The sequence below is a fragment of the Bacteroidetes bacterium GWF2_43_63 genome, from assembly GCA_001769275.1.
Lineage (GTDB): Bacteria > Bacteroidota > Bacteroidia > Bacteroidales > DTU049 > GWF2-43-63.
The window spans coordinates 115343-172212 of the sequence record MEOQ01000012.1 but is presented as its reverse complement, the minus strand read 5'-3'; the positions used below and the strand labels follow the sequence as shown (position 1 = coordinate 172212).

Here is a 56870-nt window from a genome sequence, read left to right as displayed (position 1 = left end):
TAACCGCGTTGAATATCGCGCTCTCAATATCGATATGCTGCAGGAACTTGCAACGGCAAACAAACTGCAGGAAATCACTCCGGAAGTGCTTCGCGCTCATGGTCTGATTTCGAAAAACGATATCGTAAAAATCCTCGGCAGAGGAAAACTTACCATGAAACTGGACGTGAAAGCTCATGCTTTCTCAACTACTGCCGTTAAGGCAATTGAAGAACAAGGTGGTCAAGCAATCAAAATATAATTTTAATGAGTCGTCTCGTCAATACCTTCAAGAATATCAACAAAATAGAGGATCTTAAAAAGAGAATCCTCTACACGTTGCTGATCATTTTGATTTATCGCTTCGGATCCTACGTGGTTTTGCCTGGTATTGATCCCAATGCTCTTGGTGCGCTTCAGAATCAGGGACAAGACGGTCTTCTCGGTCTTATCAATATGTTTTCTGGGGGTGCTTTTTCCAATGCTTCTGTATTTGCACTTGGAATTATGCCCTATATTTCTGCTTCTATCGTTGTTCAGCTACTTGGCATTGCAGTTCCTTATTTCCAGAGACTGCAACGTGAAGGCGAAAGCGGAAGAAAGAAAATGAACCAGATAACCCGTTATCTGACGGTAATTATTACTGTTGCTCAGGCTCAGGGGTACATAGCAAATCTTGCTTCTCAGATTCCTGCCGGTGGCATTTATCCGTTTGATGCAGCTGTTTCTCAGGTTCCTTTCTTGTTCAGACTATCCTCTACCATTATACTTACAGCTGGAACGTTGTTCGTTATGTGGCTCGGAGAGCGTATTACTGACAAAGGTCTTGGAAACGGAATTTCGCTCATCATTATGATTGGTATCATTGCCCGACTGCCTTTTGCTTTGCTTGCAGAGTTTGCTTCCCGGATGGAAGTCTCTGGTGGCGGACTCATGGTCTTCATTGTTGAGCTTGTATTTCTCGTACTGGTTGTTGTAATGACTATTCTACTTGTTCAGGGAACCCGGAAGATTCCGGTCCAGTTTGCAAAACGAGTAGTCGGGAATAAACAATATGGCGGTGTTCGTCAGTATGTACCTCTTAAGGTAAATGCAGCAGGTGTTATGCCTATCATTTTTGCTCAGGCAATTATGTTTATTCCTATCACGCTTGCCGGTTTTGCCAATAGTGATACTTTCACTGGTGTGATAGCGGCATTCACCAATCCTAACGGATTCTGGTATAATTTTACTTTCGCAATTCTCATTATTCTTTTCACATACTTCTATACTGCTATCACCATCAATCCTAATCAGATGGCTGAGGACCTGAAGAAAAACGGCGGTTTTATTCCGGGCATTAAACCCGGTAAGCGTACAGCGGAATTCATCGATACCGTTATGTCGCGCATTACCCTGCCTGGATCCATGTTCCTCGCTCTAGTGGCAATTATGCCTGCCATTGTTAGTTTGTTTGGCGTCAACAGTCAGTTTGCTCAATTCTTTGGAGGTACTTCACTGTTGATTCTTGTCGGGGTAGTTCTCGATACTTTGCAGCAGGTTGAAAGTCATTTGCTCATGCGTCACTATGACGGACTTACAAAGTCTGGCCGTATAAAGGGCCGCACGTCGACCGGGATGGGAGGAATCTGATAGTTATGCTGCAGAAGCGTGAAGAGGAAATAGAATTACTGAAAAAGAGTTCTTTGCTTGTTGGAAAAACTTTGGGAGAAGTATCCCGCCTGCTGAAACCAGGAGTGGAAACACGAATGGTTGACAGGATTGCTGAGGAATTCATCCGTGACAACGGCGGAATTCCAGCGTTCAAGGGCTACAACGGATTTCCCGCTACTTTGTGTATCTCGATTAATGATCAGGTGGTACATGGGATTCCGGGTAATCGTGTGATAAAGGAAGGTGATATTGTTTCGGTTGACTGCGGTGCAGTACTGAACGGTTATGTTGGCGATTATGCGTACACCTTTTTAATTGGCGAAACCAATCAGAAAACCAAAGACCTTTTGCGCATTACGCAGGAGTCTTTGATGAAAGGAATAGCTGAAGCGGTACCCGGGAAGTGTGTTGGTGACATTGGTCATGCGGTACAGCTTCATGTTGAGCGAAATGGATTTCATGTAGTCCGCGATCTGGTTGGGCATGGAATAGGGCAGAAGCTACATGAAAAACCGGAAGTGCCGAATTACGGCAAACGAGGTCACGGAATGCCCCTTGTAGAAAATATGGTTCTTTGCATAGAACCGATGATCAATCAGGGAACATGGCGGGTGTATCAGGAAGCAGACGGATGGACCATCCGGACGCGCGACGGGAGCAACAGTGCACATTTCGAGCACATGGTTGTGGTGAGGAAAACTCCAGAAGTGATTTCAACTTACGAGTATATTGAAAACAGAGTGTAAAACAAAATATGGCAAAACAGGGTGCAATAGAACAAGATGGAACAGTTGTCGAGAGTTTGGGCAATGCAATGTTCCGCGTTGAACTGGAAAATGGGCATGTTATTCTGGCCCACATTTCCGGCAAGATGCGCATGCATTATATCAAAATTCTTCCAGGCGACAGAGTTCGTCTTGAAATTTCACCGTATGATTTGACCAAGGGAAGAATAACCTTCAGATACAAATAAAAACAGGACAGCACTATGAAAGTGAGAGCTTCAGTCAAGAAACGTACTCCAGATTGCAAAATCGTTCGCCGCAAAGGCAGAGTGTACATCATCAACAAAAAAAATCCTAAGTTTAAACAACGTCAGGGTTAATAACGAATTTGAAAAAAACAATATATGGCACGTATTGCAGGAATTGATTTACCAAAAAACAAGCGGGGCGAAATAGGTCTGACCTATATTTACGGAATTGGCCGTTCGACTTCCCGAGTAATTTTAACGAAAGCCAAAGTTGACTTCGATAAGAAGGTTCAGGACTGGGATGACAGCGATCTTTCAGCGATCCGTCAGGTCATCAGCGATGAAATTAAAACTGAAGGCGCGCTGCGCAGCGAAGTGCAGATGAACATTAAGCGATTGATGGACATTGGTTGCTATCGTGGCATTCGTCATCGTCTCGGACTTCCGTTGCGTGGACAGAGCACTAAGAACAATGCCCGTACTCGTAAAGGAAAGAAAAAGACAGTTGCCAACAAGAAGAAGGCACCTAAGGGTTGATAAAAATTGAAAATATCCAGATATGGCAAAACAAACTAAAACGGTCAGAAAGCGTAAGGTTAAGGTTGAACCTTTCGGAAATGCATATGTGAAGGCCTCCTTCAACAATATCATTATTTCGTTGACCAACGAAGACGGACAGGTTATTTCCTGGTCGTCAGCAGGGAAAATGGGTTTCAGGGGTAGCAAGAAAAACACTCCCTATGCAGCGCAGGTTTCAGCTGAAGATTGCGCAAAAGTCGCTTTCGATGCTGGTTTGCGTAAGGTGAAGGTGTATGTGTGCGGCCCTGGATCAGGACGCGAAAGTGCCGTCCGTAGCATTCATGGTGCCGGGATTGAAGTAACTGAAATTGTCGATGTTACTCCTATTCCTCACAATGGCTGCCGTCCTCCGAAACGCAGAAGGGTTTAATTAACTGAAGAAAAAATCAAGATATGGCAAGATATATCGGACCGAAGTCAAGAATTGCCCGTAAGTTCCAGGAACCTATTTACGGTCATGACAAATTTTTAGAAAAGAAAAAATATCCGCCGGGAATGCACGGACAGACCAAACGCAGAAGAAAAGTTTCTGAATATGGTGTTCAGCTTGCGGAAAAACAAAAAGCCAAGTATACCTATGGTATTTTGGAGCGCCAATTCAAAAAATTGTTCCTCCTTGCTTCAACCAAAAAAGGTGTTACTGGTGAAAAACTGCTTCAGTTTATCGAATCACGTCTCGACAACACTGTTTATCGTTTAGGTATTGGTAAAACCCGCGATGGCGCCCGCCAGCTCGTAAGCCACAAGCATATCGAAGTAAACGGTAAAGTTGTAAATGTGCCTTCATATTTACTGAAAGTGGGTGATGTGGTTTCGGTGCGCGAGAAATCGAAAAACCTTGAAATCATTTCCGATTCGCTGAGTGGACATAATAATAGTTACAGCTGGCTCGAATGGGACGGAGAAAAAATGTCTGGCAAATTCCTGAATTACCCGGAACGTGAAGCCATTCCTGAAAACATCAATGAGCAGCTGATCGTTGAATTGTACAACAAATAACAACCATAAATTCAAACTATGGCCATACTTAATTTCCAAAAACCGGATAAAGTCATTCAGCTCGAATCCGACGAACGTAAGGGAGTGTTTGAATTCAGACCTCTTGAACCGGGCTACGGCATAACCATTGGTAATGCCCTTCGTCGTATTTTGCTCTCTTCGCTCGAAGGCTTTAGCATCACCGGTGTGAAATTTGACAATGTCCTGCATGAATTCTCCACCATACCTGGTGTTGTAGAAGACATGGTCGACATCATTCTTAATCTCAAGCAGGTCCGCCTGAAACGCCAGATTGAAGAACTCAATTCTGAGCATGTAAATGCTGTTTTTCAAGGCCAGGAAGTTGTCACTGCCGGTGACCTTAATAAATTCCTTTCGGGATTTCAGGTTCTCAATCCGGATCTCGTGATCTGCCACCTCGACCCGACCGTAAAGCTGAGCTTTGAGCTGAATATAGAGAAAGGCCGTGGTTATGTTGCTGCCGAAGATCTTAAACCGGCTACCGAAAACATTGGCTATATTGCAATGGATGCTACTTTCACGCCTATCACCAATGTGAATTACGACATAGAGAATTTCCGCGTTGAACAGAAAACTGACTACGAAAAACTTGTTCTGACAATTCAGACCGACGGATCTATTCTCCCTAAAGATGCACTGAAAGACGCTTCTTCAATTCTTATTCAGCATTTCGTGCTTTTCTCTGACGATAAAATTGATATCGAACCTACAGAGAAAGCCGTTGTTGATGATTTTGATGAAGATTATCTCCACATGCGTCATCTGCTCAAAACCAAATTGTCGGATATGGATCTCAGTGTCCGCGCTCTCAACTGCCTCAAGGCTGCTGACGTAGAAACACTGGGTGAACTTGTTTCCTACAATAAAAATGACCTTCTGAAATTCAGGAATTTTGGTAAGAAATCACTGGCTGAACTTGAAGAACTGGTGAAATCGAAAAACCTGCACTTCGGAATGAATGTTTCAAAATATAAACTGGATAAGGATTAACCGAGATGAGACACAAACACGGATTTAATAAGCTTGGAAGAAAAACGGCTCACCGCGAAGCTATGTTGACAAACATGGCTTGTTCGCTGATCCTGCATAAACGCATTACTACTACTGTGCAGAAAGCTAAAGCGCTGCGCAGTTTCGTAGAACCTGTTATCACCCTCTCGAAGGATGATTCTATGCACCATCGTCGTATGGCTTTCAAATATCTGCAGGACAAAGAAGCTGTAAAAGAACTCTTCCACGATGTGGCAAATAAAGTTGCTGATCGTCCGGGTGGATACACACGTATTCTGAAAACTGACATGCGCGCCGGCGACAACGCTGAAATGTGCATGATGGAACTGGTGGATTACAACGAAGCCATGCTCGGTACGAAAGAAGCTAAGAAAACTACTACAGGTCGCACCCGTCGTTCGAAAGTGAAAAAGACGGACGAAGCTCCGGTGGTTGAAGCCAAACAGCCTAAAGCTGAAGAGGTGAAAGCCGAGGAAGTTGCTGAAGAAAAACCTGCAGAAGAACAGGCTCCGGAAAGCGACAGCGCTGAGAAATAATTGAGGGTACTGAATTTTTTCATACTTTTGGACAGGATATTTTCGGATATCCTGTCTTTCATTTTTAAACCAAAAAATTATGGCAACAATAGCAAATGTTTACGCACGTCAGATTCTTGACTCTCGCGGAAATCCTACAGTTGAGGTCGAACTCGTTACCTCTGGTGGTAATTTTGCCCGGGCATCAGTTCCTTCTGGCGCATCAACCGGTGTTCACGAAGCTCACGAGCTGCGCGACGGGGACAAAAAAATGTATGGTGGCAAAAGTGTTCTGAAAGCCGTCAATAATGTAAATAAGGTAATCGCTCCTGAAATCCTGGGCATTGATGTTACAGATCAGAACCAGATCGACCGGCTGATGATTCAGCTTGACGGAACAGACAATAAATCAAGCCTTGGCGCAAATGCAATCCTTGGTGTGTCACTCGCTGTGGCTCATGCCGCTGCTGCTGAAACAAACCAGCTGCTGTATCGCTATCTCGGCGGTGTCAACGCCAATACGCTTCCGATTCCAATGATGAACATCATCAATGGCGGATCGCATGCCGATAACAGCATCGACTTTCAGGAATTCATGATCATGCCAATCAATGCCGAAACGTTCAATCAGGCCATCCGCATGGGTACCGAAGTATTCCATTCATTGAAAGACGTTCTGAAAAAACGCGGCCTCTCAACCAATGTCGGCGATGAAGGCGGTTTTGCACCCAACCTGAAATCGAACGAAGAAGCGCTGCAGGTCATTATCGAAGCCATTGAAAAAGCCAAATACAAACCAGGTGTCGATATTGCAATCGCGCTTGATGTGGCTGCCAGCGAATTTTACAATGCTACCGATAAAAAATACCATTTCAAAAAATCGACGGGCGACAAACTCAGCTCGAAAGAAATGGCGTCGTTCCTCGCTGATTGGACCAAAAAATATCCGATCTATTCCATCGAAGACGGCATGGCTGAAGATGATTGGGATGGCTGGAAAATTATAACTGACAAAATTGGCGAAACTGTTCAGTTGGTTGGAGATGATTTGTTTGTAACCAACGTAAATCGTCTGGCGGATGGTATTGAGAAAGGCGTTGCCAATTCAATTCTGATCAAACTGAATCAGATTGGAACCGTTTCGGAAACCATTCAGGCCATCAACATGGCGCATCGCTATGGCTATTCTTCAATCATTAGCCACCGCAGTGGTGAAACCGAAGACACAACGATTGCCGATCTGGCCGTGGCTATGAATACCGGATTGATCAAAACTGGCAGTGCATGCCGCAGTGAACGTATTGCAAAATACAACCAGCTCATGCGCATCGAAGATATGCTGGGCGGTCAGTCGTATTACCTCGGAACCGATTTCGCTTTTTATCCTTACTGAAACAAGTCCCGCCTATGTCAATGATCAGGGAATTTGAAAAGAGCGGCAACCGCCTTTTCAAGTACAGAAGTTACGTCCCGCTTGTACTCTATGTTTTTGCAGCGTTGGCCATCTGGCTCGATAATGATGAATTTATTCCGTATCAGGAATACTGGTGGAGTTTGATCTGCCTCGGTGTTTCTGTAATTGGGATGATTGTACGTGTCATTGCCATTGGATACGCGCCGCGCGGGACATCGGGCCGCAACACCGGGAAGCAGATTGCCGATACCATTAATACTACCGGATTGTATTCAGTGGTGCGTCATCCGCTCTATCTGGGCAATTTTCTGATGTGGCTCGGCCTGATTATTTACGTCGGCAGCTGGGAGTTTCTGATATTTGCCGTGTTCTTTTTCTGGATTTATTACGAACGAATTATGTTTGCCGAAGAACGCTTCATCGGTGAAAAATTCGGTCAGGAATTCGAAGACTGGGCTGCAAAAACACCAGCATTTTTTCCGAAATGCAGCGGTTATATAAAAACTGGACGCAGCTTCAACTGGCGCAGTGTTATGCGCCGCGAGTATCACGGATTCTTCGCTACCATTCTCTCCTTCGCCATCATCAATTTTCTTAAACATCTTTTCTACACAAAAGAACCGATGCTCGATATTGAATGGATGATAGGACTGGGCGCGGCCCTGCTGATATACCTCTTCGTTCGCTTTGTCGTAAAAGCCACTCGATGGCTTGAAGTGAAGCCGAAAAACTGATTTTAAAAAAGGGACAAAATTTTGTCCCTTTTTTAATTATTTTTTCAGCTCTTTCAGCTTTGCATCCCATACATCGTATTTCACAGGCCGCAGTGTGAATTGCTCTCCAGCCTTGTTTTTAATGCGGATATCATGCTTTTTTGGATGTTCCCAGGAATCCATTTCTTCGAATGGAACATCTACTTTCAGCTTTGGCCGCTTCACACCGGAAACCTCAACAGCTGCCCTCACCAGTAATCCGCCGCCGGGAACCATTTTCTGTTCCACAAAAGCAACACGCTTGTCGGTCATAACGATCGTTCCGGTTTTTGCATTCAGAATGCCCTTCACGTAAAAGCCCTGTTCTTCGGACAGGATGTTTTCCCCCGGGAAAAAGTCTTGAAATTTACTCATAACAGTTTTTGTTTTTGTAAAAATACTAATTCCTGCAAGTTCAGCAACTCTGTTTTGAGTTACCATCGTAACTCCTCAGCTCATTCTTTAACCTCTCTGCGTCGCAAAGCGACCTGAGTGCGTTAAAGAAATACAACCTTCTCAGCTCCTTCTCAGAGCCGACAGCTATTTGTCACGCTTGTTACCCGTAACGTTTGTAACGCGTAACGAAAGCTAAAACTCACAACTGGCCACTATTTCTTATCTTTGCACAAAATCTACCACCATGGCTGGAAAAGACGACGTAAAGACATTGAAGGAGCGCCACAACGCTCTGAGGAGGTTCCTTTGACATCGATCAAAGAAGACCTGATTTCGAAGAAAATGAAAAAAAGACTTTAGCTCCTGATTTTTGGGACAACCCTAAAGAAGCTGAGAAATTTCTAAAAATTCTTAGCGAAAAAAAATCCTGGATTACCCGCTACGACAACGTTACAATGGCTGTTGATGAATTGGAGGTTGCACTCGAATTTCTAGCCAGTGGCGACATGAGCCAGGAAGAGTTCGATCAGACTTTTTCTGTTGCCCAGACAGCGATTGAGGAACTTGAGTTTTTTAATATGCTCAGCGGCGAAGAAGATAAACTCAGCTCCATTATCACCATCAACTCAGGTGCAGGCGGCACTGAGAGCCAGGATTGGGCCGAGATGCTCATGCGGATGTACATGCGATGGGCCGAACGAAATAACTTTAAAGTTACCGAACTCGACATGCAGGCCGGCGATGTAGCTGGAATTAAATCATGCTCACTCGAAATCGAAGGCGATTATGCATTCGGCTATTTGAAGAGCGAGAGCGGTGTTCACCGTCTGGTGCGGCTTTCACCATTCGATGCCAATGAGCGCCGTCACACTTCGTTTGCATCGGTATATGCTTACCCTGTGGTTGATGACAATATTGATATAGTCCTCAATCCGGCCGATCTCGATTGGGACACCTTTCGCAGCTCTGGCCCCGGCGGTCAGAATGTGAACAAAGTCGAAACTGCCGTTCGTGTGCGCCACGCGCCTTCGGGCATTGTGGTCGAATGCCAGGTAACGCGCTCTCAGCTTCAGAACCGCGAAAAGGCAATCCAGATGTTGAAATCGCAATTGTACGAACTGGAGCTACGCAAAAAACGCGAAGCCATTGACGCCATCGAAAGCAGCAAAAAGAAAATCGAGTGGGGCTCTCAAATCCGCAGCTACGTGCTGCATCCGTACCGCATGGTGAAAGACAACAGAACCAGTTATGAAACTTCCGACACCCAGGGCGTTCTCGATGGAGACATTCAAGGGTTTATCAAAGCCTATCTGATGCAGTTTGGGAGAGCGTAGGGGATTAATGAATTAGCGTCTGACTGCATGGTGTCGTGCGTAATTATAGTGCGAAAGCCCGTCAGATGCCTAAGCATTTTTCGGGACACGAACGCTCCAAATCACTGAACCCCCACATCAATTGGTATTGGGCGAGGTTGTGCCCAGAGTGATTTCTACTTCCGAATAAATTCTTTCCCAAAAATTTGGTTCTAATACGATCACATCGTCACTGGTATATGGAATATTATCGGCACCAGCGTAAATATGAATGATATTATCATTGTTGAACCCCAAAGTCGAAACAATTGTTTTTGTTTGTTCAGGCAGTGGTGGCGTCAAAGTCCATTCAGTAAATTTATTGCTTTTAATTTGATATGTAGGAAACATATTAAGCCCCTCAATTATTTGGCAGCTGTCAATATACGTACTGTCAGTCCCTCCAAAAACCATCCAAATAGATGGGTAAAACACTTTTAATTCTTCAACGGCTTGATTCAGGGGGTAGATTTCTGTTGTTAGAATATTCCCGTTTTGTTGAGCAAAACTTCCTCCATCAATATCAAATTGAATTAAATGAACATCGCTGTATTCAGAGGGTAATTCAATTACTTGTTTTAAATTCATCTGAATTACCAATTTTTTAAAAGTAACATCATGTTTAAAATATTCTCCCTCTCCATCCGCATTCTCATATACGCTACCGCCTAGCATGGGTATAACCGGGATTGTGGCATTATTGGAAAAATCAGCAGTCAATCCTTCATTGTGCGTCAGATCTATGAGTGTCATATAATCCTCATTTGCATTCATGTAATAATAGGCAAACCAATCAAATTCACCAATAAAACTTGACGGTGTAATGCTGGTGATAAAATCTCCAAATTGCGTGTAACGCAATTCTTGTGTGCTTTTCATAGATTTGCCACTTCGATTCTGTTGTGCTGTGGTTAATTTTATTTGCTGCTTTAAATTCCCATATTTTTCTTTTTTACATCCAGCAAAAAGTAAAACGATCAAAAGGAAAATCAATGTTTGTTTCATAGTTTTAAATTTAAGTGGTTTTAAATAAAACATAACTCCCGGACATATATTAATATCGGCCAAATTTGTCTATTCCCTTTCTATTTACAGCTTCCAGCCATTATTGTGGGGCTTATAAGCGTAATTGCTTTTTTTAATCTTGCCGTATCGGAATAGCAAATATAAAATAATCAAATGACACCCGCAAAATATTTCCTCTGTGTCTTCGCGCACCCCAAGTCAGCCTCAGTGGCACAATGTCACGAAAATATTTGAGCATTCGTACCCTTACGACAACGTTCTTTGCGCCCTACCGAATCAGTCTTCGCCACAGGTGAAGACTGAATCTAATTAGCGTCCATAAGATCTGCTGAGGGAAAAGGAAATCTTCGCGTGCATTTGCGTTCATTCGCGGAAGAAATTGTTTGGTCCCCACGTGGCAGAATTTCTCTACTTTTGAGTGTCGTAAACATTGCCTGCTATGGACTTCTCACTTCGTCCCTGGAAAAAATCGGATCTGAAATTTCTGCTGAAATACGCTGACAATCCGCGCATAGCCATGAATCTGACCGACATGTTCCCGCACCCTTACACAAGGCAGTCGGGAAAGAAATTTCTGAAGTTGGCCCGAAAGCATCATCCAGTGCGGATTTTTGCAATTGACATTAATGGCGAAGCAGTAGGTTCAATTGGAATATTTCCGGGTTTTGATATTCGCCGCAACAATGCTGAAATCGGCTATTGGCTTGCAGAGCCGTTCTGGGGCAAAGGCATCATGGCCGAAGCAGTGAAACAAATGGTAGAGTATGGCTTCAAAACATTCGAGATTAACCGCATCTATGCCGGCACCTTCGGCCGCAACATTGGCTCGCAGCGCGTACTCGAAAAAGCCGGCTTTGTTCTGGAAGCCAGCTTCGAAAAAACCTATGTGAAAAACGGCGAATTACTCGATGAAGTGGTGTATGCTATAAGGCGTTAGGCAATAGGCATCAGGCGATAGGTAATAGGCGATAGTGAATTAGCACAAAGAACATCTCGAGTGAAGTTATCAAGCTGATAAAGGCGACGTAACGCGCACTCCCGCGGCTCCGTGACATGGGCAAGGTAACGCGGGGAGCGCCTGTCACGTGTAACGGTTGTAACGCGTAACGCCTTTAACGTGTAACGAAAAACCGCTCCTTCTTCAACCTCTCTGCGTCGCTGAAAGCGACCTGTCACGATTGCTATCGTGAGCGTTGAAGAAGAACGTTGAACGCATAAAGCTGACCACTATTATGGAATTTTCTCCCAAAAACATCTTAACTTGCACTCACTTCCAAAAACTACCGTCATGAACCTTCGGATTGCTTATCGGATTTACAGGCTCAGAGCCAGAATTCTCAGAAATATGCTCGCCCTGCTCAGCTTTTCCGCCATGATTTCGTCATGCAGCAGCACCTCGGACAAGCAAAATGTCGTTACTGAAGATTCCCTAAAGCAGGTTGAAGTTAATCAACGCATGGATTCTGTTTTTCGCGAGAATGAAAAGTTGAAAGCCATTATTGATTCAATGAAAGCCAGGGACCGGGAAGACAGCATTGCTGCCTCTAAAAAGCAGACAACCATTTATGTGGCGCCGGTTATTCCTGTCGATCCGGGCCCCATCTGTGAATACGGTGTGCCGCCGGTGTATGAGCCAAACCCAATTCAGGAGCAACCTATGTATGGCGTTCCGGTTCCCGATCGCGATCAGTTTCAGACTAAATACGGTGTACCCAACAATTAGTGTATGAGCAGAAAATGCAAAAATATTTTCAATTATTTGAATGCGGCTCTTCTTCGGCGGTTGCTGGTTTTATTGAGTATGCCGCTGTTTGCAACAGCATGCCATGTGCCCCAGCAGGTACAAAGTGGTTCCATGGCTGCGGACACAACAAGGCAAATGATTGTTATAGTACCAAAGCCAATTGACACCATCATTGTGAAAAAGGCCGATACGTTGATCCCTGTTTATGAATGTCCGGTAATAACACCTTGTTACGGGGTTGTAGCCACCCCAATTTTGCAGGAAAGTATTGAGTATAATTTTGAAATTCCGGAGTTATAAGTATGAAAGTGAAAATTAAAATTGCACATTATCTGAATGCTGCTTTGCTGCGCAGGTTGCTCATTTTATTAAGCATTCCGGTTTTTGTAACCAGCTGCAAAACTTCTGAAAAGCAAGTATCAGAGCCCGATCCCGTGAAACAAGATTCAATCGTTATTATTCCTGCCGATACAACGCGTCCGAATTATTACGATCCCGAAATCCAGACCGACTATGGGGTGATTCAGATTACGCCCAATTACGACACCATCCACAAAGTGACTTTGTATGGCGTCGTTGTCCCTCCGAAGCAAAATCATTAACCCTGTTGCAGAAGTTGTGCGATGTTTGAAGCTTCGCACATCCTGAAATCACTTCGCCCACGATAATTTGCTATCTTTGAATATCAAAATCCAAAACACATGAGCCACAAAATCCGCTATCGTTTGCTCACGCTAAATGCGCGTTTCCTCCGGAACCTGTTGGCTGTGATTGGTATCGCCGGTTTTATGTCGGCTTGCTCGGGAAGCGGGAAAACGGAAAACAACGTCAACCAGGATTCACTGAACAAAGCGAAAGAGCAGCAAAGCCTCGATTCCATTGCAATGGTGAAGGAAGATAGTCTCGCTCAGGTTCGTGCCGATTCTTTGGCCAAAGTCCGCAAGGATAGCATTGCCAGGGCAAATTATAAACCTCTTCCGGGAAATATGGTTACGAAATATGGTGTTCCGGTAAATACGGACAGGCCGATGCAGACTAAGTATGGCCCGCCTTCTGATTTTCAGAATTAGCAAATGATGACAGGGGATATACATAAATGGTTTTTAAAGAAAACAGCTTCATTGCTGCGAAACTTCCTGATTATTCTCAGTGCAGGAGGCATTTCTGTGTCCTGTTCAAACGGAAGTTCTTTCGGAAACGCAGCCATTACCGGGCATAAAAATCCTGCCGATAGCGCATTAAATAAAAACAAACCCATTCCGGTTGTGCCTGCAGAAATAATAGACGAATCGCTCATGACACCGACCTTGTATGGGGTTGTACCCGTATATGATCCGGAAGTGCTTCCAGCTACTGATTACGGTGTTTTGCCTGATTTCAGGCCGACTGTTGAGTAGTTATTGTAAGTGATCCGACGCAAATATAAAACTGATATGACAAATCTGCGAAAAAGATTCCGCTTTAAGAAACGAATGGTATTCAATATCCATGCGCGCTATGTGCGTGTGCAGGCCAAGTTACACGATTTGAGCTATTTTTTCTGGGAATGTACTTCCCGCTGCAATATTGCCTGTCTGCATTGTGGCAGTGATTGCAAAATCGTTGAAGACGCGCCCGATATGCCTGCTGAAGACTTTCTGAATGTCTGTCGTCAGGTGGCGAAACGATACAATCCGAATAAAGTGATGATCGTAGTCTCAGGCGGAGAGCCGCTTGTACGAAAAGATCTCGAAGTAGTCGGAGCTGAATTGAAAAAAATGGGATTCCCCTGGGGTATGGTGAGCAACGGCTACGCCATGACGCCAGAACGTTTTCGCTCGTTGCGCGAAGCCGGATTGAGATCTGCTACCATCAGCCTCGACGGGCTGAAAGCCAATCACGACTGGTTGCGGGGCAGGGAAGGTTCGTTCGAACGTGCGGTGAATGCCATAAAATTGCTGGCTGCAGAGCCAGGCATGGTGTACGATGTAGTCACCTGTGTCAATCAGCGCAACTTCGCGGAACTTGATCAAATCAAAGATTTCCTTATTGATATTGGCGTGAAAAGATGGCGTTTGTTTATGATCGACCCCATTGGTCGCGCAGCCAAAAACCCTGAATTGATGCTCGATGATGAAAAATTTCGCGCAGTGTTCGATTTTATTTTGCGCACACGTGCCGAAGGCAAAATCAAAGCTGCAACTGGCTGCGATGGATTCCTTGGCGATTACGAAGGACTGGTGCGCGATGGCGTTTTCTTCTGCCGCGCCGGAATTCATGTTGGTTCAGTATTGGCCAACGGCGATATCTGTGCTTGCCCCAACATCAACCGTGGCTTCGTGCAGGGCAATATTTATAAAAACGATTTCCTTGATGTCTGGGACAACCGTTTCAAAGAATTTCGCGATCGAAAACCATTTAAAACCGGCATCTGCAAAGATTGCGACCTGTGGAAATGGTGTCGCGGCGATGGTATGCATCTGCACGAACCCGGTAACCCAAATCCGCTGGAGTGTAATTATAATAAGTTGTATCCAAATGCTTCATGCAAATAAGATGACGACTCTAAAGTTTTTATCTGCATCAGTGCTGATGTTGCTTGTCTTTTCCTGTGGGAGTCAGTCGCGGGGGATGATAAATGATTCAGTCGTCAATAAAAACGGCTTAACTATTCAGGATCGTTTTATTGTTCCCGACGGATTTGTCAGGATTGATGCGGATTCCACAAGCTTTGCCTTTTATCTGCGATCACTTCCGCTGAAGCCTGATGGTGAAAAAGTCAAGCACTTCGATGGGCGCGAAAAATCGTCCGATGGTGTTTATTGCGCCGTGGTTGATCTTCCAATAGGTGTCAAAAACCTGCATCAGTGCGCCGACGCAGTCATCAGGCTTCGCGCTGAATATTTGTGGCAGCAGAAAAAATGTTCCGCCATTCATTTCAATTTTACCAGTGGTTTTCGCGCGGATTATTCAAAATGGATGAGCGGACAACGCATTTCTGTGGAGGGTAATAATTGCAGATGGGTGCCTCGCAGAGAGGCTTCTAACACCTATGATGATTTGTGGAGTTATCTTGAAACCGTTTTTATGTATGCCGGCACTTTGTCGCTCGAAAAGGAATTGACCGCTGTTGATTGGGGCGGAATGCGGCCTGGCGATGTATTGATTCAGGGTGGTTCGCCCGGACATGCAGTGATTGTAGTGGATATGATTGTGAATGAAACAACCGGCGAAAAGCGCTTTCTGCTTGCCCAGAGCTATATGCCCGCACAGGAAATCCAGATTCTGATCAATCCTTCAAATAGCGAAATCAGCCCCTGGTATAGTCTTGAATGCAACGATGATATTCGCACACCGGAGTGGAATTTCAAAAAGGCTGATCTGAAGCGGTTTTAATATTGATTTGTTCAATGCAATTCCTCAAAAGCTATAATGTATGAGGATTCAAATCCTCAAATATTATGATATATGAGGAATTAGATCCTCAAAAAACATGATATATGAGGAAAATGTTGTATGTTTGCAGAAATTTCCAGTTATGATTAAGCGGATTCTTCAATCATGGATTACGAAAAAAATGTTCAACCGCAAGGCAATCATTTTGATTGGGCCGCGTCAGGTTGGAAAAAGTACTTTGGTTGATTCCATTCTGCAAGACTACGAGGATGTTCTGATTTTAAATGGAGATGACCCTGCCATTCAAAAACTTATGGACAGGCCAAATACTGAGCAGCTCAGAAATATTATTGGGAAAACTAAGGTGTTGTTTATTGATGAATGTCAACGAATCAGTGAAATCGGGCTGACCTCAAAGATTATTACAGACCATTTTAAGGATGTGCAATTGATCCTTTCCGGGTCGTCCTCATTCGATCTTCAGAACAGAACCAGCGAACCACTTACCGGAAGAAAATGGACTGCGATGATGTGGCCGGTTAGCTGGCATGAATGGCAAAACTACGCGGGATATGTAAAGTCTCAGCAGGATTTGAGCAACAGACTGGTGTATGGTTTTTATCCTGATGTTTTGATGAATTCACATGCTGCATCTGATGTGCTTGTTGAATTAACCGATAGTTATTTGTATAAAGACATATTGACTTTTTCAAATATTCGAAAGCCCGATGAAGTGCGAAATTTGGTTCAGGCGCTGGCTTGGCAAGTCGGAAGTGAAGTATCCTATCGTGAAGTATCACAATTGTGCGGGCTTGATCCAAAAACTGTGGCCAGTTATATCGACATTCTTGAAAAAGCGTTTGTTATTTTCCGATTGCCATCTTATAGCCGTAATCTTCGCAACGAAATCAAGGAAGGTCGTAAAATTTACTTTTACGATAATGGAATCCGGAATGCGGCCATAGGCCAGTTGCAGCCATTTGATCTGCGTACTGACAAAGGAGCTTTGTGGGAGAACTTTTTAATGAGTGAAAGAAAAAAACTATTGAGTTATTCAAAATCAAGTGCTACTTCATATTTTTGGCGTACTACTGCTCAGCAGGAAATTGATTATGTCGAAGAACTGCAAGGCGAGTTGTCTGCATTTGAATTTACGTTCAATCCGAAAAGGAAGAAAGCAATTCCTTCAACATTTTCATCTAATTATAATATTTCCGGAACGATCATTCATTCAGATAATTTCCGGGATTTTATAATGCCTCCGGAATTGACAAAAATGTACGAGATGTAGTTTTATTCAGCGTGCTGATGGCGCTTTCACTTTTTTGGGATGTTGCGTGTATAGAATATGATGATTCTGACTCCACAATAACATTTTTGCGAACGATTTTGAATTGAAGTGCTTTTTGTAATATCTTTGAACTATCAACAATTATTGTTTCGGCTATAATTATGACAGTCATACCAGACCAGATTTTCAAAAATACTTTCACATCTTCCGGATTTTTGAATCTCACACCGAAAGATGCGTATGAGGTCTGCCTGAATGGTGCATTACTGCTCGATGTGCGCGACCCTGCCCTGACAGCATTTAAACAGTTTGGCGTGCCCGAATTCATTTCGTGTCATCACATTAAGCTCCGCGAATTTGCATCACATCTGCCCGATAAACGAGTGCTTATTGTTGCCGATTCCGTCGGTTTGTTCAGCCATGAAGCCATGATTATTCTGAAGGATCTTGGCTTTGAAAACATCATCAATCTGGCCGGAGGACTGGTAGAATGGGAACGCGACGGTATGCCCGTAATGATTGATAAAAACGAGCGCCTGAGCGGAAGCTGCGTGTGTCAGCTGCGCCCAAGAGAAAGAAAAGGATAATCTTCCCCGATATTTTGCGTCAATCCAACCTGAGTGCATTGCGAAGCAATCTCTCTGCGTTGGATTGTTACAGTCTTGCTGACCTGGAATTCCGCCAGTGTGCGGACAGGCTGTCCGGGTAAAAAAACATTTCGTCAATTTGCGAAATATTAAAAACATTTCGTATTTTTGCGAAATATAAAAACTAATCAGTATGGAAATTAAAGTTCTGGGCACCGGTTGTGCCAATTGCAAGAACCTGGAAGCAGCTGTTCGCAAGGCTGTTGAAGAGTTAAATATCGATGCCACTGTAGTGAAAGAAGAGGACATTATGAAAATCATGGGCTATGGCATCATGCGCACCCCTGGTCTGGTTATTGATGAAAAAGTCGTTCTATCCGGCCGCGTGCCTTCGGTGAGTGAAATAAAAACGCTGATCGAGCAAAGCAAGAAATAATGACGAAAAAAGTTTTTAAAGACGAACACATTGAGTTGGCTGCAATTGCGAAGGCATTGAGTCATCCTGCGCGCATATATATAATGGAGCGTCTGATTCAGGAAAACCGTTGCGATGGTGTCGGCTGTTGTACCAGTGGCGAAATGATTACCGAAGTCCCCATTGCCCGCTCAACATTATCGCAACATCTGAAAGAACTTCGAAATGCAGGTCTGATTCAGGGCGAAATTGAACTCCCGACTATCCGATACTGTGTTGATACAAAGAATTGGGAGAAAGCAAAAAAATTATTCGAAATCTTTTTAAAACCAACAAAATGCAAAACAAAATAGTTTTTACATTCAGTCTTATTGCGCTGTTAATGCTGGCTTCATGCGGAGGCAACAAAAAAGATTCTGCTGAAAACAAGGATTCTTTAATTACAGAAGTAGTTGATTCTGTGGTAACGGATTCTGCAACCTCGGATTCCGCGAAGCAAGTCTCAGGGCCGGAGAACAATGGAGCCTTCATTCCGGAAACGCCTTCTGTGACAGTGATGCTTTTTCATGCAACCAGAAAATGCGCCTCGTGTGTAGCAATTACAGACGGAGTAAACGCTGTGTTGAAAGAGTCATTCAGTGCTGAAACCAGGACCGGAAAAGTACGGCTTAAGGAAATAAATACAGAAGACAATAAAAACGAAGCGCTCTGCGAAAAGTATGAAGCTTTTGGAACAGCATTGTTTGTAACCCGCACCTATAAAGGGAAAGAGACGATCACTGATCTGACCGCGCAGGCATTCAAACTGGCAAAAAACAAAGCAGATGAGTTCAAGAAATTAGTGAAAGATCAGATTCAAAAAGACTTAAAATAACGCAATATGAAAAAGACAATTTTATTGTTTGCTGCATGCCTGATGGTTTCTGTGTCAATGTGGGCGCAGACTGAAAACACCAAGCTGCTTGTTTATGATTTCCATATGACCATTCGTTGTCAGACCTGTGCAAAAATAGAGCAGGTGACTATTGAAACGTTGAACACTTATTACAAGAATCAACTTGACAGTGGCATCATTGTTTTCAAAACTTTTGACTGCGAGTTGGAAGAAAATGCAGAACTGGTTAAAAAATATTCCGCTTATGGCTCAACGCTTGTCTTGACGCGCCTGTTTCCTGAAGGCAAAGAAGTGATAGTCGACATCACCGACCTTGGTTTTTCGAAAATCGGGAAGCCCGAACTCTTTGTCGAAAAACTCCGCGAAAAGATTGATGAAATGATGTTGCTGCAATAAGCCCCTTCTTCAACCTCTCTGCGTCGTGAAGCGACCTGAGTGCGTTGAAGAAGTATATTCCAAAACGAATATAAATAATGTGGAAATGTGCGGCTTTGCCGATGTGGAAATGTGGAAATTCAAGTGACATTTAAAATTGACCATTGACCACTCACAACAGACCACTAAAAAGCACCTTTCAACTTTAAAAACTTTACAAACTCCCATATGATAGAATTCTTACAAACCTGGGCCGACAACGCGCAATATCCCATCCTGGCTGCCTTTGCGCTAGGGTTGATGACGGCCATCAGTCCTTGCCCGCTTGCCACAAATATTACAGCCATCGGGTACATCAGCCGGGAGCTATCGTCGAAACGAAAGATATTTTACAACGGCTTACTTTACACGCTGGGACGTCTGGTTAGCTATACCGGTTTGGGTGTCATCATTTATTTTGGCGCCAGTTCATTTAAGGTTGCGAAACTATTTAGTCAGTATGGCGAGCGGTTTTTAGGGCCATTGCTGCTCATAATCGGTGTTTTGATGCTCAATGTAATCAAAATACGCATTTCAAAAAAGGGTGGAGGATTATCAGACAGAGTAGAACAGAAAGCAGCTGGAGGCAGTTCCTGGTGGGCTTTTATGTTAGGAGTTCTGTTTGCATTGGCATTTTGTCCAAGCAGCGGCGTATTTTATTTCCTCATGCTTATCCCAATGACAGTGGCCAGCCCCGACGGATTATTACTGCCGCCGGTATATGCAATTGCCACCGGACTTCCTGTCATTATTATCGCATGGCTGCTGGCATTCAGCATGTCGGGTGTTGGAACTTTTTACAACAAGGTTAAAGTGTTCGAAAAATGGTTCAGGCTTGTCGCTGCGGTATTGTTTATCGCTGCTGGTTTGTACTTCATTTTTATTTTCTGGATTCAATAAAAAGTCATAATATGAAAGCTAAAATTGCAATTTTTCTGTTTGCCTTAATGGCAGGAACCGCTGTGTTTGCACAGTCCGGTAAAAGTGTTGAAGTTTTGTATTTCAAAGCCAATCTGGCTTGCTGTAAAGCCAAGTCGTGCAACGCTCTGGAAGCCGACCTTCAGACAATAATTCAAAAGAATTTTCCGGACGGAAACATTATTTTCAGGGAGGTCAAGCTGGCAGAAGACTCAAATAAAGTACTCGTTGAAAAGTACAAAGCGCAGTCACAGACAGTTGTGCTTGTGAAAATAAAAAAGAAAAAAGAAATGAACTCTGATATTTCCGATATAATAAAAAAGTTTGTCAAAGATCAAAACAAAGAAGAGCTGGAAATTGCGTTGGTTGAAAGTATTAATGCTTTCAGCAAGAAAAAGAAATAATAATTCCGCGCGTGTGCTATTTGAAAGTGACAATTACGGTATTGTTGAAATAATATAATGATTCATTTCGCATTGTCGAAATGCAAAAAAAGATACGATGGAAAAGAAAAAAGAATTACAAATTCTGTTCTGGATTGCTGTAGTATTTGCAGTAGCATTTTTTTTACCGATTGAAAGTGCACGTTTTAATACGGCCATAGCTGCCACATTGGATCTGGTGAAATGGTATGCCCGTGAGCATGTTGTTTTATGTTTACTTCCGGCATTTTTTATTGCAGGTGTTATTGCTGTTTTTGTTAGCCAGGGATCGGTTCTGAAATACTTTGGTGCGAATGCAAAAAAATGGCTTGCCTACACGGTCGCAGCTGTATCCGGAACTATTCTGGCTGTGTGCAGTTGCACTATTTTACCCCTGTTTTCAAGTATCCACAAACGTGGCGCAGGGCTAGGGCCGGCCATCGCTTTTTTGTATTCCGGCCCGGCCATTAATATCCTGGCCATTATTCTCACTGCTCGCATTCTTGGATTCGAAATGGGCGTGGCCCGAACAATTGGGGCTGTCTTGTTCAGTGTGATTATTGGCGTATCCATGTCGCTTATTTACCGCAAAGAAGAAAAACTTAAGCGCGAAGAGCAAATGAATATTCAACTGCCTCCCGAAAAAAGACCTATGTGGCAAACTTCGTTTCATTTCTTTGTACTTGTGCTCATTCTGGTTTTTGCAAACTGGGGCAAACCGTCTGCTGATGACACTTCCAGCACATGGTTTTACATCTGGAGTTACAAATGGTGGATTACAGGCGGCTTTTCCATTTTGCTAATGTATTCGCTCATTCGCATTCTGAAAATACATTGGATGTGGGTGATTGCCGGCGGCATTCTGACAGCTTTATCCGGATTTCTCGCATTTGAATTTATTGAAAATGCAAAACTGGCTCCGCTGGTTCCCATGCTGGTTGGAATTGCGGCACTCAGCATTATGACCCTCTTCGATAAACGTGATCAGGACAATAAAGAGTGGACCTATTCGACATGGGGTTTTGCAAAACAGATTTTGCCACTTCTTGCAGTTGGTGTTGTTACTGCTGGCTTTCTGCTGGGCTCCACCCACGACGACGTTAGCATTGCCGGTGTTATTCCCAACGAATGGATTTCTTCACTGGTTGGCGGGAATTCAGTATTCTCCAATTTGTTTGCTTCAATTGTCGGTGCATTTATGTATTTCGCGACCCTCACTGAAGTGCCGATTTTGCAGGGATTAATCGCTTCAGGCATGGGCAAAGGCCCTGCTCTGGCGCTCTTGTTGGCAGGTCCATCATTGTCTCTCCCCAATATGCTCGTCATTCGTGGAGTTATTGGAACGCAGAAAACGGTAGTTTACGTTCTGCTGGTTATTGTTATGGCTACGATTTCAGGACTGATTTATGGCTTTTTCTTTTAAACATAGTAAGCGCTCAATTATTACAAAGAACATAACGAAACCCGAAATTTGTAAATGAAATCATTGGTGAACAATTTTTGGATTTTCGTTGTGTTTTTTTGCATGTTGCATTCAGAGGCTGCCTTTGGACAGACCCCTGTAAAGGCTGTGTTATCGGGAATTGTAATTGATTCAATAACAAAATCGCCTGTTGAATTCGCTTCGGTAGCTATTTATCAGCAGTCGGACAGCTCGCTTATAGCAGGAATGATAACCAATCAGAATGGGTCATTCAAATTTGAATTATTACCTGCTGAATATTTCATAAAGATCAGTTTTGTCAGCTATAATTCGAAAACACTTGAATTTACATTTGGTGATGCACCGTCATTAAACATTGGCTCTGTTGAGTTAGGGAGTTCAACACTCTCACTCAATGAAGTTAATATTGAGGGTGAAAAAGTCGAGAAACAAATTTCCATCGAAAAAACGAGCATTGATGTATCGCAGAATATTGCTGCATCGACTGGAAGTATATCAGACATTCTTAAAAGTCAGCCAGCCATTACAATTGATGCAGAAAATAAAATTTTCTTGCGGGGCAACAGCAATATTTTAATTTTACTGGACGGTCGGCCCACGACGTTAACATCGATAGAAGCCATTCCATCTTCAAATGTCGAAAGCATTGAAATTATAACCAATCCCGATTCAAAATACGATGCTGAAGGAACCGCAGGGATCATCAATATTGTAACAAAAAAGCAGCAAAGTAAAGGTTTAAACGGGGCATTTACTGTGAATTACGGCTTCAATAACCGTTTCAATACAGGCCTTGGCTTGAATTACAGAAAAAGCCGGTGGGCTTTGGGTTTCAATTATAATGGGCGCTTTGATGAACCGGAAATCAACAGTGTGTTGGTACGCGATATTTATTCACTTGGGGCTAATACTGAACAAAAAATTCATTCTTTATTGGAAAATCCTACGCATTCCATGGGTTTGTCGGTCTCCTTTGTTCCTGATAAAAAAAACCAAATTTCATTGACTTTTAAATCAGTCATATTTGACAACCGTAATACGCAGGAAATCACTGGAAGTCAAATAAACACCGATACAACTGAATGGCAGTTTCATCGATTGAACCATGTTTCCTGGAAAAGAAGAAATATAGATGGAACCTTGTCTTACAAAAGAATTTTTACCAAAAACGTACAGGAATTATCCTTTGATATTATGTATTCGCTTACCAGAGGTGCACGAACGGGTGATTATTTTGTCGAAGACATTTATTTGCAAAAGTCAGATGGGGGCGGAAAGCCGCAGAATACAACTGCTCAGCTGGATTATTTCAGACCGCTGTTTTCATCGGGTCGTATTGAAACTGGTGCAAAGTACTTTTCGAGATGGAATTCGTTTTATTCTCATTTTTACGATAAAGACAGTCTGACCGAGGAATGGCTGATTAATACTTCTTTTAGTAACGATCTTACTTATTCCGAATATATCTTTTCGACTTATTTGATGTACTCGGACTCGTTGTCGAAAAAGATGTTTTATAAGGCGGGTGCTCGTTTTGAATACAGCACCTCGGTATTGCACATGCAGTCAACGGGCGAAAATGTATCAAGTGATTACCAGATTCCTTTCCCTTTTGCATTAATCAAATATCAAATAAACAAAATTCAAAGCCTTTCTGCAAGCATTACTCGGCGCGTTACCCGTCCGGCATATTTTCAACTGAATCCGTATATTGTCGTAATTGACCAAATTACGTACGAAACCGGAAACCGCTATCTGAAACCGGAGCTAATTGATAAGCTGGAGTTTAATTATTCATTAATAAAGGAGAAATTTCAGCTTCGAAACAATTTGTTTTTCAGTAACAATAAACGATTTATTACTCAGACGGCGGTTTTGAGCGGAGACAAATTGATGGTTACCTACGCAAACGGCGAAAGCCAGATGAAAACTGGGTTGGATGTGGATGCGACGTATAAAGTATTGCCATTTTTTTCAATAAATACAGCATTTTCTGCTTTTTATTCAAGATCGGATGGTAATTTTGGCAATACAACCCTATATTCAGACGGTGTTGCATGGAATGGAAATCTTAAGCTGAGTTTTAAACCTGATAAAAAAACAGATATTCAATTGCTTTTGAGTTATAATTCGCCCATCGAGTTACCTCAATTCAGATTGGATGAAATCTATTACAGCGATTTCTCCATAAAGCGAAGTTTTCTGAAAAACAAATTGTCCGCAAGTATTACTTTGTCCGATATTTTTAATACACGCGAATGGATTGTAAACACAAACAACAGTGTTTACAGCTTGTACAACAAAAGTAAAAACGATACACGTATTCTATGGTTTGGAATTACTTATAATTTCAATTCTTACAAACCGGTTAATGGAAAAAATGGTGAACCGGAAAATGATAATGGAATTTTAAAACTATAAATAATGAAAATAATTCTGTGTTTTGGTTTGTTTGTCTTTTGCTTTGGACCTGCGCCAGCTCAGGATATTCAGCGAATATTTTCTGTTGATGCACAACAAGTCCTGGCAGATTTGGACACCAATACATCGGTTATTATTGATGGACGCGACAGTGCAAAGTTTTGTCTGGGACATTTAGAGAGCGCAGTTTGTCTTAACGCTTTCAGCGATAGCGCCCAGAAAATGCTGATGCATTATCTCGATTACAAAAGTATCTTTGTGTATTGCACAACTGAAAACCGTTCCGAAACAATTATAGAAATTCTGCAAAAGCTAAACTACTGCGGCACTATAATCTGTATGATGGATGGGTTTTCGGGTTGGATCGAAAATGGCTTTCCTGTTGAAAAAGATATCAAAAACTAAATTTTCGGATATGAACTCAAAAAAACAAATGCTGGTATTTCTCTCGCTGATGATTCTAATCATGACGCTGGTTGTTTCGTTTATCGGAACGTATATGAATTTTGGATTTGATAACAGTTTCGTATCGCTTTGGCTGAAGGCCTGGGGCATTGCTTTCATCTCGGCTTTGCCAGTAGCTTTGCTGTTAGCCCCGGTAATAAAAAAGTTTGTCGCAAAAAATGTAAAATGATTTTTTAAAATGAAGACAAATTCCGAAAAAATAATTGTCTGGTCGCTGCGAATAATTGTCGCCGTTTTTTTCATTATTTCGGCATTCAGCAAAATGCTGCCTGCAGGAATCGCGCTCGACCTTTTTGCAAAACAAATTGTTGATATCGGCGTAACCAATTGGTGCTATGCTCCGCTTTTGGCGCGGGCTATCGTTGGGTTTGAACTTTTTCTCGGACTTGCATTATTGCAGAATAACTATTTGAAAAAATGGATTGTACCAGCTACTTTTTTGTTGCTGCTGGCATTCTGTATTCATTTGGCAATAACAATTTTCACTACCGGCAATTCCGGAAGCTGTGGTTGTTTCGGCGAACTCATACCGATGACTCCTCTTGAAGCAATTATTAAAAATGTTGTTGCAATGGCCATGCTTGCTTACATTTTCATTAAAACGAAACCGAAAGAAAAAGATTTACCTCTGCTGCCAGCAACATTATTTGTTTTGATTTATGTATTCATTCTTATTTTTCTGCCTCCAAAATGTTGTTGCGCTTCCATTCCATCATCGCAGGAAATTGTCTCTGACACATTGGTTACAGAGGTTGACACAGCCATTGTTGTTTTAGACACCATTACTAATGAAAAAGGTCAAATAGTTGTAAAAACTATACCGAACTTTGAAGAAAAAGCAACTGTACAAAGTGGACGCAAAAAAGTGAATTCAATTTTTTCGAAGTATACAAAATTTAATTCCGGAACTGTTGATCTCAACTCAGGAAAAAAAATAGTATGTCTTTTCAGTATGGATTGTGAGCATTGTCAGGAGTCTTCAAAGCTGCTTCAGCAATTAAAAAAATCGCATGCTGATTTTCCGGGTGTATATATTCTTGCTTTTGGTGAAGAAAGTCAGACCGCCGACTTCTTTGCAGGCGCTGGTGGCCGTTTCCCTTATACCATTCTTCCACCTCAGGAATTTTTTCAGCTGCTTGGCAAGGCCGATTATCCGCCTCGTATTGTAGTAATGGACAACGGTAATTTCATGGACGATTTTCTCAACTTCGAACACCTCGATACGGCTGCCGTAATGAAAGCCGTGAAGCGATAAAACATTTCCAGTTATGAAATACTTTTTTCTATTTCTTGTTATTGGACTCGCTTTTTTTTCATCCTGTAAAAAGAGTGATATGACAGATGAACCTTTGGCATCAGATAATCTTGCCATTGATAGCATAGTGCCTGAAAAGCGAGTGGTGGTTGTCTGGGAAGAGATAGATATAAAAGTTTATACGCGCGGATCGGGACTCTCTTATGGGTGGAGCACCAACCACGGCACACTGATTGGCGAAGACTCCGTTACAGTGCGCTATTGGGCCTGTCCCACATGCACGGGCCTGAATACCATAGAATGCAAAGTCAGCAATGAATATGGAACTGTTTCGGATACTGTAATGATAAAAGTGTTATGAAACTTTTTTTCATTTTTGCTTTATGTTTTTTTTGCTGTGTAGATCTCAATGCACAATGCTGCTCAGCAGGGAATCCGGTCGCTGGAACCGGCTTTGAGTCTTCATCTACAAAGGGTGAATGGCAAGTCTCTTCCGCTATGAAATACAGTTTGTCGGATCAATATTTTTTTCATGACAGTAAAATCGACAACCCGTATATTCTGAAAAGCAGTTTTCTTTATCAAAATCTGTGGACGTCTTACAGTATTTCAAACCGGATTTCTTTATCAGCCGAGGCTGGTTACTTTTACGACAAAAGTCAGAAGCTTTCATTCAATGATGAACCGTTCAGGCTTGGTACCAGCGGCATTGGCGATATTACTGTTGGAATGAAATTTATTGCAATCAAAAAAGTGAAACCTGTAACACAACTGGCTTTTTCGGCTGGTACTAAAATTCCGGTAGGTGCATTTCACCAGTCAGTTGACGGAATCACCATTCCTGTTTCACTTCAACCTTCATCGGGTGCTTTCAGGTGGACTGCGACGGCATCGTTTCAACGGCTTTCAGCCGATCAGAGCTGGGGATTTGCATTGCAGGCCATGCTTGAGCTTAGCAGCGAAATCAACAAAGATTATCTGATTTATCGCTATGGCCCTTTTTTAAGAATGAATGCAGGCTTGATGCATCGCGTATTTCCAAAAATAAATGTTTCCCTGTTTGGCGTGTTTGATGTGCGCGGAAAAGATAGCCGCGAGTTTGATCAGGTTGTTGCTGGAACCGGAAGCTATTCAGTTCTGATTCAGCCATGGATCCAATATGCCTTCAGTCCTGACCGAATATTGTTTTGCAATGTAGAGAGCCCTGTTTACAGGTATTTCTATGGGGAACTGTTGGGCAATAAACTCGCTGCTCAGATAGGATTCAGAGCCAGTTTTAAAACTTGTAAAAAAAAGGAGTCAATATGAAAATACTGATCTTATGTACTGGCAACAGCTGCCGGAGCCAGATGGCCGAAGGCATCCTTCGGAATATGCATCCTGAGGCTGAAATAATTTCAGCAGGAACCAGACCCGAACAGCTGGTAAACCCATATGCTGTGAAAGCAATGGCTGAAATAGGAATTGATATTGGTAATCATTTTCCGAAACGGGTTGAGCAGTTTATCACGGAATATTTTGATTATGTCATTACGGTTTGCGACAATGCAAAAGAATCTTGTCCTGTTTTTACCGGCCCCGTGAAAAACCGCTTGCACATTGGCTTTGAAGATCCTGCGGATGCTATCGGAACTGATGAAGAAAAAATGATTGTGTACAGAAAAATTCGTGATGAGATACAGCTCCGATTTGAAAAATTCAGCATTTAAAAATTTGAAAATGAGAGTTTGTAACGTTTGTAACGACTGTAACGAAAATAAATATGGAAAACAACAAAAACAATGAAGAATTATCAAAGCTGGTTCGTGAGAAATACAGCGAGATTGCAAAGGAATCATCGGGATGTGGCTGTGGCTGCAGTTGCGGTGACAGTACAACTTTTAATATTTTCAGCGATGACTATACAAAGCTGGAAGGCTATAATCCCGATGCAGACCTGAATCTGGGATGCGGAATCCCGACCGAATTTGCAAACATAAAAGAAGGCGATACCGTGATCGACCTTGGCTCCGGCGCAGGTAATGATTGTTTTGTAGCGCGCTCGCTGGTGGGCGAAAAAGGCATGGTCATCGGCATTGACATGACCCCAGACATGGTTGACAAAGCGAACGAAAATATAAAGAAACTTGGGTTCAATAATGTGCAGTTTCGTCTCGGACAAATAGAAAAATTGCCCGTTACATCCAACAAAGCCGATGTGATTATCAGTAATTGTGTACTGAATCTGGTGCCCGATAAAATGGCCGCTTTCCGTGAAATGAGCCGCGTTTTAAAGCCCGGTGGGCATTTCAGCGTTTCCGATGTTGTTTTGTCAGGCCCGCTGCCAGAGCCGATTCTAAAAGCTGCAGAATTGTATGCAGGCTGCGTCTCAGGCGCCAGTCTGAAAGAGGATTATCTGAAAATGCTCGAAGATGCTGATTTCGTCAATATCAGAGTGGACAAAGAAAATGTAATTGAACTGAGCAATGACCTTTTGAAAAACTACATGAACGACGCTGAAATTGCCGAATTTCGTTCTTCGGGATCAAAGGTTTTAAGCATCAATGTCTATGGTGAAAAACGTAAAAGCATTTGCTGTTGCTGCGGTTGTTAATTCGGTAATGTGCTTATATGCTGATGTGCTAATGTGCTTTGTTGTTATAGCATCAATGGATTGAATTTGTGTAAAACGCTTTGATGATTAGGAATATTGGAACTTGAAATCTGGATTTGCAAACTTTTAAATTTTTAATTATGAACTCAGAAAACAATGTTGTGCTTGATCTAAGCCTGGTCTTTTCAGTTGAAGTAATGGATTTTTGTGAGTTATTGAAGAAGCAAGGCAGAAACATTCTGTCGGATCAATTATTTCGAAGTGGAACTTCTATTGGTGCAAACATACATGAAGCTCAAGGAGCTGAAAGCAGAGCCGATTTTATTCACAAGCTTAAAATTGCGTTTAAAGAAGCCTCGGAAACAGAATACTGGCTAAAGTTATGTGAGATGAGTACACACTATCCTGCAAACATGTCTCTCTCTGCAAAAGTTTTATCACTGAAGAAGTTGTTGTCGAAGATTATTTCAACAGCAAAAGCAAATAAAACAGAGTTCTCAAGTGGAAATAACAACCAATCAAATAATCAATAAACGATTAAGAGTCGTAATTTTATTTTGTAAATTGAGCACATCAACATATCAGCACATCAGCAAATTTAAAAGCATGAAAACAAGACTGAAGTTTTTAGACAGATTCCTGACTTTATGGATTTTTCTCGCAATGGCTGTTGGAGTCTTATCCGGATATTTTTTTCCTGAAGTTGCAGATTTCTGGGAGTCATTAAAATCGTCGCCGGACAGCACCACCAACATACCGCTGGCAATTGGCCTTATCCTCATGATGTATCCGCCACTCGCTAAAGTAAAATACGAAGAGCTCGGCGATGTGTTCCGCAACGTGAAAGTGCTTACCATGTCATTGATTCAAAACTGGATTGTTGGACCACTGCTTATGTTTGCGCTGGCGATTGCTTTTATTAAAATATTTCCGGGCGAAGATTATGCGAATCTGCCGTACATGTATGGTATCATCATGATTGGCCTTGCACGCTGCATTGCGATGGTTATCGTGTGGAATGATCTTGCAAAAGGCAATACACAATATGCTGCCGGCCTCGTTGCATTCAACAGTATTTTTCAGGTGTTGTTTTTCTCCGTCTATGCGTATGTTTTCATTGCCATAATGCCTGGCTGGTTCGGCGTTCCGACTAGCAGTGTCGTAGAAAAAATCACCATGGGACAGATTGCTGAAAGTGTTTTCATTTATCTCGGCATTCCCTTTATAGCTGGCTTCCTGACCCGTTTTATACTGATCAGAGTCAAAGATAAAACCTGGTATCACACAAAGTTTATTCCGATGATCAGCCCGCTGACGTTGATTGCGCTGCTTTTCACCATCATTGTCATGTTCTCGCTTAAAGGCGAAATCATTGTAAAAATACCGATGGATGTTATCATGATCGCTATCCCATTGCTGATTTATTTTGTGATTATGTTCGTCGGATCTTTCTGGATCAGTAAAAAAATCGGAGCAACCTACGGACAGTCAGTCACACTTTCGTTCACAGCAGCCAGTAACAATTTCGAGCTTGCGATTGCAGTTGCCATTGCCATTTTCGGTATGAATTCAGGCGAAGCCTTTGCCGCTGTCATCGGTCCGCTGGTTGAAGTTCCGGTCATGATAGCATTGGTAAATCTTGCTTTCTGGTATCGAAAGAAGTGGTTTGAGATTAAATCATGATTTGGAAAACCGCGGTAGTGTTGATTTATAGCGGTATCAACAGACATTTTAACCCCAGCCCGACCTGAATAAATTGAAGAAAAAAACGGGCATTTTGTCCTTCTGAAATTATTATTTGTTGCGATTCTGAAGCCTGCTTTCCTGTGCCTGCAACAATTGTTACAGAGCCTGCCGGGACTTCGAAAAACTTTCGTTTTCCATTGTCGATTACGCCTGCTTTAGCGCCGTTGATGAAAATTGGAATGCCAACCATTGCGCTTTGAAATGCTTTCTGGCGCATGACGATAATACCGGTTTTCCCGGGAATTATTTCATCGTCTTTTTTTACGCGGAGCATTTTCGAGATCAGAATAACGAGTAGCATCGGCAACAGCAGTATGAGCCAGGTGATGAGTACAACCGGCGCAATATAATATTCTCTGCCGTCATAGGTAGTGAATACGTTTATCAACGCCCGCGCCGGCTGAAGGTGCATGATGGTCAGAATTATGGCCAGCGCAGCAGTTGCAATAGTGTAAACGATTGTCAGAGTCTTTTGCATGAAGAAAATTTAATTTCAGATTTTTTCGTCAGCGCATTATTCTTTAGATAGCCAAATAGTATCAGGCATGACATTCATTTCCGAAACGTATTTTTTATAACCCGGCTTGGAGCATTCTACAATGATGTCGTAGCATCCGAAAGCGCAACCAATCATAAAGTCACCGGTGAAATGGCCTGTCGAATCTGTGTATCCTTGTGTGCCGCTTTTTTCAAAGTCGTTGTTTTTCCCTGCTTTTGTTTGAACAAATGCCGAATCAATGCATTCCTTTGTCGCAAAATCCTTTACAACAACATCTACTGTCCGGTAAGACTCGCAGGAGCTAAAGAAGAGCCCCAGTGAAACAAATACAAGGAATACGGCCGTATTGATGTTTGATGCTTTCATTTTTCGTTTTATTAGAAAGTGTTTTGAATCTGAAAAATTGAGTGATTAAAACTGATTTGTTTTAAAATCAAATGTACAAAAATTCATTTACGAAGTATTAATCTGATTTTTTCAAATCCATTACGATGGCCATCTGCAGCTCTTTTTGGGCGCGCGTTTCCTGCTTGCAACCCCGTTAAACGAGGTGACCTGTTTTACAGGGTTCGGGATATCAATAAATCCTTCAATGCTATTTCATCAGATACTCATTGTCCTCCGGATGTGCATCAGGAATGGTTTCGCTGCCCAACGTGATTTTCGAAACAGGTTCTTTTGTATCAAAAATCAGCTCTATTTGTTTCGTGTTTTTCTGCCACTTGCCCGCGGCTTCAGTTGAAGTTCCAACCACGTTGTCGTTTGCGTAAAAAGTGAGGGCCACCGGAAGTGGCAATTGGCCTTTGTTTTCAACAATAACAACATAGCGGTTGCCGGTCTTTGTAACACTTTCTATCGCCAGGTCGGGGATGCCGCCAACCTGATAATACCACGCCATCCAGTACCAATTCAGATCCCGCTTTGATACGTCGCTGAAAGTATTGAAGAAATCCAACGCTGTTGGATGTTTGTATTTCCAGCGTTCAATGAAAGTAAGCAGACATGTTTTGAAAAGTTCGGGTCCAAGCTCCATTTCAAGCATCCTTAATGCTTGTTCTCCTTTTGCGTAGTTGAGATAAAAATAAATTCCCGGATCAAGATAATGTGTTGGCGTAATAAGTGCTACTTCGTCCTGTATGCCTGCATAATGCGAAAATGCGCTTGTATTATAGGCCCCTATGTTCAGTTCGGGAGCAATATTATGCTGACTGTTTTCGGGTATAAACACAGTGAGTCCTTCATCCATCCAGCCACAAACGGTTTCATTGGTGCCGACCAGAAACGGGAAATAGGCATGCGTAATTTCATGCGAATTGGCATATACTGTCATTCCAAAATCCGCATCGGGACCAACGTTGGTGATCATCGGATATTCCATCCCGAAGTCGCCGGCATATACTGTCAGATACGGAAATGGGTAGGGAATACCGGGCATTTCTTCCGATAATGAACGAACTGTTTCGCGTGCAATTTGCACAACCTGATCGAAATTCACCGCCTCTTTATTATACGCTGTGCCAACCACAGTGCGTCGGTCACTGTTTTTATCCACAACCACACTCGTAACATCCCACAAATAATGATCGCTTACACCAAAGGCAAAATCGCTCACATTCGATGCTTTGTATTTCCAAGTGTGATTTTGCGTCGTGATTTTTTTATTCAGAATATCTTCTTCGGTAATCACATGATGAATTTCATCGGACGTACATGCTTTTGTATAGCGGCTGTAAACCGGCGTTTGAAGCACGTCCTTAAGATTCTGCGGATCGCCGGTGGCCCACACCATAAACTGATCGGGAACTGTAATATCAACTTCGAAATTACAGAAATCGTTGTAGAATTCAGCCAGTCCATTGTACGATCGCGTATCCCAGCGATTGACGTCGTCGTACACCGCAATCTGCGGATACCATTGTCCGACAAACATGCTGGTGCTATCAATTGTGCCCATGCGGATCAGCGTATGCTGCGGGAAATCAAAACTCCATTCAATCTGTAACTCCGTTTTGTTGTGCGGCGCCAATTTTTTTGGCAGAATCACGTACATCAGTGTGCCATCGCGCACGACCTGCTGACTGCTTTCGCTTACATCCATGCTTTCATTGTTCACTTTCAGCGATGCAATGCGCACCCCATCGTGAATGTCAGCAGGATCTACCGGCACAATGGAATTGCGGTTCACGCCATTTTTAAACACATCCTGATATAGCCGGATAACAATTGTTTTCAGCGAGTCGGGACTGTTGTTGGAATACACAATCTGCTCACGGCCGCTCAGCACCTTGTTCTTCACATCTACAGTCGCTTGTATAAAATAGTCCGACGAATTTTGCCAGTAGTTTGCGCCCGGCGTTCCATCGTAGTTTCGGGTTCCTTTTTCGTAGGCCCGGGCTTCGTTTTTCGAAACAGTGGGCTGCTGTGCTGATGCGACAAACGATAAGGTTGTCACTAGCAATGTGATGATAAAAACGGAAACTGTTTTCATGAGTTAAATTTTTAGTTCAGTTTTTTGAGCCAATCAAAAGTAAATATTTATTCACCGGACTTTATACATTTTCTACCATTGCCCACTTTTGTTGGATGAACGCCGATTGCTGAAACTTAATATGATGCGAATTCAATTGTCAATAGGCTCACATCAGATGCGCGTCTTCTACTTGCAACCACGTAAAAAGCCTGTCGCATTTCACGTGATGGTTAGTTGTTTTACGTTGACGCGTGACCTTTTCGTCCGTTTGTCTGACAATATTTTTTTCGTGCCCTGGTGGCAAATAATTTCCGGCACAATTTTTAACATACGGCGCGCACGAAAAAATCTTATCTTTGAAAAAATTATGCCCATGAAAACAATTCTTCTATCCGTCGTCGCATTATTGTTTGCAGTTTTCTCTTTTGGACAGACCGCTCTTCCAGCTTATCCCTCGAAATCTGCGGAATCTGTAACAAAGTTTCTTGAAGAACTGAATGCAATTTCGGATAATCTTGCGGTGGAAATTGATAAATGCAATAAGGCCAATGATGCGATTGGTGAAAAGATTGATCCTTCAAAAATGACAGCTGCTTATGGAATGGGACAGGATGTGAATGCACTGATGGAACGGCAGAAAAGGACTATGGCGAATGTGGAATTGTATAATAGAATTCAGGCGCTGGGCGATAAATACAGCAAGATGAAAAAGGAAATCCTGGACCGGTATGAGCAGGATTATGCCCCTTTTAACGAAGCACGAATCAACCTGATAAATCATTGCATAGGCGAAGTTGGTTCCAATAACAATTGTGATCAGCTTGTAGCTGATAAAAACTCCAAAGGAGATGTGATTCTGACTAAGTATTATTTTGGTAATGGAGCGGAACTTGTTGGCTGGCTCAATGCTTTTATTTCGGAAGTACCGCCGTTGTCGAAACAATACATGATTGAAGCCATGAGCCTGCAGGAAGAAAACATCGGCGTTCAGTTTCCGCATAAAGCCGATCTTGCTACCATGATGGAACAGAAAGCCATTGTGGATGCAATGATTGATGTCTTCGGCTTAGACATGAAGCTTTTTAATGAGATTTTTTAAATCTTTCTTTTCGATTAACTGGGCGCGCGTATCCCGCTTGCAGCGTTTTACGTTGACGCGTGCCTTAAACTAAAAAAGCGCGCGTCTCCTGACGCATGCCATCAATGAAAAAAGCCCGTGCCCATTCGCGTTTATGCTCTCAAATTCCGGTTTGCAGATAAATTTTCGCCATAAGTATAAAAGATTATACAATAATTTACAAATTTGTAAGTTTGTTATCTGTAAAACCAGCCAGTATGAAAACACTTATTCGCATTACTTCTGTAATTGCTGTTATTCTTATTCTTTCGCCTAACGTAAACGCGACAGTAAAACTTACCGGTATTTTGCAGGATAGCACCGATCAGAAGCCGCTCGCATTTGCCAATGTAGCTTTGATTCATCAGAGCGATTCGTCTTTCCTGACAGGAACCACCACTGACGAAAACGGCAAGTTTCAGCTCAATGTTCCCGATACCGGAAATTATTTTTTACGTGTTTCGTATCTTGGCTATGGCACTCAGTTTAAGCCGTTGGTTATGGCAGAGGGCGAGCCCGATATGAGTCTGGGAATAATTCCCGTGGCAAAATCAGCGCAGGCGCTCAATGAAGTGACGATTACTGCACAGAAGCCAATGTATGCCTATGAAGGCGAAAAGAAAATATATAATGTCAGCGAAGATCCGAGTGTGCAGGGGGGCGTTGCCAACGATGCGCTACAGAATGCGCCCGGTGTGTATGTGGACATGGAAGGAAATATAACGCTTCGTGGTGTATCGGGTGTTGAGATCTGGATCAACGATAAACCCTCGCGAATTTCCGCAGAGGGATTAAAGCAGTTTTTGCAGCAGCTGCCTGCCAATTCGCTCGAACGTATCGAAGTCATCACAAATCCCTCGGCCAAATACAGTGCTGAAGGTACAGGTGGAATTATCAACATAATAACGCGCGATAAAATCAAAAAGAATTTGCTGTTAAGCTTCGGGCTCAATGGCTCTACGCTTGGCAATTATTCTCCCTGGGTTTCGTTTGTCGCCAGCAACGACAAACTGAGTTTTAATATTTATATGAGCCATTCAAATCATAAATGGGAAGGAAACAATAGTTCAAAGGGATTTGTTTTCAATGGTGCTGATACTGCCTATTCTTTCAGTAATGGCTCGGAATACAACTACGAAGGAAACTGGAATTATGGACATCTGAGTCTCTCATACGATTACAACAAAAACAATTCAATTGAAACATGGTTCGGGGGCTCGTTTAGCAGCAACGAGAATTCGTCATCCAGTTCTAGTTCCCGTACAACAGGTGGTGGAGAGACGTTTAAATATACTTCGGAAAATTCTGGCAGCCGTAAAGGAAACAGCATGAATGGCGGTCTCACTTATGAGCATCGCTTTAAAAAGGAAGGACATAAATTTTCATTGGACTCTTATTTCTGGACATGGAATCAGGATGGCGAATCATCGTATTCCAAACTTTTCGAAATACAAACCTGGGATAATTTGAAATACATCGAGAACGGAGAAAATTCAAATCTGTCATTTTCTGGTGAAGCACATTACACCAATCCACTGGCAAAAAACAGAACTATTGAGGCCGGAGGCGAGTTCAGCCGTGATATGCAGAATGAAAATTCACCCATCGATACATTTAAATTTTCCACAGGAGTGTATGAAAACGTTCCTGCTTTTTCCAATGTACTTGATCAAACCACCATGGCCGGAGCGCTATATACAACCTACAGCGATACACTCAAATGGCTGAATTATAAAGCAGGACTTCGGTACGAATTTGCTGGTCTGGAAATGACTTCGATCGCATTGACTGAAAAGCTGAATCGTACTTATGGGACACTGTTTCCAACCGTGCACCTAAGTGCCAAAACAAAGAACAACGATAATTACACACTGAGTTATTCGCGACGTGTTCGATACCCGCAGTGGGAGCTCGATCCGTTTGCCAACCGCATTAATGAGGAGTCCGTGTTTTATGGAAATCCGATGCTCGATCCTGCTTTCACCGATGCCTTCGAAGGTGGATACGCACACTTTTTCAAAAACGGCAGCTCGATCAGCACGACGCTGTATCATCGCAGAACCAATCTCGATATTACCACCAAATCAGAAGGCGTGTACGATACTTTGCTCAATCGTTATACGATTTATTCAACCTACATCAATGCCGGAAAAAACATAAACACCGGTGGCGATTTTACAGTCACCTGGCGTCCGAAACCCGCATACAGAATCATGTTCAACGCCAACGTGTATTATCAGGATTTCTATGCCGATCTGGGCTCATACAAAGTTGATAAAAGCAACCTGACCTATGATGGCAAATTGATTTTCATGTGGAATTATAAAATTCTGCGATTAAACGTCATGGGTATCTATCGCGCTGCCTCTGCCAGTTTACAGGGCTCTTCAGAAGACACTTATTTTGTAAATGCGAATCTGAATGTTGATCTGTTCAAGAAAAAGCTTTCAATACGATTGGGCATGCAGGATATTTTCAATTGGCAGGAAAGCAACACCATCACAAACACTCCGACTTATTATTCAGAAAATTACTCCAAGAACCGCAGCCAGTTTCTGACATTCGGAATCACAGTACGTCTTGGAAAAATTGAATTGGAGCAAAGTCAGATGCCTCCGCAGGGTGGCGGTGGCGCTGGGTTATAGCTTTTTGTGATTTGGGAGTCCTGTTACAGCAGACTATCTCATTACCCATTATCAAATCAGAAAACAGGGACCTTGCGCGTTTTATTCACATTGTTGTGCTGCAGAATCAGCAGGCAAACCGATGGATTGATTTCGGGAATTGCAATTGAAAAATTATTGATGCCTTCCTCCAGATTCATGACTTCTGCAAGCAGAATACGGCCCAGATAGTCAGTCAGGGTGAGGCGACTTATTCCCGATTTGGCAGTCACAATTTCTATCTGCAACAGGTGGGTCTCAGGATTGTAATAGCTGGAGGTGATTTCAACGCCGGCATTGTTGCATTTGTTGGAAACAAAAATCGGATCTAATGTGGCGGTGGCTCCGTCAAAATCAACCTGAACAAGCCGGTAATAGGCTCCCTCAGCAGCTGGTTCATTGTCGCTGAACTGATAATTGATCAGCTGATTCGAATTCCCGCTTCCGTCGATGGTCCCGACAGGGTAGAAATCAAGGCCATTCACCGATTTCTGAATAATGAAATAATGGTTGTTTGTTTCGGAAGCTGTCTGCCAGTATAGTTCTGTTTTATCTTCGGAGCACATCCCGTAAAAACCGGTAAGTTCAACCGGGAGGGTGATGCCAGTGGAGCAGTCGCCTGTTAATGTTGGTGTTGTCGGATTGGGGGTGGATGATGGAGCGGTGGTGTTTTCTTTAAAAACTGCTGGAGAATTGGAACCAGCAACAGCCGGATCTCCGCAGTCTTTTAAATGTATGTGCTCTGCATCTTTATTGTAAATGGCGTCTGATGTAGAGGAAAAGGTTGTGTTAACCGCATGAACATTTATTGTTTTTGCGCCACTCATATATTTATCTGCATAAATATCGTCTCCTTCATCTCCTGAATTACCTGAAAAGTAGCAATTATTAAGAGTTAGGTCTATTGCATTATCAGATGAATATAGACCGATTGCGCCACCTCGAAGCGTTGTGGTCCCTGATTTAGTATTATTCAGAAATCGTGTATTTGTATAAATTGCATTTCCACCAGTAATTCGGACAGCACCGCCATATACAGAGGTGGAAACTTGACCGGCATAGTTATTATCAATGATGCAATCAGTAACTGTAAGCACGCCACAACGCTGAGAAATAGCACCCCCATCTGAGGCATCGTTACCGTAAAACCGGCAATTGGAAACACTGACTATGGTTGTCGCGTCTCCGTTCGAAATAAGAAGTCCACCGCCGTCATAGGCTCCGTCCTTGAAGTTATAGGCAAAAACATAGTTTTCTATGGTCAGATTAATGTTTGTACCATATGCCTCCACGCCTCCTGTGTACTGGGTTTGCCAGATGTTGCACAAACCACCGCCACCACGGATAGTCACGCCTGAATTACTCAACACACTGATGGAAGGATTTCCGCCAGACTGACCATTATATGAGGAAATAATATTTTCGAGTAATACACCAGTTGCATTTTGAATGGTAATGGCTTGTCCGCTGTGCCCAGGCGTCTGTGATCCATTGTTTTCATACTCCCGAATAGTCATGTTTTTCACCGTAACGTTGTTTGCATGAATGTACATGAAAAAATTCGTGGCAGTCCCGGCTCCGTTGTCATCAAAAATCGTCAGCGACGGGCCTGCCCCCAGAAAAGTCACCCCGGCTTTGGAGAAATCAATGTTCTCTTCATTGTTATAAGTCCCGGCATCAATTTTTATCGTATCACCGGTTGTGAGCACTGTCGAATAAGCCGAAAGAAGATTGATCAAAGTTAATTTGGGAGTACTTGCCGAAGTCCCGTTATTGGCATTATTGCCAACAGCCGTGCAAAACACATCTCCTGTGACTGAAGCATCATTGACATAATAAATGGCAGAGTTAGCCTTTACAAAAGCGAAAACGAACAAAACCATCATTAAAAATGCCTTCATATTGCCGGTTTAATTAACAATTTGGGTGTTGGGTTCAATCGGAGGAGCCCTGATAGATTTATAAATTTACGCACTAAAAGAGCTGTATGCTATTGAATTGTGGTGATATGTATCATCCTTTGATTCAAACGCATGAAATGGGGTGAATGGCAATTTCCCGTGGCGAACGGGAACCCTGATTTGGATTTCCAACTCGGTTATTAACAAGTATTTAATAGACCGATGGCGGTAATATAAGCGGCAATTACAGCAAAGTTGATATCCATTCAGTCAGGGAAAGGATGGCAATCATTTTTTGTTATTTAAAAGACTATTCCCAGCTGGAAAATGAAGTGGAAGGACTCCGCTTAACTGATTTAATCAAGGCCCTACAAAATGTAGGCTTTGATATCATGTTTCAGCAACTCATCAATCAGCTCATCGAGTTTGAGCCGGATGTCTTCGGCCGGGGTACTGGTTGCATTGAAATTGACCAGAAAGCCGACCATGGCATAACCGGGTTTTTCGCCAGCCACCAGATATTTGCCAAAAAACCCACCGATCCCTTTCAGGTCGCCGGGCTGGGGTGCAGTCAGCACCCAGACCTGAAATTTGTTCCCCTGAAAATACCCGACCGGTTTCAGCGAAGTTGTGGCATAAATATACACAGGATAATTCCTGTACTGACCTGAATATCCGTTGGCGTCCCTTTTGAGTCCGACGCTTTGCAGATCAGGCAGGGTATCAAGCATGGCTTCGGTTTTTTCAGGATATCGTTTGGTGGTAAACCAGCGGTAAATTACAAACAGAAGGGCAAAAGCACCGATCATAAAGAGTACCGGTATCAGGGAGCCGAATGAGTTCATTTTTCATTTTTTTTGATATACAAATATGCAGACAAAATAGTACAATACCAACTTAATTTCCTTCCTGGTACAGAAATTTTGCATTTGTATGTAATATCTGCCTGTTTTGAAGCGTTAGAATATACAAATCCACGAGTCATGAAAACAAAAATCATTATGACCGGCCTGTTACTGGGCTGGGTGCTGCAGGTATATCCACAGATGATGTTCGAGGCATCGGGAAAATCGGCCCGGGTGCTTGTTCACAAGTACACTGAACTGAATGAGAATTCTCCTGAAACCCGATGGCAAACGGTTCATGCTGATGCAAGCGGAGTTGTTCCTGAAAACCGGAAATTTGCTGCACCAATAAAAGAAATTGATCCTTTGTTTACCCGTGTTGATATAAAATCAAATCAGAATGCCGTAATTGCTGTACCAGGAGGTTACAGGATCCGCATTGGTAAAAACGATCTTGTCGATCAGTATGGTAACATGGTAGAGGGTGGATACACGTTGTATTTTCGTGATCTCACAACGCCGGCAGCGCTTGCACTTTCAGGTGTTACAATGAAGTATGACTCGGGTGGGGTCGCAGGAAATTTTCAAACGGCTGGCATGTTTGAATTGTATGCCGAAAAAGATGGTCAGGCGCTCAAAGTCAGACGGGGTCAAAAAATCGACATTGAATTGCCGACGCCGAATACTGAAAGTGGATTTAATCTTTATACATTCAATGAAGCAAAAGGGGAATGGCAGTATGTAGAACCGCTTCAGCCGTTACCCTCAGCCAGGCCAGCCGTCGACAGCATGACGGTGTATTCCGACGCATGGAGATTCTGGGGGACATGGACTTTTGTTAAAGACTCCCTCTCTTTTGATGATCGTTGGGAAAGGCCGGATTATGCACGTGCGATTTTTCTTGGTAAGTATGACTCATCTGCAGTTCAGAAAGAACAGTATTCAAAAATGCATATTCCGTATTTCAGGATAAAAAGATTATCCGATAAAAGCAATCGCACCGCAGTGCTGTTTCAGTTGCCCGTGCTGAGCAAGGATGCTGATATTGCCTTTTTCTACAAAACATTTCCTGAATTAAGTTCTGCAAGAAACATTGTATGGAAATATGTTGGGCCACTCGACAAAACAGGTTTTTCAAAATTATATGTATCAAAGAAAAAGTACAATGATATTAGACTGGAGTTTGACCGTGAGAGTGGGCTTTTTACGGTCACTCTGAAAACAAGTAAGGGGAAAGTTGATTTCAGCGCGGTACCTTACCGTGGCAAATTCACAGAGAGCGAAAAGGCCCAGCTGCAAAATATGCAATTCAACAAGCGATATAATAAAAGTCTGAATAAAGTGCGGGCAAAATTTGATAAAAAGAACAAAGGTTTTATTTTTTCAATGCTGGCTGACAACAGAAATCTTATCTATTCGAAAATGGCCCCTGAAGAGCTGGCCATGACATGGGAAGCATGGACGGATTATGCCTCAAAAGTGCGTGCATATATGGCTCGCAGGTATATGATCGACAGATCGGTTCAAGTTACCCGTTCGGTTTCAATCACTGGATTCGGGCTTGTGAATTGCGACAAAATCGATCGCATGAATGAACCGGTGAATGTGCTTGCCAGGTTTGTGACCCCGGATGGACAAGAAGTCAAAAATGCAACGGTAATGATTATTGATGGTGGCGACAATTCATGTCTTTCTGTTGGATTAAGTAATGGTTCGTGTACGGCCGTTGTCGAAAAATTTTCACCGACTGTTTTTGCTGTTGCTGTCGGATATGCTGACTTATATATAGTGAATGCATCCGACATTTCCGCGATGGCCAACTCTTCGTCCCGGCGCGGTGTATTTACATTGCAGAAAGTTGAAACGGACGCAACTGAAGCTATCAATAATGCTTTGAAAATTTGATTTCGATCAGGCGAAATATCTTGTCTTCAGCCAGAGCTTGAACATCGGATCATTCAGATTGTATTCTTTGTTGTTGTAATCGATCAGATCCTTGTCGATCAGTGACTTTTTTATCCGTGAAACATGTGCTGATGATTTCAGCTTATAGCGAAGAATAACCGTTTCTGACGTGAATTTTGTTTCTTTGTTGATGATGGCATGTAGAAAGCCCAGCTGGCTCGATGGTAGACTGTCAGCCAGATTCTGAAACAAATAGCTGAGTTGATCCATCAGACTCTCTGTGGCTTCGTTTACAATGTCGGCGTTGGCGGTTTTTCTGGCTCGCAGCCAGGTGAGTTGTGCAAGCTGTTGCGCATAAAAAGGATGATTTTCGACTTTCTGCGCTATCAGTGCCGCATCGGCAGCATTGATTTTTTTACCTGTGTCCTTAAAACGTTTGATGAAAAATTTTACCCATTGCTTTTCCTCTATTTTTTCAAGAAACATCAGGTCTCCGAATTTGTAAAACGGCATCGATGAATGGGTGAATAATTCGGTCATCAGCCCACGCCGGCTCCCGTATAGGCAATAGGTGACACGACGGTGATTTTGCCAGTGCGAACGCAGTTTTTTCTGAAACGCCAGCGGATTTTCAAACACCATAATGTTCTGAAATTCATCGAGACAAACAATGATGCGTATGCCTTTTTTCGCTGCTATTTTTTGAGGAAGGTTGATAATCTCATCAGCATCCTGACCAGCAGCTTCCCAGTCTAACGAAACAGAAATTTCGTTTTGCCGGTCTGGACTGTAACTGATTCTTGGAATGAATCTGCTCAGAAATGTTTTGGTGTTTTCTGTAAATTCAGTGATTCTTGTCGATAATGCCCGCATGATCTGATTGACGTATTTCTCATAGAATTCCTGTTCGGATCTGATGTTGTTCAGGTCAATAATTACAACCCGGTCGTTCTTGTACCGCTTCATGTAAACGCTTGAGGTATGCAACACCAATGAAGTTTTACCCCAGCGCCTAGGTGAAATCAGGATAGTATTGGTTCCGGAACTGAAGTTTGTTATCAATCGTTCAGTCTGGTTTTCGCGACCAGTGAATTCCTCAAATTGTGCGATTTTTCCAAAAATGAAGGGTGCTTCCATGTCACATATTTTGTTGATTTCCGCTTCTAATTCTTTCTACAACAAAGATAAACAAATTTTAGTAGTAACAATTATGTTAGTAACAAATAAGTTAGTAACAAAATAGATAGTAACAAATAAGTTAGTAACAAAAAAGTTATATATTAAGATCATCGCAAAATGTTATTCTCATGATGAATTCAGTACCTTTGCAAAAAAATGCTTGCTTTTTCTGTAACACCGGTCAATCAGAATTTTCAGCTCGATGGTGTCCGGCATGTTTTGCCGGCCGATGCCTATAAGGCTTTTGAATCTAATAGCGCGCTGGCGGTTGATGTACGCGAAGAACATGAAATAATTGTTTCAGCGGTCGATTGCCCGCAGCTGCTGATTTTTCCGTGGGCACATCTTGAGGAACTCGTCGGAGAGCTGCCTGCAAATACTCCGCTTGTTCTTATTTGCAATCACGGAATACGCAGCGTTCAGGCAGTTGATTTATTGCAGCAAAAAGGATTCACCGAAGTCTACAATCTCGACGGAGGCCTGCATGCCTGGATTGAAGCTGGGTTGCCTGTTGCCGGTGAAGGTGGTTGTAGCTGTGGCGGGCATTGATGATTATTGTTGTATCAATACCATTCTGGACACAAACTCGTCATTGGATGTTTTAAATTTCAACAAACACAATCCTGAAATGTCCTCGTTCAATGTCACCTGACATTGATGATCCCTGGCATGAACACTTATTTGTATTTCTTTGCCATCTATAGAATAGAGAGATATGCTTTCCGGGATAATATTTTCCGCATTGATAACAAAGAAATTGCTGGCCGGATTTGGGAAAATGCAATTTAATTGATGGGCTGGTTTTGCTATTCCAACTTCGCCCAAGGTGCAGATCATGGAATTCATACACATTATAAAATCATAATCCGAGTAAGAAGCTTTTGCATCATTGATGGTGATAGTGTAGTATGATGAAATATTAATTCCGGAAGTGTCTGCAAGCAGGTTGTAGGTTCCTGCCGGGATATTTGTAAACTTATAAAATCCTATTGAGTCAGAGTATTCCATCGCAATGAAAGTACCGATAGTATCAGTCAGAATTAGCCTTACCCATTGCAAAGGAATTGAATCCTGACTATAAACAGTGCCGCTTATTTCATTATTGCCTCCCAGATTCTGATTTACAAACAAATGGATGTCAATATTGTCGATGAGTGTGTCGCTTTGAATATCAAATAATTCTGCTTCGGTCCAGAGGTATTCTTTCAGGTAATATGTTGGACAATGGTCATAGGTTTCACCCCTGACGAAATATTCGCCCGGACTATAAACATCAAAATAATAATGGCCCTGATAATCCGTCCATTTCTTCATAATGAAAGATGCATCAGATGGACCAGTTTTTTGGAAGAGACTTACAATAAATTCGAGCGGGTTACCTGATAAATACAATGTCCCCTGAATTCGGCCAAACATATTGGCTTTCCTGATATGAGAAATGAAAACATCACTCACATCCCAAGAACCAGGGCATAAATCTGACGATTGAATAATGATGTCCGAAAAAGTGGATTCTCCGCAAAAAGTTCCTGATGTATATATACTACTGTCATTGAGTATTGCTAATTTCTGTGCTTCTGTATGATCGCAATATTGCGAATAAAACACGTGAAGCGGATTCAAATCCTGATCGTATATTGCAACAAAGGGGACATGGCCACCATAATGAAGAAATCCAATACTGTCAAACCATATTGAATCCTGATATGACCATACAACACTACCTGAAATATACAACAATCCATTCTGGTCTTTACCAATGTCATACCCTTTATCACTATTATTGCCACCTGCTGTTTTTACCTGTATGACTTCACCGGCAGGAGAGTATTTTGCAAGAACCATATCTCCCATGTTGTATGGGCCGTATGGAGTTATGGTGTCCAAAAGCCAGTTGTATGAGGAAACAATTGTCCCGGTTGTTGAAATATACCCAGTTACTACAACATTTTGATTGTCCGTGAATTCAATACTCGACAATTGCTCATCATAATAACCACCAATCCTTGAAACCCATAAAAGATTACCTGATGTATCGCATTTCATTAAAAATCCATCGGCACCACTACTGGCATTCATACTCAATCCCTGAGATGGAATATAGATATGATGAAAACTACCGGATAAATATATGTAACCGGAATCACATATCACAATATCTTTAACCGATGCGTCGCAGTTGAATTGACTTGCCCATTCAAACTGATTGGATCCGGGATTATAACTGGCCGTAAAAACCGTGTTAGATGCTATTTCAGTGCCGTCAAAAAACACATTATTGCCGGATACGTTTCCGGATATCACGATTCGGCTGTTCTCATGGTTCCAGGTGGCAACTGGCCCCGAAACATAAGCACTTGCAGGTCCTGAATTCATTTTAGATGAAACAAGCATGAAATTCTGATCAAACTTAAGGATGAAAACAGTATTGCCCGATGTATTTGGAAGAACGTTATTGTCGAATTTCAATGTGTCTGAAGTTTCACCGATCAGCCAAAAATTACCACTATTGTCAGTGAGAACGCTGCCTATGCTTTCAACGCCATTGCCATGAAAAATAATTTTTTTAATCAAAACATTGGAGTCGTTATAAACACAAAGGAATGCATCACTGACTCCTTCAGCAATATAAGGATCAACTCCAATTTCAACGGTGTCCTGAAATGTTCCGGCGTGGAATACCTTGCCGTTTCCGCAATGTAGAGCCGTTATGTTTTGAGTTCCGTTGCCTTCAATTTTCTCCACCCAGTCCCATTGATAAATCTGGGAGAACAAACTGGTTGATAAAACTACTAGAAAATAAAAAACCAGTGCAACATTTTTCATTCTTTTATTTCAAAGATAATAAATATTTCTTAGCAATAGATCTGGAATATATATTTTTCAACAATAATTGCCACCATTTTGTCAAAATTGAAAACGACAGCAGCTTTCATTTAAAGTTGATATTATTGATGTATATTTGCTCTCCAAACTCACCCCAATGAAAAAAATATTTTTACTCTCAATGATGGTTCTTGCCGGAGCATTTCTGTTTTCAGCTTGCGGACCAAAAAAGGATAAAGAAAAAAAATCGATGAGCAGCATTAAAAAAGAAACGCTGACAACAGCCAAAGACAGTCTGATGGCGAAATTCGGAAAGACCGACGAATTCCGCATTAATAAAGGAATCGAGCAGGTTTCTGAAATGTGGCGTAAAGAGGACGGTGCCGACAGCACTTTCATCCGATTCTGCATTGATAATTTCACGCCAACAGGCACCGACCTCGACACATTGTTTGATAAATACAATTATTATTTCGAGCAGATTTATGGTCATTACAATAGGATGACCATCGAGCTGATGCGCAATATTCATGAGCCACGCGGCACGGTAATGCCGGTTGATGAGATGTTTGGCTCCTGGGATGTGACGGCTCATTTTGCCGAAGACATGTACAATAATAAAACAGCTTTTGCTGTTCTGCTCAACTTCCCATATTACACATTGAAGGAAAAAAATGAGCTGGGTAAGAAATGGACTGCCCGACAGTGGGGTATGGCGCGGCTTGGCGATATGTTCATCGCCCGTGCTCCGTCCGATCTGCTGCTGAAGGCATCGGAAACCATGGTGAAAAGCGACAGCTACATTTCGAATTATAATATCTACATGGGCAGTCTTTTGAATGATAAAGGCCAAAAATATTTTACAGAAGACAAAGTACTGATCACCCACTGGGGCCTGCGCGACGAACTCAAATCGAATTACGCCGACACCACACTGGGCCTGGCAAAGCAAGAAATGATTTATCAGGTTATGCAGCGGATTATCGATCAGAGCATACCGCAAAAAGTGATTAATAACGGTGCTGCATTGTGGAATCCGGTTACCAACAAAGTGACTGAAAATGGAAAAGAAATCAGTGCAGATCCGGAACCTGACAAGCGCTACGAAGTATTGCTGAACAATTTCAAAGCACTTAAAGAACTTGATCCATACTATCCTTACAACGAAAACTACATTTCGCGCAAGTTTGACGCTGACATGGAAATGGCACAGGCCGATGTTGAAAAACTTTTCATCAGCTTTGTCTCATCTCCTGTGATTAAGGAAATTGGGAAAACCATTGAAAATCGTCTGGGTCGTAAACTTCGCCCGTTCGATATCTGGTACAACGGATTCACTTCACGTGCCGGGCTGAATGAGGCTGAACTCGACAAAGTCACTCAAAAGCTCTATCCCGACAATATTGCATTTAATAAAGCTTTGCCCGGTCTTTTGAAAAAACTTGGATTTGATGCTCAAAAAGCAGAATACATTTCTTCGTACATCGCTGTTGATCCAGCCGTTGGCAGTGGTCATGCCTGGGGATCGGCCATGAAAAATGATGTAAGTCACCTTCGCACCCGTATTGCCGGCACAGGAATGAATTACAAAGGATATAACATTGCCGTGCATGAATTTGGTCATAATGTAGAGCAAACCGTTTCAATCCATTTCGTTGACAACTACATGTTGCATGGTGTGCCCAACACCGCATTCACTGAGGCGCTTGCCTTTGTTTTTCAAAGCCGCGATCTGCAATTGCTCGGCATGAAGAACAATGATGCGCTCGTTCATGAATACGAAAACCTTGAAATTGCCTGGTCATTGTACGAAATTATGGGTGTAAGCCTTGTTGACATGAATGTCTGGAAATGGATGTATGAAAATCCTGATGCAACGCCGAAGCAATTGAAAGAGCAGGTGATTATCATTGCCAAAGATGTCTGGAACAAGTATTATGCGCCAGTATTCGGCATTAAGGATCAGACAATTCTGGCGATTTACAGCCATATGATAGATGCACCACTTTATCTCTCCGCTTATCCACTTGGCCATCTCATTCAGTTTCAGCTCGAGCAGCATCTGAAAGGAAAAGATTTTGCAGGTGAGGTTCTGCGCATTTATTCGCTGGGCCGCCTGACACCTGATGCATGGATGGTAGAGGCCACCGGCAGCAAATTGTCTTCGGATCCTTTATTGAAAGCTGCATCTGAATCCGTAAAAGTCGTGAACGCTTCGAAATAAAACGTTTTTCTAAAAATCTCACAAGCCTCCGGAGTTATATTTCCGGAGGCTTTTTTGTGAAAAATTCTTAAAAATTGTTTTTTCATTTTACACAGGCGGGAATTTTTCGTCAAAGCAAGGTCTCAAAAAACTTTGAATTGTGAAAGTGAAAGCGATTTCTTTTTTAAAGCGGCTTCTGCCCGGACTTTTGATTTTAACTTCTGTTGTATTTGTAGTTGGATTTGTATCTGTACAATCCAGCAGTGTAAGTGCATCCCGACCGATGATTATTCCCGGATCGGCCGATTTTGCAAATACCAGCATAGAAGATTTTATGCCGGATACGCCCATGGTATTTTCTCCTGCAAACAAGCTTATTATCAACGGACAATCCGTGATGTTTGCCTGGCACAGTACAGGAAACGAGAACAAATACGAACTAATGTACAGTTGGAGCAGCGATTTTGAATCCGCTGAGACAGTGTTAGTGAAAGATACCGTTTATAGCCTGAGCTTTACAGAGGCCAGCTCTCAGCCGCTTTACTGGAAGCTACGGACCGTTACAGCTGACAAGGCTTATTCGCAATGGACTTCGGCGCATAGTATCGTTTTTCAGCCGGTCGTCAATGTATGGCGCTGTGACGGAAATTGCGGCAGCTGTCCGAATCCATGCGGACGCAGGTCAAAAATGAATTAAGTATTTTTATTCAATAATAGTTTTTCTGTTTCGTATGGTCAGCAGACTAATGCCTGCTGCTATAAACATTATTCCTGCCTGAAGCTGCAGCATCGATTCGAACATAAAAAGCACCGACACCATTAGTGTAAACGCCATCAATACATAATCGTTTTTACGCGCAGCATAAATAAATGGAATCAAAACTATCAACAGCAAGACGAGAAATCCGGCGATGCCCAGACCAATAAAGGTCTGCAAAAACTGATTGTGCGCATTGTAGTTTCTTTCGAGGGCGTGTCGGAATCCATATTTGCTGTATTTCCCGGCGAGTTCATCACACACGTCGCCTGGTGAAACACCGGCCCAGAAATTTTCTTTGATCAGTTCAGCATCGCAGTAATACACCTGAACGCGAAGGGTGGTGCCGTTCCAGTGTTTTATATCTTCCATTTTCCTGGCAGCAAAAACTTCGTCCAGCCCGAAAAGGAAACGGTCATACACATGGGGCATCAGATAGCGTCCAGCTGGGAAACCCGCACACAGAGCCAATAAAAGGATTAGTCCGATTGTGTACTTTTTTGTTCTGATAATAAAATATACGATGGTCAGTATGGCAACAAGCGTCATTGCAATGATGGCTGCGCGGGAATTGGCAAGCATTATTATCAGGATATAATAGGGCACAAGCGCCACTGCTGCAATTCTCAAAATGGATTTAAGGTTTTTCCATTCTGTAATTAATACGCCAACCACCAATATCAGCGCTGTAATCATGTACATGGCATAATAGGTCGGATGCTCAAATTGCGTGAAATTGACATAGTACATCACAGAGGAATCACCTGTTTGGGCAAACCGGATGAGCGACTGCGTGAGGCAGAAAAGCGAAATGGCCAGCGTGCCTGCCAGATACGAAAGCAGCAATTGTTTAAGTTGTGTGCGTGAAAATCCGGAATTTGATACAGGAAAAAATATCAATGGAAGGACCAGAAATGAAAGTTTTTTTTCAAGCTCAAACAATCCGGCTTTGCTGTTGTCAGTATATAACAGGGCTGCAACATGCATTATATAAAACAGAATGAGCAAAGCAAATACAAAACGGTATATGCCTTTGTTGGTAAACAGCGTTGTAAACCGTGCTCTGAAGCGGCCTTCAGCGAGCCAGTTTAATAAAAGCAGTATTACAATAATCGGTGTTGCTTTTTTGTAAAGAGGCAATGCAAATAGCAGAATCGCTGTCAGCCAGTGATTGATGTTTGCATGTATTTGTTGTCTGTTTTGCATTATGCCTGATCTGACTTACTGTTTGCCGAAAGAATGTCGATAAATTTTGCTGCAAGTATTTTGTAATCGTGGTTACGCAGAACATACGCTTGTCCGGATTTACCCAGTGCGTTGCGATCATCAATGCTCATGCATAAATATTCCCGCAATGCGGATGCAATGGCTTCGGGATTTTCCGGCATAACGGTGATGCCGCATTTTGCATCTGCAACTATGTCATTTCCGGCTTCAATGGCCTGTAAAACCGGTTTCCCTGCCATCATGTAATCGAATATTTTATTTGGGGAAACCCCGAACCGAAAAAGAGATTGCCTTTGAAGACCAATGTAAAGCACGTCGAAATAAGAAAGTAAATCCGGAATCTGGCTTTTCTTTACAGATTCAAAGAAAAACACGTTATTGAGTTTATGTGATGAATTTATGAGCTGCTGTTTTTCAGGTCCCTTCCCAACAATAATGAAAGCTGTTTTGAAATCCTTCATTAATGCTGCTGCTGCAATAAAAGAATCAAGTGCGTTTGCAATTCCGATACTTCCTGTGTAAGCAACAATAAAATCGAAATCACTTTTTATTTTTTGCAATAATAACTTCAAATCAATTGGAATAGGCTCTTGTTGATTCCATTCGGCGGTGTTAATCCCATTCGGCACAAAATGCCATTTACCGGGGTCGAGCCCGCGGCTTTGCATATATTCCAGTGTTTTCGGTAGCATTGAAATTACTCCGTCAACATGTTTGTAGGCGAAATCTTCGGCGTGTTGCAAATACTTAATAAAGGGATGCGACGCTTTGTATCCGCCAAGTTCCATGGGCGAAAGCGGCCAGAGGTCATGCACTTCGAAGAAATATTTTGCTTTGGCAATTCGGGCAATTTTGCATGCAGCGTAATTATCCATCGGATAAGTTGATGAAGCAATCACTGCATCCGGATTATATTTAAGTGCAAGCTTTCTTGCAGCTCGTTTTACTTTTTTATAGAAGCAGAACATATTCAGAATCCGCTTAAAACCATTGCCATGATAGGCTGGCGTCTTTACCCATAAATAAGTGATGCCGTCGATAATTTCTTCCTGAAACTTATGCTTAGTCCGCGGTTGAATTGTGCGAACATGTGCATTGTTGGCTGCAACGATTGTTACATGGTGCCCCGCTTTTGTCCATTCCCGGGCCATGTAGTAGGGCCGGTATTCCATGCCCATGGCAGGTGAACCGGCATAGTGATTAATCAGGAGAATGTTCATGCAGCAGGTCCCTTCATATATAAATCGCAGATTTCTCTGACGGTGTCATTCAGTTCGTATTCGCGTTTAACTTTTTCACGGCCGGCTTGTCCGATTTGCTCACGAAGTGCAGAATTATTTATTAGCCGGATTAGTTTATCGGCGACCTCATTCAGATTATCACATTCTGTATGAAACCCGGTGATTCCATCGTCCACTACTTCGGTGAGACCACCGACTGCAGAAACCACAACCGGCAACCCGGTGGCAGATGCTTCAAGCACAGCTACGCCGAAACTCTCGCTGCGCGAAAGAAATACAGCAATATCGAAGGAGTGAAATATTTCAACCAGTTTCTGCTGGCTTACAGGAGGCAGGAAAAATACTCTATCAGCTATGTTGAGTGATCCGGCAAGTGCAGTCAGATTTTCCAACTCGGGTCCTTCGCCTACAATGGTCAGCGTGATTTTTTTCTCAGCCAACAGTTTAACAACGTTGGCAAAAACCGAAATCAATAAATCAATTCCATACACTTTATTAAGCGACTTCACTGTTCCAATGCGTATTTCATTTCGGCCGGCCCTTTCGCAGGAGGTGAAAAGTTTGGTATCAATTCCGAAGGGAATGATCTGCGGTTTTTTTGAAGTATATTTTCTACAGGCTGCATCGAGTGTTCTACTTGAAACTATGATCTGGTCAGCCTTTCGGAAATTGTAGCGAATGATGGCTTTCTTAATCGGATTGGATGGAAACAACAGAACATCGCTGCCCCACACGGAAATGAAATAAGGATGAAAGCCGCTCAGTGCGCCCAATAAGCCGTAGCTCGAAGCGTAATGTGCATGTACGTAGTCGGGCTTGAATTTTTCAATAGCAGCACGTACTTCTTTTCGTTTTTTCAGATAAGAAATCTTGCTGCCCGATGCTGCATTGAAAGTATTGTTGCTGAATCCGCCCTGCGAAAGCAATATAATACCGAGATCATTATACCAGTTGCTGCCTGGCAACGACAATGAAAAAATTCCGACTGCAAAGCCTTTGCTCACGAGAATCCGGGCCCACTTCTGTGTGTGTGCCGAGTTGATGTCGCTGAGCAAAAGGATTCTTTTCATGAGGATACAAATGTACATATTTCCCTGCATTTGCCTGCACAGCAGGTTCATGTTTTGACAGGGTCGACGCATTAAAATGCATTTGAATACCTCTGATTAATGCATCCGATGCCGACTTCAATCATGCAATGTTATGCAATTGAAACCCAGGTGACACAGAGTTTAAAGGAGTACGCACAGAGGTACACAGAGTAGATTTAATCTGGCAAAAGCCGATATCAATTACAGCAAAGTTAATTTGAAAGCGCGCTTTCAGAATTCATTTTGCGTAATTGATTAACACAACTACGTTGTTTTTTTTAAACGGCTTTTGCTTACTTTTTACTTTGTGCGACGTTGTGTAGAACTTCGAGTTACTTTGTGCAACTACGATTCCGGCTGTTTTTGTAAAGTTTAATGCGTTGACCCTAGTTCATGTTTTGCTCCGGAGTGTCGCTCCCTAAAAATCGTTACTTTTGCCTTTTATTTTTGCAGCCGAAAAGAACGAAATATTATGGGCGAAAAACTCAGGGATAAGATTAACCGGCATGACTTTCTGAAAAATGTCATGGTGCTGCTTTCCGGCTCTTCGATAGCCCTGGTGATACCGGTGCTCATTATGCCTGTTCTGACCCGGCTTTTTACCCCTGAGGATTTTGGAGTCTGGGGAACTTTTTTTGCCATTGTAGGCATTTTTTCAGTAATTGCCAACGGTCGCTATGAACTAGCGTTGTTGCTGCCAGCGAGAGACCGCAAGGCTTTCAATATGTTTGCCGGCAGCATTCTGATTGCCTTTTTTCTTTCGCTTTTATTGCTTTTTCCAGCACTGTTTTTCAGGTCCGACATCAGTGTGATGCTCGATATGCCCGATCTGGAGTCTTTGCTCTGGCTGGTTCCTCTGGCGGTTTTTACCAACGGCGTTATTCAGGCATGCAATTACTGGCACAACCGAAGTAAAAGATTTGGGGTTCTTTCGGTTGGAAGAATTGTGCAGAGTTCATCCACTGCAGTGCTTAACATCGGATTCGGCACAGCGTCGTATTTTTCCGGTGCAATGGTCATTGCTTCAATTTTCGGACAGATTCTTTTGAGCCTGTATTATCTTTCCAGAATCAGACTAAAACGACTGGGGCGCCTGGTCACATGGTCGCAGATTGGTAGTGTGCTGAAGGAATACAAAGAATATCCTGTGAAAAGTGGTGTCGGCATTTTTCTGAATATTCTGAAAGAACAGGCTCCGATTTTTTTACTTGGATTTTATTTTGACGTTGTAATTGTTGGTTTCTATTCGCTCATAATTCGCTTGTTCAATTCTCCGCTGTCGCTTGTAGCCGGCTCGCTGGGACAGGTCTATTATCAGAAGGCTGTTGAAATGAAAAACAATGGCCGCCGCGTTTTTCCTTTGTATATGAAAACCACAACACGCCTGTTTCTTGGGCTGGTTGCACCGGTGATCATCGTCATGTTGTGGGGTGATAATGTTTTCGGATACATTTTCGGAAACGAATGGACCGAAGCCGGAAACATTCTGGTTATTTTCACGCTCTATTATGCTGTTCGTTTTGTTGTTTCTTCGCAGAGCTCGCTATTACTTGTATTCAAAAAATTAAATATCGAAGTTCTGTTCAATGCTGTTGCGCTTGTTCTTCAGGTAGGAGCGCTGGTTATTGGCGGTCTGCGCAATGATTATTATTTATCTTTGTACCTGATGAGTATCACCGGAACCGTTATCTATGCTTTGCTGGGCTTGTATCTTTGGATATATTTGAAAAATATGAAATGAAAAGCTTCTTAAAAGGATTCTTGAATATGTTTTGTTTTATTCCCTGCATCAGGGACTACCACAAGCGTTGGAAACTTTTTGGGCGTGTGCCTTTGGGGATGTTGTGGATCAGCTGGAAGTATCGCAGAATTTACGGCATCAACCGGGGAGTGCGATTCCCGCTGCATTTCACTTCTCGCATCATTGGTATGAAGAATATCAAAATGTCATTTGATCCTACAACCATTGGCAGTTTCGCGTTGAGTGGTGATTGCTATTTTCAGGCCCTGAATGGTATTGTAATCGGGAAAAATTTTCTGTTTGCACCGGGGGTGAAACTGATAAGTTCAAATCATGGATTTGCTGACAAGAGCATCATCGAAAAAGCAGATCCGATTGTAATTGGCGACAATGTGTGGCTTGGAGCTGGAGTTATTATTCTGCCGGGTGTTGCTGTTGGCAATAACGTGGTGGTTGGTGCGGGCAGCGTTGTAACTAAATCATTTCCTGACAATGTGATCATTGCTGGAAATCCGGCGCGTGTGATTCGTCAAAACGAGCCTTTACCTTGAATTCAACAATTATAAACGGCGTAATTTTTCCGTATGACACATTTCCTGTTTGTATATTGTAAACGCAGTCTGATATGATTATGCAGTTTGAAATTGGCTGGATAATGAGCATTTCAGCATTGCTTCTGTGGTATATATTGTTGCCGGGAATGGCCATGCAATTGTTGTTTTCCAGAGATTTACCACTAACGGCAAAGGCCGGTAATTCTTTCACTGCCGGATTCGTATTATTTTCAATCATTGCATTTGCCGGCTACCAATTTGGTTTCAGCTTTGAGGTGATTCATCTCATTTATTTCATTGTAACTCCGTTGGTTTTATTGATTGCTTTTTTCAGTTGGAGAAAGCGAAATACAAAGCGGATTGGTTCATTGATGTCCCTGATTTCGCCAGAAGTAATTGTTGTTCTGATTGCAGCTGTTGGTGGATTTTTCGTTTCGCTTTATTCGGGCTGGTTCCCACGGGGCGATGCCGCCATCCATCTGCAGGTAATCAGGAACATGATGTCGGAAGGAGTGGTTTGCAATGCTTATTACAGTCTCCCGGGAAATCCGATCATACCTGATCATGCATACGATACATACTATGTTCTGCTTGTAATGATTTCGCGGTTTTCGGGGCTCGAACTCTCCATTGTATGGCATTATTTGTCGCCTGTTTTATCTTTCCTGATTCCTTTTGTTCTTTACAGTCTCTTGCATTCATTGTCTGCAAGCAGGTCTGTAAAAATATTTTCACTGATTTCTTTTTTCTTCCTCTCGTTGTATTATTGGCAGATTCAGTACGGTTCCGTTTTCGACACCATGGTTTACCCAAACAGAGTCTATTTGTGGCTGATGCTGCCCGTTGCGTTCTCCATGCTTTTTACTTACATGAACACCCGGAAATTGCTTAATGTTGCGGGAGCAGCACTTTCAGTTGCAGCGATGCTTTTGGTTCATCAGAATGGGTTTCTGTTTTTCGTGATAATTGCTACGGGGGTTTTATTTATTAATGTTTTATCAAGAGGGTTTTCGCAGCAAGACAATAAAAAAATTCTGACTGTAATTGGGCTAACCATTCTGGTATCGGCTCCATTGCTTTGGTTGAAGCTTATTCCAAATTTCAATTACATTCATGAATCATCGTCGCAGATATGGCATAATCATTACAAGTTTTTCTATCTGAGCGAAAACCTGTTTGCCTTTTCCGTGAAATCATATTACAAATTTGGAATGTTGCTGGCTCTGGCTGCAACTTTTTATTTGCTTTTCAGGAGCCGCAAAGCTGACGCCAACAGGTTGATGATCAATTTTGTTGCTTCAGGTTTTCTTGCAGCTTTTCTCATTGTCTTCAACCCTTTTGTTGTGCCATGGCTCAGCGATTTGATTTCATATGTAGCCATTATCCGTATGCTACGCATGCCTATGTATTTTTTAATGGGCGGACTTGTCTTGTCAATGATTTATAAGTACCTTTTAAATAAATATCCGCAACTTTTTACAGCATGGAAACAGAGGCTGGCTGCGGTTTTGCTGGTTTTGATTTTCACTGGCAGCGTGTTGCTGAAAGTTTCGGCAGGGACTTCACAACATGAGTTGCCACTGGTTTTTGAATTAAAAAATATTATTCAGGAGAACAGCGTGGTGTTGTCCGATCCGCTTACAAGCACCGATATTGCTGAGTTTCACAAGATACATTCATTGGTGATTCAGTTCAACGGAGCCGTCGATCTTGTTGACATGGAGGACTGCAAGCGCGATGTGGACCGTTTGCTCAACGACAGCATCTCCGCCGGAGAGGCATCAGCCATCATTGGTAAACATGACGTTGATTTTGTTGTTGTGAATAGCAGCGTGAGCGAGCCCGTATTTAGATTTGAAAATTATTCAGACAGATTCAGCGAAGTGTTTAATAAGAATGAAATTAAGGTTTACCGAGTTCTAACTAATCAGCCCCGGTCATGAAAAGTGCTATTCAGAACAATCGCTCGGTACTGTTTTTATCTGCGAATGATTTC

The 56870-nt window shown here is 42.5% G+C and carries 62 protein-coding genes (2 of these 62 running past the window's edge); 49 read left to right on the top strand and 13 right to left on the bottom strand.

The window, feature by feature from the left end; genetic code table 11:
• From A2W93_01885 to A2W93_01835, 11 genes are all read left to right on the top strand, one after another.
• Positions 1–241, top strand: partial view of a 50S ribosomal protein L15 gene (locus A2W93_01885; GenBank protein ID OFY55815.1) — the 3' portion only. Its footprint begins 206 nt before the window's first position; only the last 241 of its 447 coding nucleotides appear in the window; its start codon lies off the left edge, out of view; its stop codon occupies positions 239–241.
• A gap of 5 nt (positions 242–246) precedes the next feature.
• Positions 247–1611 (top strand): preprotein translocase subunit SecY, encoded by a 1365-nt coding sequence (locus A2W93_01880; protein ID OFY55814.1) that lies wholly within the window; start codon positions 247–249, stop codon positions 1609–1611.
• Positions 1612–1616: 5 nt separating this feature from the next.
• Complete coding sequence (locus tag A2W93_01875) at positions 1617–2378, top strand: type I methionyl aminopeptidase (protein OFY55813.1); 762 nt, start codon at positions 1617–1619, stop codon at positions 2376–2378.
• A gap of 8 nt (positions 2379–2386) precedes the next feature.
• Positions 2387–2605 carry a translation initiation factor IF-1 gene (locus A2W93_01870; GenBank protein ID OFY55812.1) on the top strand — a complete coding sequence of 73 codons (219 nt, stop codon included), beginning with the start codon at positions 2387–2389 and terminating at the stop codon, positions 2603–2605.
• Positions 2606–2761: 156 nt separating this feature from the next.
• Complete coding sequence (locus tag A2W93_01865; protein OFY55811.1) at positions 2762–3142, top strand: 30S ribosomal protein S13; 381 nt, start codon at positions 2762–2764, stop codon at positions 3140–3142.
• Positions 3143–3164: 22 nt separating this feature from the next.
• Positions 3165–3554 carry a 30S ribosomal protein S11 gene (locus A2W93_01860; protein OFY55810.1) on the top strand — a complete coding sequence of 130 codons (390 nt, stop codon included), beginning with the start codon at positions 3165–3167 and terminating at the stop codon, positions 3552–3554.
• 23 nt (positions 3555–3577) lie between these two features.
• A complete protein-coding gene (locus A2W93_01855) occupies positions 3578–4183 on the top strand; it encodes a 30S ribosomal protein S4 (GenBank protein OFY55809.1) in 606 nt (201 codons plus the stop codon).
• Positions 4184–4201: 18 nt separating this feature from the next.
• Positions 4202–5194, top strand: coding sequence for a DNA-directed RNA polymerase subunit alpha (locus A2W93_01850; protein OFY55808.1), 993 nt, complete (start codon positions 4202–4204; stop codon positions 5192–5194).
• A gap of 5 nt (positions 5195–5199) precedes the next feature.
• The gene (locus A2W93_01845; GenBank protein ID OFY55807.1) at positions 5200–5751 is read left to right on the top strand and encodes a 50S ribosomal protein L17; all 552 of its coding nucleotides are present in this window, start codon (positions 5200–5202) and stop codon (positions 5749–5751) included.
• Between the two features lie 79 nt (positions 5752–5830).
• Entirely contained in the window at positions 5831–7123 is a 1293-nt protein-coding gene (locus A2W93_01840; protein OFY55806.1) for a phosphopyruvate hydratase, read from the top strand.
• 14 nt (positions 7124–7137) lie between these two features.
• Complete coding sequence (locus tag A2W93_01835; protein ID OFY55805.1) at positions 7138–7878, top strand: hypothetical protein; 741 nt, start codon at positions 7138–7140, stop codon at positions 7876–7878.
• Positions 7879–7914: 36 nt separating this feature from the next.
• Here the strand turns inward: A2W93_01835 and A2W93_01830 are convergent, their stop codons facing one another.
• The gene (locus A2W93_01830) at positions 7915–8271 is read right to left on the bottom strand and encodes a hypothetical protein (protein OFY55804.1); all 357 of its coding nucleotides are present in this window, start codon (positions 8269–8271) and stop codon (positions 7915–7917) included.
• 476 nt (positions 8272–8747) lie between these two features.
• Between A2W93_01830 and A2W93_01825 the strand changes: the two genes are divergently transcribed.
• Positions 8748–9626 (top strand): peptide chain release factor 2, encoded by an 879-nt coding sequence (locus A2W93_01825; GenBank protein OFY55803.1) that lies wholly within the window; start codon positions 8748–8750, stop codon positions 9624–9626.
• 117 nt (positions 9627–9743) lie between these two features.
• Here A2W93_01825 and A2W93_01820 read toward each other — a convergent pair whose 3' ends face one another.
• Positions 9744–10682, bottom strand: coding sequence for a hypothetical protein (locus A2W93_01820; GenBank protein OFY55802.1), 939 nt, complete (start codon positions 10680–10682; stop codon positions 9744–9746).
• 427 nt (positions 10683–11109) lie between these two features.
• On the opposite strand from A2W93_01820, the gene A2W93_01815 reads away from it, so the two are divergent.
• The 27 genes from A2W93_01815 to A2W93_01685 all read left to right on the top strand — a co-directional run bounded on the left by A2W93_01815 (position 11110) and on the right by A2W93_01685 (position 30592).
• Positions 11110–11607, top strand: a complete 498-nt coding sequence (locus A2W93_01815; GenBank protein OFY55801.1) for a GNAT family N-acetyltransferase — start codon at positions 11110–11112, stop codon at positions 11605–11607.
• 351 nt (positions 11608–11958) lie between these two features.
• Entirely contained in the window at positions 11959–12393 is a 435-nt protein-coding gene (locus tag A2W93_01810; protein ID OFY55800.1) for a hypothetical protein, read from the top strand.
• Positions 12394–12396: 3 nt separating this feature from the next.
• Positions 12397–12714, top strand: a complete 318-nt coding sequence (locus A2W93_01805; GenBank protein OFY55799.1) for a hypothetical protein — start codon at positions 12397–12399, stop codon at positions 12712–12714.
• A 2-nt stretch (positions 12715–12716) separates the two neighbouring features.
• Positions 12717–13016: a hypothetical protein gene (locus A2W93_01800; GenBank protein OFY55798.1), complete on the top strand. Its 300-nt coding sequence runs from the start codon at positions 12717–12719 to the stop codon at positions 13014–13016.
• A gap of 99 nt (positions 13017–13115) precedes the next feature.
• Entirely contained in the window at positions 13116–13484 is a 369-nt protein-coding gene (locus A2W93_01795) for a hypothetical protein (GenBank protein OFY55797.1), read from the top strand.
• Positions 13485–13490: 6 nt separating this feature from the next.
• Positions 13491–13811, top strand: a complete 321-nt coding sequence (locus A2W93_01790; GenBank protein ID OFY55796.1) for a hypothetical protein — start codon at positions 13491–13493, stop codon at positions 13809–13811.
• 45 nt (positions 13812–13856) lie between these two features.
• On the top strand, positions 13857–14948 hold the full coding sequence (locus A2W93_01785; GenBank protein ID OFY55873.1) for a radical SAM/SPASM domain-containing protein: 1092 nt from the start codon (positions 13857–13859) through the stop codon (positions 14946–14948).
• A gap of 1 nt (position 14949) precedes the next feature.
• Positions 14950–15789, top strand: a complete 840-nt coding sequence (locus A2W93_01780; protein OFY55795.1) for a hypothetical protein — start codon at positions 14950–14952, stop codon at positions 15787–15789.
• A 142-nt stretch (positions 15790–15931) separates the two neighbouring features.
• Positions 15932–17080 (top strand): ATPase, encoded by a 1149-nt coding sequence (locus A2W93_01775; protein OFY55794.1) that lies wholly within the window; start codon positions 15932–15934, stop codon positions 17078–17080.
• 161 nt (positions 17081–17241) lie between these two features.
• Positions 17242–17667, top strand: a complete 426-nt coding sequence (locus A2W93_01770) for a hypothetical protein (protein OFY55793.1) — start codon at positions 17242–17244, stop codon at positions 17665–17667.
• A gap of 193 nt (positions 17668–17860) precedes the next feature.
• Positions 17861–18103 carry a redox-active disulfide protein 2 gene (locus tag A2W93_01765; GenBank protein OFY55792.1) on the top strand — a complete coding sequence of 81 codons (243 nt, stop codon included), beginning with the start codon at positions 17861–17863 and terminating at the stop codon, positions 18101–18103.
• Positions 18103–18435 carry a hypothetical protein gene (locus A2W93_01760; protein ID OFY55791.1) on the top strand — a complete coding sequence of 111 codons (333 nt, stop codon included), beginning with the start codon at positions 18103–18105 and terminating at the stop codon, positions 18433–18435. Before A2W93_01765 ends, A2W93_01760 begins: the two co-directional genes overlap by 1 nt.
• Complete coding sequence (locus A2W93_01755; GenBank protein ID OFY55790.1) at positions 18420–18956, top strand: hypothetical protein; 537 nt, start codon at positions 18420–18422, stop codon at positions 18954–18956. Before A2W93_01760 ends, A2W93_01755 begins: the two co-directional genes overlap by 16 nt.
• Before the next feature lie 57 nt (positions 18957–19013).
• A complete protein-coding gene (locus A2W93_01750) occupies positions 19014–19373 on the top strand; it encodes a hypothetical protein (protein OFY55789.1) in 360 nt (119 codons plus the stop codon).
• 210 nt (positions 19374–19583) lie between these two features.
• Positions 19584–20291 carry a cytochrome C biogenesis protein gene (locus A2W93_01745; GenBank protein OFY55872.1) on the top strand — a complete coding sequence of 236 codons (708 nt, stop codon included), beginning with the start codon at positions 19584–19586 and terminating at the stop codon, positions 20289–20291.
• Positions 20292–20302: 11 nt separating this feature from the next.
• A complete protein-coding gene (locus A2W93_01740; protein ID OFY55788.1) occupies positions 20303–20713 on the top strand; it encodes a hypothetical protein in 411 nt (136 codons plus the stop codon).
• Positions 20714–20810: 97 nt separating this feature from the next.
• Complete coding sequence (locus A2W93_01735; protein ID OFY55787.1) at positions 20811–22154, top strand: permease; 1344 nt, start codon at positions 20811–20813, stop codon at positions 22152–22154.
• Between the two features lie 54 nt (positions 22155–22208).
• The gene (locus A2W93_01730) at positions 22209–24596 is read left to right on the top strand and encodes a hypothetical protein (protein OFY55786.1); all 2388 of its coding nucleotides are present in this window, start codon (positions 22209–22211) and stop codon (positions 24594–24596) included.
• Positions 24597–24599: 3 nt separating this feature from the next.
• Positions 24600–25001, top strand: coding sequence for a hypothetical protein (locus tag A2W93_01725; GenBank protein OFY55785.1), 402 nt, complete (start codon positions 24600–24602; stop codon positions 24999–25001).
• Between the two features lie 10 nt (positions 25002–25011).
• Positions 25012–25230, top strand: a complete 219-nt coding sequence (locus A2W93_01720; protein ID OFY55871.1) for a hypothetical protein — start codon at positions 25012–25014, stop codon at positions 25228–25230.
• Positions 25231–25239: 9 nt separating this feature from the next.
• Positions 25240–26316: a hypothetical protein gene (locus A2W93_01715; protein ID OFY55784.1), complete on the top strand. Its 1077-nt coding sequence runs from the start codon at positions 25240–25242 to the stop codon at positions 26314–26316.
• A 79-nt stretch (positions 26317–26395) separates the two neighbouring features.
• On the top strand, positions 26396–26677 hold the full coding sequence (locus A2W93_01710; GenBank protein ID OFY55783.1) for a hypothetical protein: 282 nt from the start codon (positions 26396–26398) through the stop codon (positions 26675–26677).
• Positions 26674–27624, top strand: a complete 951-nt coding sequence (locus tag A2W93_01705; protein ID OFY55782.1) for a hypothetical protein — start codon at positions 26674–26676, stop codon at positions 27622–27624. Before A2W93_01710 ends, A2W93_01705 begins: the two co-directional genes overlap by 4 nt.
• Positions 27621–28025, top strand: a complete 405-nt coding sequence (locus A2W93_01700; protein OFY55781.1) for a protein tyrosine phosphatase — start codon at positions 27621–27623, stop codon at positions 28023–28025. The genes A2W93_01705 and A2W93_01700 overlap by 4 nt, the downstream gene beginning before the upstream one ends.
• A 53-nt stretch (positions 28026–28078) precedes the next feature.
• Positions 28079–28909: an arsenite S-adenosylmethyltransferase gene (locus A2W93_01695; GenBank protein OFY55780.1), complete on the top strand. Its 831-nt coding sequence runs from the start codon at positions 28079–28081 to the stop codon at positions 28907–28909.
• 140 nt (positions 28910–29049) lie between these two features.
• The gene (locus A2W93_01690) at positions 29050–29442 is read left to right on the top strand and encodes a four helix bundle protein (GenBank protein OFY55779.1); all 393 of its coding nucleotides are present in this window, start codon (positions 29050–29052) and stop codon (positions 29440–29442) included.
• A 73-nt stretch (positions 29443–29515) separates the two neighbouring features.
• Positions 29516–30592 carry an arsenical-resistance protein gene (locus tag A2W93_01685; GenBank protein OFY55870.1) on the top strand — a complete coding sequence of 359 codons (1077 nt, stop codon included), beginning with the start codon at positions 29516–29518 and terminating at the stop codon, positions 30590–30592.
• 25 nt (positions 30593–30617) lie between these two features.
• On the opposite strand, the gene A2W93_01680 is transcribed toward A2W93_01685, so the two are convergent.
• From A2W93_01680 to A2W93_01670, 3 genes are all read right to left on the bottom strand, one after another.
• Complete coding sequence (locus A2W93_01680) at positions 30618–31133, bottom strand: hypothetical protein (GenBank protein ID OFY55778.1); 516 nt, start codon at positions 31131–31133, stop codon at positions 30618–30620.
• Positions 31134–31169: 36 nt separating this feature from the next.
• On the bottom strand, positions 31170–31520 hold the full coding sequence (locus A2W93_01675; protein OFY55777.1) for a hypothetical protein: 351 nt from the start codon (positions 31518–31520) through the stop codon (positions 31170–31172).
• 229 nt (positions 31521–31749) lie between these two features.
• Entirely contained in the window at positions 31750–33642 is a 1893-nt protein-coding gene (locus tag A2W93_01670) for a hypothetical protein (protein ID OFY55776.1), read from the bottom strand.
• Between the two features lie 250 nt (positions 33643–33892).
• On the opposite strand from A2W93_01670, the gene A2W93_01665 reads away from it, so the two are divergent.
• Together A2W93_01665 and A2W93_01660 are read left to right on the top strand one after the other, a co-directional pair.
• Positions 33893–34723, top strand: coding sequence for a hypothetical protein (locus tag A2W93_01665; protein ID OFY55775.1), 831 nt, complete (start codon positions 33893–33895; stop codon positions 34721–34723).
• A gap of 236 nt (positions 34724–34959) precedes the next feature.
• Positions 34960–37386: a hypothetical protein gene (locus tag A2W93_01660; protein ID OFY55774.1), complete on the top strand. Its 2427-nt coding sequence runs from the start codon at positions 34960–34962 to the stop codon at positions 37384–37386.
• 56 nt (positions 37387–37442) lie between these two features.
• Here the strand turns inward: A2W93_01660 and A2W93_01655 are convergent, their stop codons facing one another.
• Together A2W93_01655 and A2W93_01650 are read right to left on the bottom strand one after the other, a co-directional pair.
• Positions 37443–39287, bottom strand: coding sequence for a hypothetical protein (locus tag A2W93_01655; protein OFY55773.1), 1845 nt, complete (start codon positions 39285–39287; stop codon positions 37443–37445).
• A gap of 386 nt (positions 39288–39673) precedes the next feature.
• Entirely contained in the window at positions 39674–40150 is a 477-nt protein-coding gene (locus A2W93_01650; GenBank protein ID OFY55772.1) for a hypothetical protein, read from the bottom strand.
• A gap of 138 nt (positions 40151–40288) precedes the next feature.
• On the opposite strand from A2W93_01650, the gene A2W93_01645 reads away from it, so the two are divergent.
• Complete coding sequence (locus tag A2W93_01645; GenBank protein ID OFY55771.1) at positions 40289–42055, top strand: hypothetical protein; 1767 nt, start codon at positions 40289–40291, stop codon at positions 42053–42055.
• 6 nt (positions 42056–42061) lie between these two features.
• Here the strand turns inward: A2W93_01645 and A2W93_01640 are convergent, their stop codons facing one another.
• Complete coding sequence (locus A2W93_01640) at positions 42062–43192, bottom strand: ATPase (protein ID OFY55770.1); 1131 nt, start codon at positions 43190–43192, stop codon at positions 42062–42064.
• Between the two features lie 198 nt (positions 43193–43390).
• On the opposite strand from A2W93_01640, the gene A2W93_01635 reads away from it, so the two are divergent.
• Positions 43391–43783: a hypothetical protein gene (locus tag A2W93_01635; GenBank protein ID OFY55769.1), complete on the top strand. Its 393-nt coding sequence runs from the start codon at positions 43391–43393 to the stop codon at positions 43781–43783.
• A 3-nt stretch (positions 43784–43786) separates the two neighbouring features.
• Here the strand turns inward: A2W93_01635 and A2W93_01630 are convergent, their stop codons facing one another.
• Positions 43787–46060 carry a hypothetical protein gene (locus A2W93_01630; GenBank protein OFY55768.1) on the bottom strand — a complete coding sequence of 758 codons (2274 nt, stop codon included), beginning with the start codon at positions 46058–46060 and terminating at the stop codon, positions 43787–43789.
• A gap of 157 nt (positions 46061–46217) precedes the next feature.
• Here A2W93_01630 and A2W93_01625 point away from each other — a divergent pair, with 157 nt between their 5' ends.
• Positions 46218–48284, top strand: coding sequence for a hypothetical protein (locus A2W93_01625; GenBank protein OFY55767.1), 2067 nt, complete (start codon positions 46218–46220; stop codon positions 48282–48284).
• Positions 48285–48371: 87 nt separating this feature from the next.
• On the opposite strand, the gene A2W93_01620 is transcribed toward A2W93_01625, so the two are convergent.
• Positions 48372–48614, bottom strand: coding sequence for a hypothetical protein (locus tag A2W93_01620; protein OFY55766.1), 243 nt, complete (start codon positions 48612–48614; stop codon positions 48372–48374).
• Here A2W93_01620 and A2W93_01615 point away from each other — a divergent pair.
• Entirely contained in the window at positions 48613–48960 is a 348-nt protein-coding gene (locus A2W93_01615) for a hypothetical protein (protein OFY55765.1), read from the top strand. The genes A2W93_01620 and A2W93_01615 overlap by 2 nt on opposite strands.
• A gap of 6 nt (positions 48961–48966) precedes the next feature.
• On the opposite strand, the gene A2W93_01610 is transcribed toward A2W93_01615, so the two are convergent.
• From A2W93_01610 to A2W93_01600, 3 genes are read right to left on the bottom strand one after another with little or no spacing between them, the layout of a single operon-like run.
• On the bottom strand, positions 48967–50226 hold the full coding sequence (locus A2W93_01610) for a hypothetical protein (protein OFY55764.1): 1260 nt from the start codon (positions 50224–50226) through the stop codon (positions 48967–48969).
• Positions 50226–51467, bottom strand: coding sequence for a glycosyltransferase WbuB (locus tag A2W93_01605; protein OFY55763.1), 1242 nt, complete (start codon positions 51465–51467; stop codon positions 50226–50228). The genes A2W93_01610 and A2W93_01605 overlap by 1 nt, the downstream gene beginning before the upstream one ends.
• On the bottom strand, positions 51464–52558 hold the full coding sequence (locus A2W93_01600) for a hypothetical protein (protein ID OFY55762.1): 1095 nt from the start codon (positions 52556–52558) through the stop codon (positions 51464–51466). The genes A2W93_01605 and A2W93_01600 overlap by 4 nt, the downstream gene beginning before the upstream one ends.
• A 493-nt stretch (positions 52559–53051) precedes the next feature.
• Here A2W93_01600 and A2W93_01595 point away from each other — a divergent pair, with 493 nt between their 5' ends.
• The 4 genes from A2W93_01595 to A2W93_01580 form a co-directional block, all read left to right on the top strand.
• Positions 53052–54320 carry a hypothetical protein gene (locus tag A2W93_01595; GenBank protein ID OFY55761.1) on the top strand — a complete coding sequence of 423 codons (1269 nt, stop codon included), beginning with the start codon at positions 53052–53054 and terminating at the stop codon, positions 54318–54320.
• Positions 54321–54418: 98 nt separating this feature from the next.
• Entirely contained in the window at positions 54419–54871 is a 453-nt protein-coding gene (locus A2W93_01590) for a hypothetical protein (GenBank protein ID OFY55869.1), read from the top strand.
• Between the two features lie 74 nt (positions 54872–54945).
• Positions 54946–56817 carry a hypothetical protein gene (locus A2W93_01585; GenBank protein ID OFY55760.1) on the top strand — a complete coding sequence of 624 codons (1872 nt, stop codon included), beginning with the start codon at positions 54946–54948 and terminating at the stop codon, positions 56815–56817.
• Positions 56814–56870, top strand: the start of a protein-coding gene (locus A2W93_01580; protein ID OFY55759.1) for a hypothetical protein. It continues 1224 nt past the right edge of the window; only the first 57 of its 1281 coding nucleotides appear in the window; its start codon is at positions 56814–56816; its stop codon lies beyond the right edge, outside the window. Before A2W93_01585 ends, A2W93_01580 begins: the two co-directional genes overlap by 4 nt.

What these genes read in the sequence shown, in the direction of transcription:
- A2W93_01880 (OFY55814.1), top strand. Translation starts at nt 247, where the DNA reads ATGAGTCGTCTCGTCAATACCTTCAAGAATATCAACAAAATAGAGGAT.
- A2W93_01875 (OFY55813.1), top strand. Translation starts at nt 1,617, where the DNA reads ATGCTGCAGAAGCGTGAAGAGGAAATAGAATTACTGAAAAAGAGTTCT.
- A2W93_01870 (OFY55812.1), top strand. Translation starts at nt 2,387, where the DNA reads ATGGCAAAACAGGGTGCAATAGAACAAGATGGAACAGTTGTCGAGAGT.
- A2W93_01865 (OFY55811.1), top strand. Translation starts at nt 2,762, where the DNA reads ATGGCACGTATTGCAGGAATTGATTTACCAAAAAACAAGCGGGGCGAA.
- A2W93_01860 (OFY55810.1), top strand. Translation starts at nt 3,165, where the DNA reads ATGGCAAAACAAACTAAAACGGTCAGAAAGCGTAAGGTTAAGGTTGAA.
- A2W93_01855 (OFY55809.1), top strand. Translation starts at nt 3,578, where the DNA reads ATGGCAAGATATATCGGACCGAAGTCAAGAATTGCCCGTAAGTTCCAG.
- A2W93_01850 (OFY55808.1), top strand. Translation starts at nt 4,202, where the DNA reads ATGGCCATACTTAATTTCCAAAAACCGGATAAAGTCATTCAGCTCGAA.
- A2W93_01845 (OFY55807.1), top strand. Translation starts at nt 5,200, where the DNA reads ATGAGACACAAACACGGATTTAATAAGCTTGGAAGAAAAACGGCTCAC.
- A2W93_01840 (OFY55806.1), top strand. Translation starts at nt 5,831, where the DNA reads ATGGCAACAATAGCAAATGTTTACGCACGTCAGATTCTTGACTCTCGC.
- A2W93_01835 (OFY55805.1), top strand. Translation starts at nt 7,138, where the DNA reads ATGTCAATGATCAGGGAATTTGAAAAGAGCGGCAACCGCCTTTTCAAG.
- A2W93_01830 (OFY55804.1), bottom strand. Translation starts at nt 8,271, where the DNA reads ATGAGTAAATTTCAAGACTTTTTCCCGGGGGAAAACATCCTGTCCGAA.
- A2W93_01825 (OFY55803.1), top strand. Translation starts at nt 8,748, where the DNA reads ATGGCTGTTGATGAATTGGAGGTTGCACTCGAATTTCTAGCCAGTGGC.
- A2W93_01820 (OFY55802.1), bottom strand. Translation starts at nt 10,682, where the DNA reads ATGTTTTATTTAAAACCACTTAAATTTAAAACTATGAAACAAACATTG.
- A2W93_01815 (OFY55801.1), top strand. Translation starts at nt 11,110, where the DNA reads ATGGACTTCTCACTTCGTCCCTGGAAAAAATCGGATCTGAAATTTCTG.
- A2W93_01810 (OFY55800.1), top strand. Translation starts at nt 11,959, where the DNA reads ATGAACCTTCGGATTGCTTATCGGATTTACAGGCTCAGAGCCAGAATT.
- A2W93_01805 (OFY55799.1), top strand. Translation starts at nt 12,397, where the DNA reads ATGAGCAGAAAATGCAAAAATATTTTCAATTATTTGAATGCGGCTCTT.
- A2W93_01800 (OFY55798.1), top strand. Translation starts at nt 12,717, where the DNA reads ATGAAAGTGAAAATTAAAATTGCACATTATCTGAATGCTGCTTTGCTG.
- A2W93_01795 (OFY55797.1), top strand. Translation starts at nt 13,116, where the DNA reads ATGAGCCACAAAATCCGCTATCGTTTGCTCACGCTAAATGCGCGTTTC.
- A2W93_01790 (OFY55796.1), top strand. Translation starts at nt 13,491, where the DNA reads ATGACAGGGGATATACATAAATGGTTTTTAAAGAAAACAGCTTCATTG.
- A2W93_01780 (OFY55795.1), top strand. Translation starts at nt 14,950, where the DNA reads ATGACGACTCTAAAGTTTTTATCTGCATCAGTGCTGATGTTGCTTGTC.
- A2W93_01775 (OFY55794.1), top strand. Translation starts at nt 15,932, where the DNA reads ATGATTAAGCGGATTCTTCAATCATGGATTACGAAAAAAATGTTCAAC.
- A2W93_01770 (OFY55793.1), top strand. Translation starts at nt 17,242, where the DNA reads ATGACAGTCATACCAGACCAGATTTTCAAAAATACTTTCACATCTTCC.
- A2W93_01765 (OFY55792.1), top strand. Translation starts at nt 17,861, where the DNA reads ATGGAAATTAAAGTTCTGGGCACCGGTTGTGCCAATTGCAAGAACCTG.
- A2W93_01760 (OFY55791.1), top strand. Translation starts at nt 18,103, where the DNA reads ATGACGAAAAAAGTTTTTAAAGACGAACACATTGAGTTGGCTGCAATT.
- A2W93_01755 (OFY55790.1), top strand. Translation starts at nt 18,420, where the DNA reads ATGCAAAACAAAATAGTTTTTACATTCAGTCTTATTGCGCTGTTAATG.
- A2W93_01750 (OFY55789.1), top strand. Translation starts at nt 19,014, where the DNA reads ATGTGGGCGCAGACTGAAAACACCAAGCTGCTTGTTTATGATTTCCAT.
- A2W93_01740 (OFY55788.1), top strand. Translation starts at nt 20,303, where the DNA reads ATGAAAGCTAAAATTGCAATTTTTCTGTTTGCCTTAATGGCAGGAACC.
- A2W93_01735 (OFY55787.1), top strand. Translation starts at nt 20,811, where the DNA reads ATGGAAAAGAAAAAAGAATTACAAATTCTGTTCTGGATTGCTGTAGTA.
- A2W93_01730 (OFY55786.1), top strand. Translation starts at nt 22,209, where the DNA reads ATGAAATCATTGGTGAACAATTTTTGGATTTTCGTTGTGTTTTTTTGC.
- A2W93_01725 (OFY55785.1), top strand. Translation starts at nt 24,600, where the DNA reads ATGAAAATAATTCTGTGTTTTGGTTTGTTTGTCTTTTGCTTTGGACCT.
- A2W93_01720 (OFY55871.1), top strand. Translation starts at nt 25,012, where the DNA reads ATGAACTCAAAAAAACAAATGCTGGTATTTCTCTCGCTGATGATTCTA.
- A2W93_01715 (OFY55784.1), top strand. Translation starts at nt 25,240, where the DNA reads ATGAAGACAAATTCCGAAAAAATAATTGTCTGGTCGCTGCGAATAATT.
- A2W93_01710 (OFY55783.1), top strand. Translation starts at nt 26,396, where the DNA reads ATGACAGATGAACCTTTGGCATCAGATAATCTTGCCATTGATAGCATA.
- A2W93_01705 (OFY55782.1), top strand. Translation starts at nt 26,674, where the DNA reads ATGAAACTTTTTTTCATTTTTGCTTTATGTTTTTTTTGCTGTGTAGAT.
- A2W93_01700 (OFY55781.1), top strand. Translation starts at nt 27,621, where the DNA reads ATGAAAATACTGATCTTATGTACTGGCAACAGCTGCCGGAGCCAGATG.
- A2W93_01695 (OFY55780.1), top strand. Translation starts at nt 28,079, where the DNA reads ATGGAAAACAACAAAAACAATGAAGAATTATCAAAGCTGGTTCGTGAG.
- A2W93_01690 (OFY55779.1), top strand. Translation starts at nt 29,050, where the DNA reads ATGAACTCAGAAAACAATGTTGTGCTTGATCTAAGCCTGGTCTTTTCA.
- A2W93_01685 (OFY55870.1), top strand. Translation starts at nt 29,516, where the DNA reads ATGAAAACAAGACTGAAGTTTTTAGACAGATTCCTGACTTTATGGATT.
- A2W93_01680 (OFY55778.1), bottom strand. Translation starts at nt 31,133, where the DNA reads ATGCAAAAGACTCTGACAATCGTTTACACTATTGCAACTGCTGCGCTG.
- A2W93_01675 (OFY55777.1), bottom strand. Translation starts at nt 31,520, where the DNA reads ATGAAAGCATCAAACATCAATACGGCCGTATTCCTTGTATTTGTTTCA.
- A2W93_01670 (OFY55776.1), bottom strand. Translation starts at nt 33,642, where the DNA reads ATGAAAACAGTTTCCGTTTTTATCATCACATTGCTAGTGACAACCTTA.
- A2W93_01660 (OFY55774.1), top strand. Translation starts at nt 34,960, where the DNA reads ATGAAAACACTTATTCGCATTACTTCTGTAATTGCTGTTATTCTTATT.
- A2W93_01655 (OFY55773.1), bottom strand. Translation starts at nt 39,287, where the DNA reads ATGGTTTTGTTCGTTTTCGCTTTTGTAAAGGCTAACTCTGCCATTTAT.
- A2W93_01650 (OFY55772.1), bottom strand. Translation starts at nt 40,150, where the DNA reads ATGAACTCATTCGGCTCCCTGATACCGGTACTCTTTATGATCGGTGCT.
- A2W93_01645 (OFY55771.1), top strand. Translation starts at nt 40,289, where the DNA reads ATGAAAACAAAAATCATTATGACCGGCCTGTTACTGGGCTGGGTGCTG.
- A2W93_01640 (OFY55770.1), bottom strand. Translation starts at nt 43,192, where the DNA reads ATGGAAGCACCCTTCATTTTTGGAAAAATCGCACAATTTGAGGAATTC.
- A2W93_01635 (OFY55769.1), top strand. Translation starts at nt 43,391, where the DNA reads ATGCTTGCTTTTTCTGTAACACCGGTCAATCAGAATTTTCAGCTCGAT.
- A2W93_01630 (OFY55768.1), bottom strand. Translation starts at nt 46,060, where the DNA reads ATGAAAAATGTTGCACTGGTTTTTTATTTTCTAGTAGTTTTATCAACC.
- A2W93_01625 (OFY55767.1), top strand. Translation starts at nt 46,218, where the DNA reads ATGAAAAAAATATTTTTACTCTCAATGATGGTTCTTGCCGGAGCATTT.
- A2W93_01615 (OFY55765.1), top strand. Translation starts at nt 48,613, where the DNA reads ATGGTATTTTCTCCTGCAAACAAGCTTATTATCAACGGACAATCCGTG.
- A2W93_01620 (OFY55766.1), bottom strand. Translation starts at nt 48,614, where the DNA reads ATGGGCGTATCCGGCATAAAATCTTCTATGCTGGTATTTGCAAAATCG.
- A2W93_01610 (OFY55764.1), bottom strand. Translation starts at nt 50,226, where the DNA reads ATGCAAAACAGACAACAAATACATGCAAACATCAATCACTGGCTGACA.
- A2W93_01605 (OFY55763.1), bottom strand. Translation starts at nt 51,467, where the DNA reads ATGAACATTCTCCTGATTAATCACTATGCCGGTTCACCTGCCATGGGC.
- A2W93_01600 (OFY55762.1), bottom strand. Translation starts at nt 52,558, where the DNA reads ATGAAAAGAATCCTTTTGCTCAGCGACATCAACTCGGCACACACACAG.
- A2W93_01595 (OFY55761.1), top strand. Translation starts at nt 53,052, where the DNA reads ATGGGCGAAAAACTCAGGGATAAGATTAACCGGCATGACTTTCTGAAA.
- A2W93_01590 (OFY55869.1), top strand. Translation starts at nt 54,419, where the DNA reads ATGTTGTGGATCAGCTGGAAGTATCGCAGAATTTACGGCATCAACCGG.
- A2W93_01585 (OFY55760.1), top strand. Translation starts at nt 54,946, where the DNA reads ATGATTATGCAGTTTGAAATTGGCTGGATAATGAGCATTTCAGCATTG.